This is a genomic window from Thalassoglobus neptunius (genome assembly GCF_007859735.1).
Taxonomy (GTDB): Bacteria; Planctomycetota; Planctomycetia; order Planctomycetales; family Planctomycetaceae; genus Thalassoglobus; species Thalassoglobus neptunius.
In genome coordinates this window covers 1-57,671 of sequence record NZ_SIHI01000004.1, presented here as the reverse complement: position 1 = coordinate 57,671, position 57,671 = coordinate 1, and the positions used below count along the sequence as shown (strand labels likewise).

At 52.6% G+C, this 57,671-nt stretch carries 33 protein-coding genes; 17 read left to right on the top strand and 16 right to left on the bottom strand.

Going from position 1 to position 57,671, the window contains the following annotated elements; translation table 11 throughout:
* Nucleotides 1-37 precede the first annotated feature (37 nt).
* The 3 genes from coaE (at nucleotide 38) to KOR42_RS13275 (ending at nucleotide 3,684) form a co-directional block, all read left to right on the top strand.
* Nucleotides 38-694, top strand: coding sequence for a dephospho-CoA kinase (coaE, locus tag KOR42_RS13285; protein ID WP_197441155.1), 657 nt, complete (start codon nucleotides 38-40; stop codon nucleotides 692-694).
* Nucleotides 695-874: 180 nt separating this feature from the next.
* Nucleotides 875-2,263, top strand: a complete 1,389-nt coding sequence (gene rho / locus KOR42_RS13280; protein ID WP_146510317.1) for a transcription termination factor Rho — start codon at nucleotides 875-877, stop codon at nucleotides 2,261-2,263.
* Nucleotides 2,264-2,586: 323 nt separating this feature from the next.
* Entirely contained in the window at nucleotides 2,587-3,684 is a 1,098-nt protein-coding gene (locus KOR42_RS13275; RefSeq protein WP_197441154.1) for a calcium/sodium antiporter, read from the top strand.
* A gap of 106 nt (nucleotides 3,685-3,790) precedes the next feature.
* Here KOR42_RS13275 and KOR42_RS13270 read toward each other — a convergent pair whose 3' ends face one another.
* A complete protein-coding gene (locus KOR42_RS13270) occupies nucleotides 3,791-4,576 on the bottom strand; it encodes a hypothetical protein (RefSeq protein WP_146510316.1) in 786 nt (261 codons plus the stop codon).
* A gap of 380 nt (nucleotides 4,577-4,956) precedes the next feature.
* On the bottom strand, nucleotides 4,957-5,613 hold the full coding sequence (locus KOR42_RS13265) for a hypothetical protein (RefSeq protein WP_146510315.1): 657 nt from the start codon (nucleotides 5,611-5,613) through the stop codon (nucleotides 4,957-4,959).
* A 371-nt stretch (nucleotides 5,614-5,984) separates the two neighbouring features.
* Here KOR42_RS13265 and KOR42_RS13260 point away from each other — a divergent pair, with 371 nt between their 5' ends.
* The gene (locus tag KOR42_RS13260) at nucleotides 5,985-6,494 is read left to right on the top strand and encodes a hypothetical protein (RefSeq protein WP_146510314.1); all 510 of its coding nucleotides are present in this window, start codon (nucleotides 5,985-5,987) and stop codon (nucleotides 6,492-6,494) included.
* Nucleotides 6,495-6,916: 422 nt separating this feature from the next.
* Here KOR42_RS13260 and gnd read toward each other — a convergent pair whose 3' ends face one another.
* Nucleotides 6,917-8,383 carry a decarboxylating NADP(+)-dependent phosphogluconate dehydrogenase gene (gene gnd / locus KOR42_RS13255; protein ID WP_146510313.1) on the bottom strand — a complete coding sequence of 489 codons (1,467 nt, stop codon included), beginning with the start codon at nucleotides 8,381-8,383 and terminating at the stop codon, nucleotides 6,917-6,919.
* Nucleotides 8,384-8,612: 229 nt separating this feature from the next.
* On the opposite strand from gnd, the gene KOR42_RS13250 reads away from it, so the two are divergent.
* From KOR42_RS13250 to KOR42_RS13240, 3 genes are all read left to right on the top strand, one after another.
* Nucleotides 8,613-11,408: a PSD1 and planctomycete cytochrome C domain-containing protein gene (locus tag KOR42_RS13250; protein WP_197441153.1), complete on the top strand. Its 2,796-nt coding sequence runs from the start codon at nucleotides 8,613-8,615 to the stop codon at nucleotides 11,406-11,408.
* Nucleotides 11,409-11,592: 184 nt separating this feature from the next.
* Entirely contained in the window at nucleotides 11,593-12,975 is a 1,383-nt protein-coding gene (locus KOR42_RS13245; RefSeq protein WP_197441152.1) for a DUF1501 domain-containing protein, read from the top strand.
* 356 nt (nucleotides 12,976-13,331) lie between these two features.
* Complete coding sequence (locus KOR42_RS13240; protein ID WP_146510311.1) at nucleotides 13,332-13,649, top strand: hypothetical protein; 318 nt, start codon at nucleotides 13,332-13,334, stop codon at nucleotides 13,647-13,649.
* A 353-nt stretch (nucleotides 13,650-14,002) separates the two neighbouring features.
* Here the strand turns inward: KOR42_RS13240 and KOR42_RS13235 are convergent, their stop codons facing one another.
* Nucleotides 14,003-14,929, bottom strand: coding sequence for a DMT family transporter (locus KOR42_RS13235; RefSeq protein ID WP_231740911.1), 927 nt, complete (start codon nucleotides 14,927-14,929; stop codon nucleotides 14,003-14,005).
* A gap of 340 nt (nucleotides 14,930-15,269) precedes the next feature.
* Here KOR42_RS13235 and KOR42_RS13230 point away from each other — a divergent pair, with 340 nt between their 5' ends.
* A complete protein-coding gene (locus tag KOR42_RS13230) occupies nucleotides 15,270-16,739 on the top strand; it encodes a sulfatase (protein ID WP_197441150.1) in 1,470 nt (489 codons plus the stop codon).
* A 71-nt stretch (nucleotides 16,740-16,810) separates the two neighbouring features.
* Here KOR42_RS13230 and KOR42_RS13225 read toward each other — a convergent pair whose 3' ends face one another.
* Both KOR42_RS13225 and KOR42_RS13220 read right to left on the bottom strand, forming a co-directional pair.
* The gene (locus KOR42_RS13225; protein WP_146510309.1) at nucleotides 16,811-19,351 is read right to left on the bottom strand and encodes a DUF1592 domain-containing protein; all 2,541 of its coding nucleotides are present in this window, start codon (nucleotides 19,349-19,351) and stop codon (nucleotides 16,811-16,813) included.
* A 2-nt stretch (nucleotides 19,352-19,353) separates the two neighbouring features.
* Complete coding sequence (locus tag KOR42_RS13220; protein ID WP_146510308.1) at nucleotides 19,354-20,634, bottom strand: DUF1552 domain-containing protein; 1,281 nt, start codon at nucleotides 20,632-20,634, stop codon at nucleotides 19,354-19,356.
* 303 nt (nucleotides 20,635-20,937) lie between these two features.
* Between KOR42_RS13220 and KOR42_RS13215 the strand changes: the two genes are divergently transcribed.
* The 6 genes from KOR42_RS13215 (at nucleotide 20,938) to KOR42_RS13190 (ending at nucleotide 35,601) form a co-directional block, all read left to right on the top strand.
* On the top strand, nucleotides 20,938-21,882 hold the full coding sequence (locus KOR42_RS13215) for an SPFH domain-containing protein (protein WP_146510307.1): 945 nt from the start codon (nucleotides 20,938-20,940) through the stop codon (nucleotides 21,880-21,882).
* 165 nt (nucleotides 21,883-22,047) lie between these two features.
* Nucleotides 22,048-22,227: an Arc family DNA binding domain-containing protein gene (locus tag KOR42_RS13210; RefSeq protein ID WP_146510306.1), complete on the top strand. Its 180-nt coding sequence runs from the start codon at nucleotides 22,048-22,050 to the stop codon at nucleotides 22,225-22,227.
* A 463-nt stretch (nucleotides 22,228-22,690) separates the two neighbouring features.
* Nucleotides 22,691-23,464 carry a hypothetical protein gene (locus KOR42_RS13205; protein WP_146510305.1) on the top strand — a complete coding sequence of 258 codons (774 nt, stop codon included), beginning with the start codon at nucleotides 22,691-22,693 and terminating at the stop codon, nucleotides 23,462-23,464.
* A gap of 243 nt (nucleotides 23,465-23,707) precedes the next feature.
* Entirely contained in the window at nucleotides 23,708-24,868 is a 1,161-nt protein-coding gene (locus KOR42_RS13200) for a hypothetical protein (RefSeq protein ID WP_146510304.1), read from the top strand.
* A 292-nt stretch (nucleotides 24,869-25,160) separates the two neighbouring features.
* A complete protein-coding gene (locus tag KOR42_RS13195) occupies nucleotides 25,161-25,778 on the top strand; it encodes an RNA polymerase sigma factor (protein WP_197441149.1) in 618 nt (205 codons plus the stop codon).
* Entirely contained in the window at nucleotides 25,771-35,601 is a 9,831-nt protein-coding gene (locus tag KOR42_RS13190) for a VIT domain-containing protein (RefSeq protein ID WP_146510302.1), read from the top strand. The genes KOR42_RS13195 and KOR42_RS13190 overlap by 8 nt, the downstream gene beginning before the upstream one ends.
* A gap of 10 nt (nucleotides 35,602-35,611) precedes the next feature.
* Here the strand turns inward: KOR42_RS13190 and KOR42_RS13185 are convergent, their stop codons facing one another.
* The 4 genes from KOR42_RS13185 to KOR42_RS13170 form a co-directional block, all read right to left on the bottom strand.
* Nucleotides 35,612-36,940 (bottom strand): alpha/beta hydrolase, encoded by a 1,329-nt coding sequence (locus tag KOR42_RS13185; RefSeq protein WP_146510301.1) that lies wholly within the window; start codon nucleotides 36,938-36,940, stop codon nucleotides 35,612-35,614.
* A gap of 36 nt (nucleotides 36,941-36,976) precedes the next feature.
* A complete protein-coding gene (locus tag KOR42_RS13180; RefSeq protein WP_146510300.1) occupies nucleotides 36,977-38,596 on the bottom strand; it encodes a hypothetical protein in 1,620 nt (539 codons plus the stop codon).
* Between the two features lie 124 nt (nucleotides 38,597-38,720).
* Entirely contained in the window at nucleotides 38,721-40,043 is a 1,323-nt protein-coding gene (locus tag KOR42_RS13175; RefSeq protein ID WP_146510371.1) for a Gfo/Idh/MocA family oxidoreductase, read from the bottom strand.
* A gap of 97 nt (nucleotides 40,044-40,140) precedes the next feature.
* A complete protein-coding gene (locus KOR42_RS13170; protein ID WP_146510299.1) occupies nucleotides 40,141-42,651 on the bottom strand; it encodes a DUF1549 domain-containing protein in 2,511 nt (836 codons plus the stop codon).
* 369 nt (nucleotides 42,652-43,020) lie between these two features.
* On the opposite strand from KOR42_RS13170, the gene ppk1 reads away from it, so the two are divergent.
* Together ppk1 and KOR42_RS13160 are read left to right on the top strand one after the other, a co-directional pair.
* Nucleotides 43,021-45,183 carry a polyphosphate kinase 1 gene (gene ppk1, locus KOR42_RS13165; protein ID WP_146510298.1) on the top strand — a complete coding sequence of 721 codons (2,163 nt, stop codon included), beginning with the start codon at nucleotides 43,021-43,023 and terminating at the stop codon, nucleotides 45,181-45,183.
* Between the two features lie 199 nt (nucleotides 45,184-45,382).
* Complete coding sequence (locus KOR42_RS13160) at nucleotides 45,383-46,642, top strand: glutamate-5-semialdehyde dehydrogenase (RefSeq protein ID WP_146510297.1); 1,260 nt, start codon at nucleotides 45,383-45,385, stop codon at nucleotides 46,640-46,642.
* Nucleotides 46,643-46,680: 38 nt separating this feature from the next.
* On the opposite strand, the gene KOR42_RS13155 is transcribed toward KOR42_RS13160, so the two are convergent.
* Together KOR42_RS13155 and KOR42_RS13150 are read right to left on the bottom strand one after the other, a co-directional pair.
* Nucleotides 46,681-48,135: an MFS transporter gene (locus KOR42_RS13155; protein WP_231740910.1), complete on the bottom strand. Its 1,455-nt coding sequence runs from the start codon at nucleotides 48,133-48,135 to the stop codon at nucleotides 46,681-46,683.
* A gap of 99 nt (nucleotides 48,136-48,234) precedes the next feature.
* Nucleotides 48,235-49,887 carry a cation:proton antiporter domain-containing protein gene (locus KOR42_RS13150; RefSeq protein ID WP_146510296.1) on the bottom strand — a complete coding sequence of 551 codons (1,653 nt, stop codon included), beginning with the start codon at nucleotides 49,885-49,887 and terminating at the stop codon, nucleotides 48,235-48,237.
* Nucleotides 49,888-50,578: 691 nt separating this feature from the next.
* Between KOR42_RS13150 and KOR42_RS13145 the strand changes: the two genes are divergently transcribed.
* Nucleotides 50,579-52,591 carry a cadherin repeat domain-containing protein gene (locus KOR42_RS13145; RefSeq protein ID WP_146510295.1) on the top strand — a complete coding sequence of 671 codons (2,013 nt, stop codon included), beginning with the start codon at nucleotides 50,579-50,581 and terminating at the stop codon, nucleotides 52,589-52,591.
* Nucleotides 52,592-52,647: 56 nt separating this feature from the next.
* On the opposite strand, the gene KOR42_RS13140 is transcribed toward KOR42_RS13145, so the two are convergent.
* From KOR42_RS13140 to KOR42_RS13125, 4 genes are all read right to left on the bottom strand, one after another.
* Complete coding sequence (locus tag KOR42_RS13140; RefSeq protein ID WP_146510294.1) at nucleotides 52,648-53,544, bottom strand: bestrophin family protein; 897 nt, start codon at nucleotides 53,542-53,544, stop codon at nucleotides 52,648-52,650.
* A gap of 223 nt (nucleotides 53,545-53,767) precedes the next feature.
* Entirely contained in the window at nucleotides 53,768-55,447 is a 1,680-nt protein-coding gene (gene ilvD, locus KOR42_RS13135; protein WP_146510293.1) for a dihydroxy-acid dehydratase, read from the bottom strand.
* Between the two features lie 157 nt (nucleotides 55,448-55,604).
* A complete protein-coding gene (egtB, locus tag KOR42_RS13130; protein ID WP_146510292.1) occupies nucleotides 55,605-56,897 on the bottom strand; it encodes an ergothioneine biosynthesis protein EgtB in 1,293 nt (430 codons plus the stop codon).
* A gap of 178 nt (nucleotides 56,898-57,075) precedes the next feature.
* Complete coding sequence (locus KOR42_RS13125; protein ID WP_449353753.1) at nucleotides 57,076-57,666, bottom strand: transposase; 591 nt, start codon at nucleotides 57,664-57,666, stop codon at nucleotides 57,076-57,078.
* Nucleotides 57,667-57,671 lie beyond the last annotated feature (5 nt).

Below are 57,671 nucleotides of genomic sequence, written 5' to 3'. Positions count from 1 at the left end.
AACTCAGCAGTCCCATTTCCGTGCAAAGGATCAGCCTTTGTCCATTCCTGTGATCGGTGTGATCGGTGGAATCGGCTCAGGCAAGACGACCTTTACGCGCGCAGTGGGAGAACGCCTCAATGCTCGGGTTCTGGACGCAGATCAGGCTGGGCATCGCGTGCTTCGCTTTGATTCCGTCAAATCGCAGCTGCGAGAGGTTTTCGGAGAAGACATTTTTGACAGCGATGGCGAAATTCTTCGATCTGCACTCGCTCGTCGGGTGTTTGGAGTTGAAGACGATCAACAGGCCGCACGTTCGCAATTGAATCAAATTGTTCATCCAGAAATTCGAAAGCTCCTCGAAGAACAACTTCACGAGATGAAGTCAGAAGTTGAGGTGGATGTCATCTTCCTCGATGCGGCACTGATGATCGAAGCGGGCTGGGTCAGCATTTGTGATGCTGTCGTGTTCCTGGATGTTCCGAAACATGTGCGGCTCGACCGAGTCGCAGGGCGTGGATGGTCCGCAGAAGAACTGGCTCAGCGAGAAGCCAGTCAGTTGAGTTTGCCTGAGAAGAGAAAACGGGCAGACTTTATCGTCGATCATACACTTCCGCCTCATCTCGCGGCCGAGTTGTTCATTGACTGGTTCATCAACCAGTTTGAGACCCGATACACAAATCGAGAAGCTGTTTCGCAGCCTTCTCAACCGTAACATCATCCGACTATCACCAACCCACGGGAAATCCTGATTGAATTGAGTCACTAAGGTTCAGGGCTGTCACTCACTGCCATTCGCCATTTCCAACTCTGAAGCCCATCTTTGATTTCAGGAAAAATCGTCGATCCCATCCAGGGCCCCAGAATTTCCTCTCTACATTGTCCCGAGAATATCATGTCGAAATCAACAACTTCAGGTCGCTCAAAGGATGTCGCCGACGTCGTTGGCCAGAAGTCGTCCGACGGCGATCAAGCCATCTATGATCCTGCCAACTCTCACTACGAAGATGCCAAGCAGTCCGACATTCACATCGCAGCATTGCAGCGAATGACGGTCAAAGAATTGTTCGAATTGGCAAAGCAGGAAAAAGTCACCGACTATCAGGGGCTCAAAAAACAGGATCTCATCTTCCGGATCCTCAAAGAGCGGACCAAGATGAATGGTCTGATGTTCGGTGAAGGAACGCTCGAGATTCTTCCGGACGGATTCGGTTTTCTGCGCAGCCCGGACTATCACTATCTTCCCTGTCCGGACGACATTTACGTTTCGCCGAGTCAGATTCGTCGGTTTGGATTGCGGACCGGTGCGACTGTCGCTGGGCAAATTCGCCCGCCCAAAGAGAACGAACGCTACTTCGCTCTCTTGCGAGTCGAAGCGATCAACGGGCAGGATCCCAATCTCGTTTCCGAAAAAGTTCCGTTTGACGATCTCACACCGCTGCACCCCAAAGATCGTCTCCATCTGTCAGATGATCAGGCAGAAATCAGTACACGCGTCGTCGACATCGTGTCACCGATCGGATTCGGTCAGAGAGGATTGATCGTCTCTCCTCCGCGTGCCGGGAAAACCGTGTTATTGCAAAAGCTCGCGCAAGCAGTGATCCAAAACCATCCGGATGTTTACGTCATCATGTTGCTGATTGATGAACGTCCGGAAGAAGTGACTGAGATGGAACGGCAGGTCAAAAGCGACAACTGTGAAGTCGTTTCAAGTACGTTTGATGAACCGCCCAGCCGCCACATTCAAGTTGCGGAAATGGTCATCGAAAAAGCGAAGCGGATGGTGGAATACGGCGAAAACGTCGTGATTTTCCTCGACTCAATCACGCGTTTGGCCCGTGCGTATAATACGGAATGTCCCAATTCCGGAAAGATTCTGACTGGTGGTGTCGATGCCAACGCGCTTCAGCATCCGAAACGTTTCTTCGGAGCTGCCCGGGCAGTAGATGAAGGCGGAAGCTTGACGATTATCGCGACCGCACTTGTCGATACCGGTTCCAAAATGGATGAGGTGATCTTCGAAGAGTTCAAAGGAACAGGAAACACGGAGCTGCATCTCGACCGTCGAATGGTCGAAAAACGCGTCTGGCCAGCGATTGACGTCAATAAGTCAGGCACACGCCGGGAAGAACTTCTAATGGGTGAAGACGAGCTTCGACTTGTCTGGATTCTCAGACGTGTCCTCAATGACATGAACCCGGTCGAAGCGATGGAACTCCTCACCAATCGTATGAAACGTACGAAGACGAATGAGGAATTCCTGCAGTCGATGAATCTGACTTAGCCATTCAGGACTCGATCATCAATTGTCATGAACAGCTGCTCCTGCTTTGCGGGATCGCTGTCGCACGGTCGCAGTAATACGGATGGAGAATCACGGTCGCTGTCGAGTGGCGAAGAATCTGCGCTCTCAAGGATCGGCGCCCTCTTTCTGTCTTCTGCTTTCTGTCCTGTGCCGGTGACTCTCTGAATGTGAGCTTTTCTCAAGGGGTATGAGTGATGAGTCTTAAGCGCATCACGACCGCGCATTGAGTTGCACTCTTTCACTGAGAAAGCGGTATGCTATGTTCTGAGAGTTCCTGAGTTGATGACTGGAAGGAGTCTGGCGTGGCGATTTTGATGCTCGTGGTCGGATTGATCGTTTTGACCGGAGGAGCAGAACTTCTGGTTCGAGGAGCTTCGAAACTCGCTGTCTCGTTCGGAGTTTCCCCGTTGGTCGTCGGGCTGACAGTCGTCTCGTTTGGAACGAGCGCGCCCGAACTGGTCGTCTGTCTGCAATCCGCTTTAAGTGGTCAACCCGATGTCGCGCTGGGGAACATCGTCGGCAGCAACATCTTCAACATTCTTCTGATTCTGGGCCTGTCCGCAATCATCGTTCCTCTGCACGTTTCACAGCAGCTTGTTCGAGTCGAAGTCCCCTTAATGATTGGCCTGTCGGCTCTTGTCTGGCTGATGGCCTTCAACGGAAGCATCAGTCGACTGGATGGGTTGATTCTCTCGACGGGGCTGGTGGCTTATACGCTCTGGGCGATCATCAAGAGTCGACGAGAGCAGGGGGCGATTCAGGCGGAATACGAAGCGGAATTCGGTCAGGTGGAAAGATCGTCAACACTGAAAAGCGGTCTGATCAATGGAGTGATGCTTCTCGCGGGGCTGATTCTGTTGGTGGTGGGAGCGCGGTGGTTTGTCGAGGCGGCCGTCACGATTTCGCGAAGCCTTGGAGTCTCAGAATTGATCATCGGTCTGACCATCGTCGCTGCCGGAACGTCACTTCCAGAAGCTGCGACGTCAGTGATGGCTGCCATTCGAGGTGAGCGCGACATCGCGGTTGGGAATGCGATTGGAAGCAACCTTTTCAATATCATGGCGGTGCTCGGGATCTCCAGCTTGGTCTCACCCATTGGAGTTCCCGTGCCTGAAGCAGCGCTTCACCTTGATCTCCCCGTCATGGTTGCCGTCGCAGTGGCATGCCTTCCGATCTTCTTTACCGGGCATTTGATTTCAAGATGGGAAGGAATTCTGTTCTTCAGCTATTACCTAATCTATACCGCGTCGATGGTGATCTCGGCCGCTGTTCCTGAGCTTGAACGCACTTTTGAATATGTGATCTTTGGAATCGTTGTCCCGCTCACACTGATCACGATCGCAGTCGGAGTAATTCGCTCCATCAAGGCCAAACAGCCAGAGGGCGAAGCGTCGAATTGAGTCACAAGTTGAGCCTGTGAAGATTCACCGATTGACCGATTCCGCGAAGCGGTGATCCAAGCAAGAGCATGAATTCACGTGCGTTCAGTGATTCGATGAGATCCGGTTAGGTTCCGGTGAACATGTTCTTGACTCCACCACCGCCACCACCATTGCTGATGGCCAGGACCACGTGGACGTCATTCCCGTTGGGAGTAATTTTTCGCACGCGGAAGACTGTTCCTCGGTCGTAAAGAATTTCCGCCTGTCCAGCATGGGCTGTTCGGAACCGCCATGTTTTCGGATGATCATTCTTCATCATGGCTCGCTCGTTGGCGTTGGAGTAGAGGGAGCCACCGGAAATGTTGATCCCTCCACGCCCGTAGATCGCAATTTTCACGTATCGATCATTCGGGCCGGGGTTTTCAACTCCGTTGACGAGGAGCTGTCGGTTCTCACTCGCTGAGAGAAAAGCATCGTCGCGAACACGGTCACCGACCACGATGTGGGGAGCAGCTGCCGCGCCCCACGGCATGTTGTCGGCCGGTTTGTAAGTCATCAGTCGATAGGTCACTCGGTAATCGTTGTCCCAGTTTTGTTGATGATAAACCTGGAAGACCTGATCGAGTCTCGTGGCATTGGCGTTGGGGGCTCCGGCGCGACAGGAATTGTTAATCGTCGTGGAGTCCATCGTGTAGTCGCGGACGGCATTCACGACCTGTTGACGTTGCACTGCAGTGAGCAGTCCCAGTTGCGCGGTATACCGAAGTTCGACCTGCTGAGTGATTGTTCTTGCACGCTTCTTCGATTGACCTTTTGCTATCTTCAGAGAGAGGGAGTCGATCTCAGAGGCAGTTAATGGTTGGCCAGCTGCGAGTTTCGCGAGGAGTTGTCTTTCAGTCTTCTTGGGCATCGACTCTGAGTTCCTAAAAGCAGAGGAAGTGTGGACTGTTGCAATCTCTTGAACGGAGCGCGTCGCGAAATTTCACCAGCGGAAGAGAATCTTCCTTTTCGGTGGGGGGAGATCAAGCGAGCATCGGAAGCTTAGTTTACGATTCGGCAGCAAAGAGCAGGGTTTTCGGCGTCAGGATGAGTTTGGCGCGACCAACAGTCGAAATGCAAGTTGCATCACAATCGCAGTCAGGTTTGCCGACGAATTTTCCGAGTGGAATTAATGAGAATTTGAGAGATCGGTGAGAGGAACAGTCCTTGAGCGCGGAACTGTTTCAGATGAGGTGAAGTTTCGATTGTAGTGAAGTCTTTAATGTGTCAGAAACGGATGCCAGAGAATCATCACGTTGTACGTTTCAACATCACTGATCCGACCCAGGTTGGTGTCGTGATTGTGGAGCTGGCTTTTTGAGTCTTAGAGCCATATCGCTTTCGTTTTCCCCAGAAATCGACGTCGATCGTATCACGAGCGGCGTAATCGAACCGTCTGTCCTTATCGATCTTGATGACGTGAACACTGCCATCCCACGGATCACAAACGGTCGCGTAAGTCGAGCCCCAAAACTTTCGAACAGTATCAATGAGAACCCAGTGGCGGGAAGTTCCCCCTTTCCACTGCACCAGAATGATCACGGGAGACACACTGACCGTCGGTCCCCAGCCTTCTGAAACTCCGACGTTCTTGACAATTTCATTGTTCATCTGATCGATGTTGGGAGAGGTAAACGTCCAGCCTTTCATGTTGAGCGAGTCATCGTTCAGCAAGCTGATCATTTTGTTTCCGGTCAGTCCCGCGTCCCCGAGCGGATTGGCGCCAAACAGAGTTTTGGCTTTGGCCATCATGTCGTCTTCGCCATACATCGCGGTCACTTTTGGCTTAAGCTTATTGATCTTGAAAGCTGCCATGATGATGCATGCAAGACCGCAGGAAATGTTCTGCTCCTGTGCAAAGCAAAGATGCACGTCACCAAACCGCGTGAACCGACTGAACCATGCCATGTCATGCCCTCATTGTTGAAACAACCATCGCGGTCTAGCACAAATTCTCTGACCTTGCCTGTCAGTTGTAGCACGCGAAGAGAGAAGCGTCTATCTGTCATGCCTTCCGTCGGGGGAACGAGAGGATTCGTAACACCTCTTGGAATCTCAACGCATTGGGCTTTTTCTTCATCAACAAATGGGGCGGAGGACTGGACGTTTCTCGCCCACGTTGATTGTTCAGGTCTCAGAAATTGCCGCTGATCCACGAAGAATGACCCGGTTTTCGTCTCTTCGTGTGATCGGCACGCAGCATGCATTACCGAGATTTGGACTGCTGGAATCGCAAAATTAATCAAGGAAAAATCATGGTTCGGTGTGAGGAGAAGACAATGAACGATCGAGAAAAGCTGATCAACCTGACGGGCGTCTGTTTGCTCGCCCTTTGCCTTTTAGCACTCTCCGTCCAGGCTCAAGGACAGGACGACGCGCAAGCTTCGCCATCTCAGAAGAGTCCAGTTCGCGAATTGAAAGCGAACGAACTTGAAGGGACCTATCGCATTATCAAAGGAGAGATGGACGGGAAGGAAATGAAGCCGGAAGAATTGAAAGCGCAGCGGGTGGTGTTTACGGATCAACAGATCAAAACTCTGGATGCCGAAGACGGCGAGTTGTACGTGGCGAAGTTCCAACTTCAACCGCATGAACTCGGCGCTCATATTGTCATGGAGAGTATTAAGCCTCCGATGCCTGGCATCGCGGCGGTTGGTCTGATTCAGAAAGACGAAGATGTCGTCAAGCTCATCTATGGTTTCCCAAACGCTGAGGCACCGGACGACTTCAAGACACAGAAGGGGCAACATATGTTTGTCATGCTCAAGCAATCTGATCCGAAAGCGTAAAAGCCTGCAGCAGTGATTCCTGCGAATTAGATCGTGCAAATGAGAACGTGCACGTAACGAGCGGGACTCGAAGCAGAAGGCGATGATCAGACAGACAGGCTGGCTCCGAGGAACACTTTAAGTTCGCTCTCTGTTCTGGTGAGCTGGTGCCGAAGTCGGTTCGAAGCGGACTTTGTGAAGACACCGTCGTCGAACGCAGATTGAGGAGAGGCTGGACGAAAGTTTCAGAGGGAAATCACAACCCCCGCTTCCGGATTCGTACAGTCTTCTCCACGAATTCGGAGTGGGGTTTGTGTCGTCTTGAATCTGCTTCACGGAGAATGTGAGCGAATCAATAGAAAAAGCTCCGACAGCGAGAATTGCTGTCGGAGCTTTTTCTGAAGCTTGTCGCGTCCGAGTATGGGAACGCTTTGAAATCTGCTCTATGTCAAGTTTCGCTCACGAATCCAGTCAGTGTGGAATGTTTCACCGCGAGGAGTGTCGATTCGCTCGTAAGTGTGAGCACCGAAGTAGTCTCGCTGAGCCTGGAGCAAGTTGGCAGGCAATCGGTCCCGACGGTATCCATCGTAGTAGGTGAGGGCGGCACTGAATCCGGGAACGGGAAGTCCCATGTTGACAGCTGTGGCGACAACTCGACGCCAGGCTGGCTGAGCCTGATTGATGGCTTTCTTGAAGAAGTCATCGAGCAGCAGGTTTTCGAGTTGCGGATTCTTGTCGAAGGCAGCTTTGATGTCTTCGAGGAAGACCGATCGAATGATACATCCTCCACGCCAGAGCAGGGCGATGTTGCCGTTGTTCAGCTTCCATCCAAACTCGGCTGCCGCAGCATCGAGTTGAACGTAGCCTTGGGCGTAGCTGACGAGTTTCGAAGCGTAGAGTGCCTGACGGACGTCTTCGATGAACTGGTCTCGGTCTCCGTCGAAAGTGACGTCCGGGCCGGTGAGCACTTCCGAAGCACGAACTCGTGCGTCTTTCTGACCGGAGAGGCACCGGGCGTAAACAGCTTCGGTGATGAGAGTCGTCGGCACACCCAGATCGAGGGCATGCTGACTCATCCATTTCCCGGTTCCCTTCTGCTTTGCAGTGTCGAGGATCATGTCGACGAGATCGTTCCCGGTCTTTTCGTCTTTGACGGTGAAGATGTCTCGTGTGATCTCAATCAGATAACTCGCGAGTTCCCCTTGGTTCCAGCTCTTGAAGACCTGATAGAGTTCTTCGTTCGAGAGGTTCAGGGTGTGCTTGAGAATGAAGTACGCCTCGCAGATCAGCTGCATGTCGCCGTACTCGATCCCATTGTGGACCATTTTGACGTAGTGACCCGCACCATCTTCCCCGACCCAGTCGCAGCAGGGAATGTCGTCGTTCGGGCCGACTTTCGCGGAGATCGATTGCAGGATGTCTTTGACGTGTGGCCACGCGTCGACGTGTCCACCGGGCATGATCGATGGACCTTTGAGGGCTCCTTCTTCTCCGCCGGAGACACCCGTTCCGATGAACTGGAATCCTTCTTCACGCAGTTCTTTCGATCGACGATTTGTGTCGACGAAGTCGCTGTTTCCGCCGTCGATGATAATATCGCCGGGTTCGAGGAGGCCCTTCAGCTGTTGGATGACAGCGTCGACGGGTCCACCTGCCTTGACCATGATCATGACACGGCGTGGACGCTTGAGCGAAGCGACAAAGTCTTCGATTTCCTTGTAACCATGAACCCGGTCTGCAGTTCCCTCCCAGACTTTATCGACGGGCTCGTCTTTGAGTCCGCCAACGAACTCATCCATCGTTTCCGTCGTTCGGTTGTAAACTGCGACTGAGAAACCGTGATTGGCCATGTTGAGTACGAGATTCTGGCCCATCACAGCCAGACCGATGAGTCCGATGTCGTTTTGCATTGTTTGGAAGGCAACCAGTTTAGAGTTTGCGATCAGTATCTGTTCATCCGAAAAATGAACTTTAATAACTCGATGCGCAGCGGTCGAGGATTGGGTCCGGATCTGAGGCGAATTCATTCGAAAATGAAACAAGATTCTCCGCATGTTTGTTCGATGCGCAATTCATTTCTGATATGATTTGCGATTGGTTTCGTTCCGTAATTCAGATTGTCGTGAAGAGCAGATGTTCATGTCCTGCAAAGCGTTCCGTCTCGTCTGCTTGTTGTTGGGGCTGATGAGTGGATGGAATTCCACAGGTCTCGCGGAAGCGCCCTCGGTAGGGGAAAAGCTGTTCGCCCTGAAGGTTCAGCCGATTTTTCAAGAAAAATGTGCTGGCTGTCACAGCGAGAGCGCAGATTCCATCGAGAGTGGTTTTCTGCTGGACACCCGAGAACAACTCCTCGCAGGTGGGGACTCCTGGGGCGATTCGGTCGTCGTTCCCGGAGAAATTGAGGACAGCTATTTGCTCGGAATGCTTTCTCGAGAGGAAGAAGGATTCGAAATGCCTCCGAAAGAGGCGGAAAAGCTGACAGAAGAAGAGGTTTGGGCGATTCGCGATTGGATTCAAGAGGGCGCGCCGTGGCCCGATGATGAACGCATCGCGGGGATTTATCGCGATTTTGCGGAAGGGGTTGTCGTTCAGACATCTGGCGGATTGAGTGAATCGTGGACGAATCGAAAGTACGATCCGGAGGATCTTTGGGCATTTCAGCCGATCCAGACCGAATTTCCAGAGCTGTCGGATGCCTGCAAATGCTCGCCTGTCGATTCTTTCATTGATCAGCAACTGGACGAACGGGGCATCCTTTCCGCTCCGCGTGCTTCGCGGCAGGTGCTCATTCGTCGGGCAACATTTGACTTGCTGGGACTTCCTCCAACTCCGGCGGAAGTGCAGGAGTTCGTGGATGATCCTCGGGACGACAACGAAGCCTTCGCGGCGCTCGTCGACCGCCTTCTCGAAAGTCCTCACTATGGCGAGCAATGGGGCCGTCACTGGTTGGATGTCGTGCGGTATGCAGACAGTTCCGGGTTTGCCAACGACTACGAACGCCCGAACGCATGGCGTTTCCGAGACTATGTCGTTCGAGCTTTCAACGCTGACAAGCCGTTTGACAAATTCATTCAGGAACAGATCGCCGGGGACGAGCTGGCGGAAGCCAATGGAGATGAGTTGACCCAGGAGCAGCGCACCGAGCTTCTGGTTGCATCCGGGTTCCTTCGCATGGGACCGTGGGAGCACACCGGAATGAGTGTGGCGAAAGTGACTCGCCAACTCTTCCTCGATGACATCACCGATACCGTTGGTCAGGTTTTTCTCGGACAGGCTTTGCAATGCTGCCGATGCCATGATCACAAGTTTGATCCAATTCCAACTCGCGATTTCTATTCGGTTCAAGCTGTCTTCGCGACAACTCAATTTGCTGAGATCGAAACCGAGTGGCTCCCCGATGAGAACCTCGCCGGCATGGAAGAAGACAAGAAGTATCACCGACTGAGACACGCTGCGAATGAAAAGGTGTTGCAGGAATTGCATCAAAAGCAAGCGGAATACGAAGCAGAATGGTTTCGTGAAAGAGGAATGCCCTATAAGACCAAAGCAGAAGCGAAGAAGGCGGGGGTTGCTGTCGATGAACTCCCGAATCGGACTTTGAAGACCGCAGAAGAGTTTGGAAAAGAACGAATCGGAAGGAAGTGGCAGCACCGCTTCAATTGGGAATTCGATCGGTACAAGCCCTTCGCCTACTCCACTTACAGCGGGGTGACGCGTACTCCGAAATCGAGCTACAGCCGAATCCCGAAGCCGGACAATCCTTCCAAAGGAGGTGAGTTGGAGAAAACAGCGATTCTCGGTGGAGGCGATCCATTCTCTCCAACGATTCCCGTTCAACCCGGTGTGCTCTCCGCAGTTCCAGGTGCACTCGAAGTATCTTTTCCGGCCAGCCATTCCGGGCGGAGAACAGCCTTTGCACAGTGGGTCGCAGACCCCGAAAACACGCTGACCTCCCGGGTGCTCGTCAATCGCATCTGGGCATTCCATTTCGGTCGAGGCATTGCGGGAAATCCGAACAACTTCGGGACAACCGGCAAGAAGCCGACGCATCCGAAACTGCTCGACTGGCTCGCCACAGAATTCGTGTCAAATGGTTGGTCGATCAAGCATTTGCATCGTGTGATCATGAACACAGACGCCTATTGTCGGTCGACCACACATTTCCATCCGGAGCAACTCAGTTCTGCCGATCCTTCGGGGACGTCTTATGCGGTCTTTCTCCCGCGCCGGTTGGAGGCAGAAGAAATTCGCGACGCAACGCTAAGCGTGTCCGGTGAGTTGAACCCGGCTCTTGGCGGAATTCCAATCCGACCCGATATGAATCTCGAAGCAGCGCTTCAGCCTCGGATGATCATGGGAACATTCGCTCCCAGCTACGTCCCGAATCCCGATCCCAATGACCGGAATCGCCGTTCCATCTATATCCATAAGATTCGCGGCCACCGAATTCCGTTTCTCGAAACGTTCAACCAACCGGGGTCCGAAACAAGTTGTGAGATGCGTGATCAGTCGAACATCACTCCTCAAGTGTTCGCGATGTTGAATGGTCAGGAAGCGAATGATCGAGCCCTCGCGCTGGCAAAACGAGTTCTTGACGAGTGCGACGACGAGCAACAGGTTGTCCGTCAGTTGTTCGAACTTTGCTTCGGACGCCTCCCCACTGATGCCGAGTTGCAAGCGACGCAGCAACATTGGGATCAGATGAACGAACTCCAGAAAGAGCTGCATTTCGAACCAGTCGAGTATCCCGTCGAAGTGGTGCGAGAAGCCGTTGATGAAAACACGGGTGAACGGTTTGAGTTCACGGAGAAACTTTTCGCCTACCAAGACTACATCCCGGACTTGCAGCCTCATCAGGTCGACGCGCGAACACGCGCGCTGGCGGATGTCTGTCTGGTGCTACTGAACTCAAACGAATTTGTTTACGTCTATTAGAGTATTTTCTGATTTGGTGTGCATTCACTCGCACGGGCAAACTCAGCCGATTACCGGATGAAAAAGTTCAAGCGAGTGCACGGGAAAGAGCAACTCGCTCTTAGATTCAGTGGCGAGCCGATTTGGCGACGTTCTCTGAATCGATCATTGATTCAATCCTTCTGTGATTCGTCAGGTATTCACAATGCTACGCAGAGAATTTCTCTACAGCTTGAGCGCAACACTTGGACCAGCTGCGTTTTCGTCGCTGCTTGCCGAAGAGGCGACCAAATCTTCTGGCTCGAGCGGTCCCCACTTTCCTGAAGCGAAAGCCAAGCACTGTATCTTTCTCTACATGGAGGGAGGCCCGTCCCACATCGACACCTTCGATCCCAAGCCGAAGTTGAGCGAACTCCACTTGAAAGAGTTTCAGAGGAGTGGGGAAAAACAGTCGGCAATGAGCAGCGGGAAACGCTACTACGTCGAAAGCCCCTTTAAGTTTCACAAGGTTGGTGAGTCAGGAGCCGACATGTGTGACCGCTGGGAACACCTGCCAAACGTCGCGGATGAGCTGTGCTTTTATCGCGGTTGTCAGGTTGAGTCGGTGAACCATCCGACAGCGAATTATCACGTCAACACCGGAAATCGTTTTGGTGGTGACCCCGCCATCGGGGCGTGGGTGAACTACGGATTAGGAACCGAAAACAAAGACCTTCCGGGATATATTGTTTTGCCAGAGTTGTTTCATCCCCAGGGCGGGTCAGCGAACTGGTCGAACGGATTTCTTCCGACAGCTTTTCAGGGAACGCCGCTTCGCCCGAAAGGGTCTCCGATTCTCGACATCGCCCCTCCTCCCGGAATCACACAGGAGCATCAACGGAAGAATCTCGACTATCTTCAATTCCTCAATCGAAACCATGCCTCACAGCATCCGCAGCACGATGACCTTCGCGCCAGGATGCAAAACTATGAGCTTGCCTTTCGGATGCAGGTGGAAGTTCCGGGGATTCTCAGCCTCGACGACGAAACGGAGAAAACGCTCGAGATGTACGGAGTCGGTCAGGAACCGACGGACAACTTCGGTCGCCGATGTTTGCTCGCGAGGAAACTCGTCGAGAAGGGCGTTCGCTTTGTCCAGTTGTATGCCAGCACCTGGGATTCGCATGATTATCTGGCGAAAGCACACGGAGCATTGATTCCGGCCGTCGATCAACCCATTGCAGCATTGATTCAGGATCTCCGCCAACGCGGTTTGCTCGATGAAACCCTGATCGTGTGGATGGGAGAATTTGGACGCACTCCGGATAATGGGGTCCGGGGTGGAGGGTTGGCTTACGGTCGTGATCACAATCCGGATGCCATGTCGATCTGGATGGCGGGCGGAGGCTGTCGAGCCGGTCACACGATTGGAGCGACCGACGAAATTGGCGCAACTGCGGTCGAAAACGTGCATCACATTCGAGACTTTCATGTGACACTTCTCAGGCTTCTGGGGCTCGATGACAACAAGCTGACGTACTACCACGCTGGGCGATTCAAGCAGTTGAGCCAGTTCGGCGGAGCAACGATTCCAGAGTTAATTGCGTGAACCCTTTGGGTGCGCGGTACTGGATTTTATGCAGATTGTTGGTTAAAATGCCCCATGCGCTTTTCGGAACTGGTCCACAAGTTCTGGCAATCACTACAACAGTGATCCTGTCAACGGGCAGGTCGAAAGATGTTCAACTCAGTCAGTCGCAAGTTGTTCTGGGATGAGTTCGCGAGTACCCGCTGATTGTGACGTTTTCTGAACGTCAACTTTCAAGTATTCGGTCCGGAAGTTGCTTCACCTGATGTTGAAATCGATCGCTCTGACTGAACAACTGAACGTGATGCTTCTGTTGAGGTGCACATGGGCTGTTGTAGGAAGAGGAGAACTGCCAGAGTCAATTGGAAGGGAATACGATGAATCACAATGCAAAATCGGCATCGACCTGGGAAGTCGGTGACTGGGTCATCTACCGCAAACAGAAGCGAAGTACGAGCCCGGGACCGCGTGCAGAAGCTATCCATCCGGACGAACATGGCGAAAAATACACGTACCTGGTTGAGAAGTACTGGGTGGTGGAAGACATCGTCGACGGAGAGCAGCTGAAGCTCGTGACCAAACGCGGAAAACGCCACGAAGTCCCAGTCACTGACCCGCGTCTTCGAGAGCCAAAGTGGTGGGAGAAGTGGATTCTGGCCAAACGTTTCAAGGAAGTTGAAGAAGTCATCGTCTAGAAGAAAGACGACTCAGATCGCTAAAAACGATTGCGAGCAGTCAGAACGAAGCCATCAGAGTGGGGCCCAAGTCAGCGTAATGCACCCATAGAACTGGTGGATGCGCAACCAGTCTGGTCATTCAACGACCATCGGCGGAGTGATTTTCAGTTCGGTGAAGCGGCGGCGCTTCTTTCAAGTATTTACAGGTCGATCGCTCAGAGTTTCTGAGTGGTCGACCTGTTCTCATTCCCGGTCGACGAGATCTCAAAAAAGCTTCAGCCCAGTCACAGGGACTGCCCCAATGATTGGCGGCTTTCAGGCGATTTATTGAGCATGATGCCTCGTTGAGGATGACTCATTGAGGACGACATTTACTTGCGGGCTCGTCTCATGATCATCAGTCCGCCGACAATCATGACTCCTCCCATAATCTGGCTGGGCGAGACCGTTTCTCCTCGGATCATCCACGCGCTGAGCATGGCAATCACGGGAATCAGATTCTGATAAACCGACGCATGAGCCGCTCCCGTCTGGCGAACTCCGAAATTCCACATCGCAAGGGCGAAACCGGTTGAGAAAATTCCGGAGTAGAGGATCGGAAGAAATGCATCAGCCCGAGTGAGTGCGCTGAAGTCATGCAGAACATTCGGGCCAGCGATAAGAAAGTGAAGCGGGAGCATCGAAACGGATGCGACTGCCGAGAGCGTCAGCGGGGACACACTCGTCAAAATCTGTCGACTCTTCACGGTCCCATAGGACCATGTCAGGGCAGCGACGAGCATGATGAGATTTCCGAGAAAGTAACTCGAATCTCCACTGACTCCATTTGTCGCAGTCACCACACACGTCCCGACGAATGCTCCGATCAGTCCCGTCCAGGCCAACCGGCTCAGCCGCTCACCAATGAGAAATCTCGCCAGCAGAGCCGTCCACATCGGAACGCTCGTCATGATCAAAGCGGCGTTTCCCGATGTCGTTCTCGCGATGCCAAGTAAGAACAGCACCTGATACAAACCCGAAGCGATGAACGCATAAACGGCGACGTGCTTCCACATCGAGCGAGATATTGAGGACGGACGAAACGATCCAGCACGAATCGCGATCACGACCAGCACCGCCGCAGAAAGAGTCAGACGACCGGCATTGAATGCGTACACATTCATGTGTTCGAGCCCGATCTTCATCACAGGCATATTGATGCCCCAGATCAGCACCACTCCGAAGAGAGATGCATCTGCGAGCAGCCAGTCGAAATTCGGTCGATCGACAACTTCGGTTTGCGATGGAGGGGCAGACAATGAAAATCCCATGAGTGCGAAAGAGCGTGTGCGGTTGGTGAGATGTCGGGAGGACACCACGTTGGGGGTGTCAGGTTCGCTGAAGATGCCCGATTGTGCAAACCTCTCCCGTTGATCGATGCACGAATTGTCGCAACCTTGGTAGCTGGGGCAACAAGAAAAGCCGAGGATCGCTGATGTGGCTCGATTCGATCAAAAAACGTTGATGTTGAAGTGATGGAATTGCAGCAATGAATTACGATGGTCCAATCTGACGAGGCTTCTGAAGAATTCCTCTGTTCAAGAGACGTTGATTGATCAAACCATTCTTGAGCAGGCTGCGATGATTATGGAGAGGTTCATGCTGACACCAAGAGATGTGCTTCGATCTGTGAATGAGTCCGAATGTGGTTTCATGATGAGGGAAGCATCATCCTGGATGGGCTTCGTGCTCACTCTCTGCTTTCTAATCTCAATGCTTCCGAATTCATCCCGTGCTGAACAGCCTCGAGTGAAGAACGTCCTGTTTTTGATCTCTGACGATCTTAAAGCGAGCGTGCTCGGTTGCTACGGAGATGCGGTCTGTCAGACGCCGAATATCGACCGACTCGCTGAGCGGAGTGTTGTCTTTGATCGAGCGTACTGTCAGGGAACGCTCTGTTTTCCGTCCCGTCAATCGTTCATGTTCAGCAAGTATCAGGGAGTTGGCCCGGTCAATCTCGGGGAACACTTCAAGGCCAACGGATACTACTCTGCGAGAGTTGGCAAGATTTATCACATGGCTGTTCCGGGTGACATTATCGCGGGGACCGATGGCCGAGACCATCCGGAATCGTGGACAGAGAGTTTCAATTCACCGGGGCGTGAAGCTCACACTCCGGGCGATTTTTCGTGCCTGAATCTCAACATTTTCACAACGGAATTGGCAGGGCGGCAATCGACTCAAAACCCTCATCGGATGTTCGTGGCTGTCGAGTACGACGGAGAAGGGGTCGATCAGCCAGATTCCAAGTCAGCCACCAAAGCAATCGAACTTCTCAATGAACATTCAAAGGACCCGTTCTTCTTGGCTGTCGGGTTCGTTCGCCCTCATTATCCGATGGTTGCGCCGCGCCGATACTTTGAACCGTATCCATGGGATGAAATGACCGTTCCGGAGTTCTCTGCGGATGATCTCGACGACATTCCTCGTTTGGGAAGGACCGGAACTGTGTCGACCACCAATCCCATCGGCGAGTATCCGGATAACCAAAAGAGAATGTGGAGTTCTTACTACGCAACAGTCACGTTCATGGACGAACAGGTCGGAAGAGTTCTTGATGAACTGGATCGACTCGGACTTCGCGATTCAACGGCGATCGTCTTCTTGAGTGATCATGGATACCACCTGGGCGAACATGGACTCTGGCAGAAATCGAATCTGCACGAAGAAGTCGTGCGTGTGCCGTTGATGGTCTCTGTTCCCGGTATCAATCCCGGGCGGAGCGAGTCGCTCGTCGAACTGGTCGATCTGTTCCCGACACTCTCTGAACTCGCTGGGTTGGCGATTCCGAATTCGGTTCAGGGAAAGTCGCTGGTCCCTGTTCTTGAAAACCCTCAACTGGAAGTGCGAGATTCCTCTCTGTCATATACCGGAAACGGATTTGGGCTCCGAACGAATGACTGGGCATACATGAAATATAAAGACGGCACCGAAGAACTTTACGACATGAGAGTCGACCCGGACCAACTGACCAATCTCGCGGACTCTCCTGGTCATCAGGAGCAGCGTGATCAACTCGAAGCACTCTTGCACTCACGACTGAAACAGGGCGAGATTGCTACCAACTGAGAAGCGACTGTTTTCGTAGCTCCGCAACTCGCAGTTGAACTCGCTTGTTCGAATCAACAATGAACATTGTGTCAGCGCGAACGGAACGGTTCGCTTAGAGCGACAAGCACGATGAGATCTCGGAATCCGTGGCCAGATTCGTCGAGTTCCTGAACGATGCGATCGATCGTCGGTCGATCGGTGGGATGAATCTCGCGGCCCATTGAGTAAGCCAGGAGTTTTCCTGTGAGCCCACGCAAAAACGTGTCGGGATGTTTTCTCAACAGTGTTTTGAAGTCGCGGACATCTTTGAACGACTCCCCGGTCGCCAGCTCTGAGGACGCATCGATCGGTTTTCCCTTGCCGTAGGAGTTTCGCCATCCCCCGATGGCATCGAAGTTCTCCAGTGCAAATCCGGGGGGATCGATTGAGCGGTGACAGTCGTTGCAGGCGGGATTGTCGCGATGCTTTTGAAGTTGTTCGCGGATGGTCGTTGTTCCACGCACATCGGGATCGAGCGGTTCGATATCCGGCGGTGGGGGAGTTGGAGGTGTTCCGAGAAGATTCTCCAGAATCCAAACTCCGCGAACGACAGGAGACGTGTCGATTCCATTCGCTGTGACGGTCAGCACACTGGCTTGACCGAGAAGCCCGCCGCGTCGATTGTCCTTGAGAGCGACCTGTTGAAAGTCGTACCAGTTTTCGAACTCAACGTCGATGTCGTAATGATCTGCCAGACGCTTGTTCACAAACGTGAAGTCCGAGTCCAGAAAGTTCAGGACGCTGAGATTCTCATCCAGAAGATGCTGGGCGAAGAAAATGGTCTCCTGACGCATCGCGCGGTCGAGGTCGTAATGATAGAACTTTGAAAAGTCTTTGCGGTCTGGAGGCGATGATCCAAGGTCCCGCAGTGTCAGCCAGGAACCGAGAAATCCATCCAGAAATTCGGAAGACTTCGGCGATTCCAGCATTCGCTCAACCTGTTCGCGAATGACCTCCTCTTTCAAAATCTCTCCACTATCGGCCAGTTGAAAGAGTTCTTCATCAGGCATCGAGGACCAGAGAAAATACGAAAGACGCGAAGCGAGCGCGTAAGCTGACAATTCTCCTTCTTCTCCTTCGTCGAGGTAAAGGAAATTCGGAGAGCAGAGGACTGTTTTGAGGCCATCGCTGAGGGCTTCAATGTTCGATCGTCCCGGTTGGCTTCTTGCATCGATCACGTCCACGATGCGGGCGATCTCTTCGTCCGTGGCGGGACGTCGGTAAGCTCGTGAAAGGAACTGATGCAAGTGCCGGTGCAGTTGGGCAGGCGGAAGATTTTCGGTTGCAGCGACTTCTGTCCAATCATCGCCCAGGACGACTTGTTGGCTCGGCTTGGGCCATTGCTTGTAAATCGGGCCCTGGATCTCGACTTCGTGAATCCGGATCTGCGGAAGTTTTCCATACTTGATGGCATTGAAGCGGGCTTCTACGATTCCCGGTCGCTTCTGCTTCGGAAAATCATCGGGATACTTGCGGATCAGTTTCGACCAAAGGTTCCGCGCATCCATCAAACCATTTTCAAACGTAAAGCGGGGGGTGTATCCGGCGTCGAGCCAGACGTCGACGCTGTACCACTCCTTCTTGTCCGCCAGATCAATGGCTGCGAGAAGCGGTTCGATTGGCTGGGGCTTGTGGAGATGACCGACAAGATGGTCGCCGGGCACAATTCCAAGACGCAGCGGTTCATCCGGATCGGTTCCGAGAAAATCGGGATCGTACGGATGCTTTCGATTCACAGCCTCAGCTAGGAATCGGATCTCATACACTCCGTCTTCGGGAACACCCTCCGCGAATGCGTGAATCGGCGCGTATCCGCCTTCGTGCTTGTCTGCTCCGCGAACGTCATATAAACGAAGGTGATCGAACCCGGTGACTTTGACGTGGACCTGATCAATCTCCTTCTGTTGACGAAATCCATCAGTGAAACGCCAAGTCTGAATCTCGGGTTGTTCCACTGGAAACATTGCTTTGTTCACAATGATTTCCGCAGCGTCGAGATACCGTTCCAGCTGATAACCTGAAATGACGAGCGATTCCCCGATGTTGTCGAGGTGGTCAACTGCGCGGTCTTTCGGAAATCCGTGAGACGGGTCGAAGATGAGTGTCTTGAGATTGAAGAGATCGCGAATCGTGTTTTTGTACTCGCGGGCATTCAGCCTGCGGAGTACCGTTTCAGATGGCGTGGGGCGATGCGTTTCATGGAATGTTGCAATCGCTTGAGTCAGCCATTTGATGGTCTTGCGAAGTTCGTCTGTCGATGGCTGAGTCTCATCGCTCGGCGGCATCGTGCCGAGATTGAGTTGATCGAGAATGTCCTGATAATCGGCCAGCGAATTCAGGTCCGAGATGTCTCCCGTGAGAACATCAAAGCGTCGCTCTCCACTTTGATCATCCGGTCCGTGACACGCGACACAGTACGAATTCAAAAACGGGCTGATCTCGTTTTTGAACTCAACCTGCTGACGTTTCAGCGAGTCGTTCAGGAGTTCCGATTGTTGAGCGGACTCTTCTGCCGGAGTCGTGTTAAGTGAAAGAGCGAGCGGACCAACAGCGAAAGCAAGAACGATTGCACATCGTTTCCAGATCGACATCTTTATGCGGTCTCCAGTCCAGAAAGTGTTCCCGTGCTCATGCTGAAGTTGTTCGTTTCGATTCCGAACTGCTGCAGCATCGAAAGGAAAAGATTGCTGAGCGGAACCTTCTTCGACGATTCGTCTGGATAGCTTTTGTACTCCCCGTGTTGGAATCCTCCGCCAGCCAGAATGATGGGGAGGTTGTGGTTCGTGTGTGAGTTCGCATTCCCCATTCCGCTTCCGAACAGGGCCATTGTGCTGTCGAGGAGTGTTCCGTCCTCGCCTGGTTCGCGAATTCCTTTGAGCGTGTCCAGGAAGCGGGCAAACTGCTCGACCTGATAACGTTCGATTTGAACAAGCTCGTCAATTTTATCATCGACATGACCATGATGCGAAAGCGAATGGTATCCGCTTCGAATTCCGAGGTCAGAAGCTGCAAAGCTTCCGCCGACTTCAATTGTTGCGACTCTGGTGGAATCGGTTTGTAAGGCAATGGCGAGCAGGTCGTAGATTTTGGGCAGGTCTTTCGTCAGCCCTTCGTTTTCCGGTTCGTCGAATGGAGCTTCCGGCTTTGGAATGTCTTGCCAGTATTGATCGAGCGCAAGTTTGCTTTCGACGTCACGAATTGATGCGAAATATTCGTCGAGTTTTTGCTTGTCCGTTCGGCTGATGCGTCGACTGAGCGAATTGGCGTCGTCGAGGACGGAGTCCAGAATCGAGTTTTGAAGTCGAATGCGGTCTTTCGCTTGAGCTTTGGTCTGTCCATCGTCGTTGATAAACAGCGAACGGAAGAGTTCTCGCGGACCGGGCATGGGAGGAATCCGGGTGCCGGTGCGGGTCCAACTCATTTGACATCCGCCGTGAAGCCCATCTTCGCTGCCGACGTTGAGTGAAGGGAATCGCGTTGCGGAACCGACAGCTTCTGCGGCTTTCTGGTCGAGGCTGATTCCGCCTTCTTCCATGCCTTTCGCGTCCGCAGCATTGACTCCCGTGAGGAACCCGTGAATCGCAAAGTGGCCACCTTTGAGTCCATGGTCGAGATTCGAAAAGAGAGTGAGGTCCGACCGATGCGCTGCCAGTGGTTCGAGCAGCGGGGTGACTTCGTAGTCTCGACCTGTCGATTTGGGCCAGAACGATCCTGGATACATCCCGAACTCGTTTCCGACACAGACAAGTCGGCGTGGTGCTTGAGAGGCGGTGTTGGACCTTGTCACGGCAGGCGCCATCGACTCCAGAGCAGGGAGTGCAATGGAGACTCCTGCGGCTTTGAGGAATGTGCGTCTTGGAAGTTGGTATGCCATGGTGCCAGCCTTGGTGGGAAAGTGCAGGTGGGAGGTTCGATCATATCAGGAGGCATGATTCCGTACACATTAGACTCGCAGATTCCCTTGGGAAGTCAAGACAAAGTTGCGTCGAGTTTGATGCGTCCGCCTCGAAATTCATCGGCAAGATGTCAGCGAAAAGTTCGCTTCCTGCTCCAATCCGGAAGATTCGTCAGAAATCCGTGAACCTCAACGGCGTCTTTCGCGTTTGCAAATTAGATAACAAAGTGATATCATATTGGTATCATCCATGGTTCGCCAATTTGAGAAAGGGTGTCAGTGATGATTGTCGAGAAAGAAGTTCAACCAACTTCCGGATGGGTGGTGCTGCCCATCATTTCAGCGTTGGTCTTTGGTGGGATTGGCTTGCTGGTTTACAACGCCAATGCCTATTCATTCAGCCTGACGATGTTGTTCATTGCGTTGTTAATGGTGTTGAGTGGGATTATTTCGATCTTCGGTTTTTTGGCGATTGCACCGAACGATTCACGGGTGCTTTTGTTGTTCGGTGACTATCGGGGTTCTGTCAAAACCTCGGGCTTTTATTGGGTGAATCCCTTCATGGCCAAGAAAAAGCTTTCGCTCAGGGTTCGTAACTTTGAGACCGGTTCGACGACAATTCCCGCTAAGAAAAATGAGGCAGGCATCGTGGTCGAGAAGGAATCTCACTCCAGTGGTCGTCCTTCGAAAGTCAACGATCGCGACGGAAACCCGATCGATATTTCGGCCGTCGTCGTGTGGAAAGTCGTCGACACCGCCGAAGCACTGTTCGAAGTTGACGATTATGAGCATTTTGTGCAGACGCAAAGTGAGTCTGCTCTCCGCGTTCTTGCAAGCCGTCATCCTTACGACAGCGAAGATCACGAAATCTCGCTGCGTGGGAATACGCTGGAAGTCTGCGATCAGCTGCAGCAGGACATTCAGGAACGTCTCGAAAAGGCAGGGGTTTCGGTGATCGAAGCTCGAATCAGCCACCTGGCGTATTCACCTGAAATTGCCGCCGCGATGTTGCAGCGTCAGCAGGCACAAGCGGTTGTTGCTGCCCGTACGAAAATCGTGGAAGGGGCTGTCGGAATGGTCCAGATGGCTTTGGAACATCTTCAACGGGACCAGATCGTGGAACTCGATTCAGAGCGTCGGGCAGCGATGGTGTCGAATTTGCTCGTCGTCTTGTGCAGTGACCGACACACTCAACCGGTGGTGAATGCAGGATCCATTTACCACTAAACTGTTCACTCAAATGTTGAAGGGTTGAACTGGCAGGAGCATTCAGCTCCTGCCGGAACGAGATGTGGGTTAAACGACCCTCCATCCAGAAATGATCCGGTTTTGATCGCCTTGAAACACAACGAAATGTGTTTGAGGCGCTACCGGATCGAAAGAGTCAAGAGTATGGCACGTGAGTCTTTTTTATTGAGAACTGACCCGAAACTCCTCGATGCATTGCGTCGCTGGGCGGATGACGATCTGCGAAGCGCCAACGGTCAACTCGAGTACATCTTGCGAGAAGCGCTCAAGAAATCGGGACGACTTCCGGAGCGGGAACCTCCCCCTTCGAAAGATAAAAAATAAGGAGGCTGCGAATCGTTGGTGAGTCAGCAGTCTCTCTCTCAGGACCGGTTCGGTTCTCTCAATCTCCTGAATTCGCTCTCAATCCGTCGGTGGCGGTCTGATCAGGCTGCGTTTCGTTCTTTCGAAAATGAAACGATTTCCATCTCAGCCGCATTCTGCATGTTAGGTTTGAGCGGATTGCATCTTTTTGAAGTGATCCTGAAACCTGTAAATTGAGTGTTCTTGGAGCATTATTTGATATCGGTTTGCACTCACTCGCACGAGCAAACTCAGCTTTTTATCAGACGAAACAGCGCGAGCGAGTGCACAGGAAAGAGCAACTTGCTCTCGAACACTTGGTGAGCCAAATGAGCGTTCAGGAGTCCGTTCCGAGTTCGTCTCGCGGACATCCGTCTGTCTTCTGAGTTCGCTCTTCACGTGCAAGATCAGCATTTAGAATGCTCTCAATGAGTCGGGGTACAAAATGCTCAAGCGAGCCATGAAGCGACAGTCTGCTCTTTTTGTGTGCTTAATCGCGAGCCTTCTGCACATCAGCTTCAGTCATCACGCCGATGCCGATGATCGCTCGATGCAGATCAAACAGGCGCAGATGAAACGAGACTTCGAAAAGCGAAGCCGCGAAATGAAAGCGGAATTCGAGAGAAAATCGAAGGAGATGAAAAAGAACTTCGAGCAGCGGAAAGCAGAGCGCGAATCTGCTTCGACCTCTTCTACCCGGACATCAGGGACTTCCAGTTCCTCGAACTCGAGTTCGCAGTCGACGCCAAAAGTTGCGTTCGATCCGTCAAAGGCTCCGTCTCCCGAACGTTGCCTTGCGTATTTTCTGGTTTCCGCTCGAAAAGCGACTTCGGTTCATGAGTTTCTGAAATACCTTCCGGACGAAAAACAGCAATCGCTGAAACGTCGTCAGGAACGTTACGATCCCGCCGACGTTCCACGCTCAAGAGAGTTCTTCCTGAAAAACAATCCGGATATGGACGAGGAGTCTCTGAAGTTCCTCACAAATCCACCGTTTGTGAATTCGCTGAACTATCACAAGCATCTTGCTGGTCGAGTGACGAAAATCACCGGTGTTGAAGTCGACGGAAACAATGCCAAGATTCGCGTTGAGGTCACTTCGGATGTGGTCGTGAATGGAATTGCTTATACGCGTGGAGCAGCAACGATCGGAATGGTCGGCGAAGGGTCGCTCTGGCGATTCAATTCTTACAGCGAAGATATCATGGTCTCGCGGTAAACGGGTTCTCGTTTGTTGAGACACCGACGAAGGATCATAGATCGTATTCGCCAATTCGCTTTCGAACTGCTCGCATGGAGTTCGTCCCGATGGCTCGTTTCGATCTGAGGAATTCCTGATCGAAAAACGGACTGAATGAAACTCTTCTTGCTTTCTACTCGTCAATTTTGGCAGAATCATAAGTGACTTGCTGGAAATTCTTCTGCAAGCATGAGTGTCGAATCCCGAATGGCGAGGTAGGCGATGCAGCGATGGAACTGTCTGGTGATCTTGTTGGGTTGGGGCGTCGTTGTTTGCTCTCCCATCGAATCGGAACGGTCGGCACTCGGTGATGAGAATTTCCGTACTCAGAAATCGGTGTCCGAAGCATCACGAATTTCCGAGAGTGCAGAGCCGCAGACCAGTCCCGCAGAGGATCGTCTCGTCATTTCTCCGGAGAAGAATGCAAACCAGCGCGGCAAGAAACTTCCCATTGGAAAGTTTTCAGCCCGGTATCCGCTGAAGCCGAATCAGATTTATACCGTCGCTGCAAAAGACTCTGCGAATGGCAGCGACAATGTGGCCACAGCATCCGATTCTTCTCAATCAATCCTGCTTTGCTATCCCGTCTCGTCTTCAAATGGATTCTCTCATAAGACGGTTTTGCTGTCTCCGGGGGATCGGTTTCGTTTTGTGACTCCGTCAAAATCGTCGAAGGGAATGACGCTGATGGCGTCACTGATTGATGTCACTTCAGAAGAACAGAACCTCAGCGAGATGGTTCTCACAATTCATTCCCAATCAATCATTGGCGAGGACGAATCCGCACAGCAGACGGGTTTTCTGACGCGAGCCGATCAAATCTGGAATCTCAACTTCGCGCTGCCAGCAGAGGGAGACGATCGCGAAGGTGTGGTCGGGGACGTCAATGATCACTGGAACTTTGTCGAGCATGGACAGACTTTCCTTGGAGGTCTCGCAACCGCAGATGGCGGGGCGACTGATGTTGAAGTCAACATCTCGGAGAACGATGGTGAATGGGGCATCGCGGGGGAGACCGGTCCGTATCATGCATACATCTACCACAATTGCAGATGCGTCGACCTTTCTCTTGAAGTGCGTTATCTGCCTGAAGGAACGTATGCGGTTTACGTGTTCGCACATGGCGACGCCCCTGATCAGAATGCAGCCATCGAAGTCGAATGTGCTGGAGTGAAGCTTTCCGGGAAATCGACTCTCAATGACGGAACCTGGAACTTTCGGGAACATCCATTTTCCGACGGAAATCAGTACGTTCGATACGTTGTCGATGTCCCTGCGGGCGAGCATCTCAAAATGACCAGTCGCCGGGATGGAAGTTCGTACTCAATGTTGAACGCTGTGCAATTCGAGCGGATCGGCGAGATTCCCAACGTGCGAAAGTAATGCTTCTCCTCTACGGAGAATTTGAGCTGTGCTCTCTCGTTTTCTGATGATCGCATGCGCGCCCGGAAAAAAGACGACTCACAGCGGCTGGCCTCGGGCGTGAACTGAGGCCGGTCCGTGAGCGTTTCTGCGTGGTGGTTGCTTCTTCAATGCGGGCCATTCCGAGAATTCCAGTCTCTTTTATGGAATTCCGCGACACTCTTCGGCGTCGAGTTCGTAATTCTCTCTAGGAACGGAAGCGATCACTTCAAACTTCCGTCGACCCGCCCGCAACGATTGCTTGGACGGCCATTTGAAGAACCCGACGCCCAGCCTCGCTCAGTCTCATGAAAACGATCTCGTTGCGCGAATTCGTTCTGGAGACCGAAGTGCCTGGGAGTATCTCTACGATCAACATTCAGTCGGAGTTTGGAAGTATGTCGCCCGATTGCTTGGAGAACCCGGCGAAACAGTCGCGGAGGTTGTTCAGGAAGTGTTTCTCGCTGCGATCAAGGGGATCGATCACTACGACGATCAAATTGGATCTGTCGGGCAATGGTTGACGGGAATTGCCCATCGGCAAGTTGCGGATCATTTTCGAAGAAAGGCGCGTCACTGCCGGGAGAAAGAACCAGCGGTTGTGCGCCATGTCGCGATGAACGCCCAACCGAATGAGGTGGCCGAGAATCCTGTCGCGGCTCTTCAACAGATTGAAGTTGCAGAGAGAGTCCGAATGGTCCTTGGTCAAATGTCGAGCGAATACGCTGCACTGTTGATGGCACGATATATGGATCGACGCAGCGTTCAGCAGCTTCAGGAATTGTTCGGAGGATCTTCGAATTCCATTCGGTCAAAGTTGAGACGCGCTCGAGCAGAGTTTCAGCGGTCCTATCTCCGTGTCGAGGAAAGTGGAGGGCAATCAAATGACTGACTCGTCACTCCCCAATCGTCGAGATGAAAACGATTTGTCCTCAACAGAGGAAGACCGCCAGATTCAGGAATTGCTGGGAAGCCTTGAACTGTCGGCTGCTGACGTTGATCTCAAACAGCTGAGCGAAATACGGAAAGCTGTCAGCAATTCTTTGAGCCGCCACTATTCGCAAGATGTCTCAAGCGAAAGATCAGTTCAAACGGCTTCTGTTTCGATTCACGATTCGGAGCCTCAACAGAAGTGGACGAAAACAGTGAGAACACTTCTCCTCGCAGCGACGACAGCATTAGCCATTGTCATCGGGTGGTTTGCAACAACTTCAAGCAGCCAGGCATCGCCTCTCACGCTGGGACAGGTCATTGACGAACTTGATCAAGCAGAGTCGCTGGAACTGACTGTCCGGAGAGGGAACGACATCGCAGAAGTTCTCATTTCGGAGTCGAGCCGCGTTCGGTGGCAAGACTCTCCGCTTCAGTATCAGATTGCACGTGGGTCAAGACTCTGGCAAGTTGAAGCTTCCGAAGATGAACCAATCGTCACGAATGTGTCGCGGAATCCGTGGCAGCGACACGATGGAAAAGTCGATGTTTTGTCGCTCATGGGAGTTCCACTTTCCGGCCGTGTCCGGGAGTTGAACGCACAACCTGATGGGTTTGACTCTTATGCGGGGACGGAGTGTCGCGTCTTCCGCACCATTATTCGAGACGCGGACAAATCGATGCGGTTGCAGGTTTATGTCGACGCCGAATCGAATGCGTTGAAGGGGCTGGTTCTCCGGGAATGGGGAAGCTCTTCAAAGAGTATGCCGCTTGGTGAACTGACTCTCGTTCAGTGGAATGTTCCCGTCGATGAAAAACAGTTTCGCGTTCCGGTTCATCTAAAGGAAGAAGACCGAATTGGAACGCTGACCGATTTTCAGGGGTTAGTCTCTCTCCGGCCATTGGGAAATCAACGTTGGACGCCGATCATCAGAAATGTCGTTTTGCGGGCAGGGGACTGGTGTCGAACTGATGTACGCGGGGCGAATGCGGTCACGTTGGAGATGCGTTCCGGAAACACGCTCATTCTTGGACCCGGATCGCTCGTCGAACTGATCTCAGAGACCGAAGTTCGTTTGGCTTCCGGATGGCTTCAGGTCTCGCATCTCGACGCCAACAGTTCCGAAATGACGGTTGTTGGTCCCGATCGCAAAAAGAGAATCGTCGATCAAGCGGGCAAACAACTGTTCCGAGTGGATGAAAGTAACTCAGTCGTCGAACTCACTTCGCAACCGAACTGGTTGGCCGGGTACGAAGGGACGGAAGCAGCTGACTCGGTCGGAGAACTGATCGTGGAGGTCGATGGGAGATCGACTCCGTTGACCGTCGGCGAACATCACGTCACGGTTGAAATTCGAGACCAGATTGCCCGAACGACCATTGAAGAGACCTTCGTTAATCACACGAATGCCCGACTCGAAGGGAAATTCCGTTTCCCATTGCCACAGGATGCTTCCATCAGCGGGTTCGGAATGTGGATCCATGGTGAATTGATTGAAGCGGACATCGTCGAAAAGCAGCGGGCGAGGGAGATTTACGAAACCATTCTTCGAGAGAAACGCGATCCGGGACTTCTGGAGTGGACCGGTGGCAACATCTTTCAGGCTCGCGTTTTTCCTATCGAACCGCATTCGGAAAAGCGAATCAAAATCACCTATACACAAGTCTTGCCGCTTCAAGGAGATCGTTTCCGTTACAGCTACGGATTGCGAAGCGAACTTCTGCAAAAGAATCCTGTTCGCAATTTGAGTCTCCGCTGTCTGATTCACTCGCGAGTTCCTCTCAGTGCTGTTGACTGTCCCACTCATCCGTGTCGCACGACGCTGACTGAGCACTCTGCGGAACTGGAATTCAGCAGCCAGGAATACCGTCCCGAGTCTGATTTTGAAGTCGTTTGCGATGTCAGCCAGCGAGAGAACGATGTCATCATGATTCCGCATCGTCGCGGAGATGATGGTTACTTCCTGCTGCAGCTAATGCCTCCGGACATCGGGGGAGAATGGTCTCGTTCAGTCATCGGGAACTCCGAACCGCTGGAAATCATTCTTCTCTGCGACACTTCCGGGTCGATCGACGAAGTGATGCGGTCGCGGCAATCAGAATTCGTTCGGACTTTGCTCGGAGCGCTTGGAGACGAGGATCGCGTTCTTGTTGCCACCACGGATGTGACGACTGATTGGCTCACGTCAGAGTTTGAAGTTCCTGATGCTGAACTGATCGCCCGTGTGGAAAAACAACTTCAGGAAAGAGTCTCGTTAGGATGGAGCGATCTTGAGCAGGCATTCGAGTTGGCCCTGCGAAGAGCCTCCGCAAATTCGCAGATCATTTATCTCGGAGACGGAATCGTCACGACCCACGAAAGTGACCCGGCCGAGTTTATTCAGCGTGCAAATCGGCTCGTTGAGAAGCACTTCTCGCAAGAACGTTCGCGAAACGAATTCAATAACACTCCCACTGTTCACGCGGTCAGTCTGGGCTCAACGTATGAGTCAACCGTTCTCTCGGGACTCAGTCGAATCGGTTCGGGATCGATGCGACAGATTTCAGGAGAGGTGACAGGCCGACATGCGGCAATCGATCTTCTGCAGGAACTGACTTCACCGGGGCTGAAGGACGTTCAAGTGGACTTTCACGGCGTACGAGTCGCAGCTGTCTATCCTGAGTCGCTTCCGAACGTCCCTTTGGGAACGCAACAAACGATCGTTGGCCGATTTCTTCCGACAAAAGAAATGCAGCACGGTCAGGTGATCGTCACGGGAATGCAAGACGGCAAGCCTGTGCGGTACGTGGCTCGCATTCAGATCGATCCGAGTGAAGACGGAAACTCATTCATCCCCAGATTGTGGGCTCGGGCTCATCTCGATCATCTCCTGCAACAGGGGACGACACAACAGATCCAGAACGAAGTGATCGCTCTGTCGGAAGAGTTTCACATCATCACACCGTACACGTCTCTGCTTGTCCTCGAAACGGATGAAGATCGCGAACGCTTTGGAGTGAAGAAGCGATTCGGGATGCGTGACGGAGAACGCTTCTTCGCCGACGGAAAAAGTGCTGCGACTGAGGAGTTGAAGCAAAAGCAAATGCAGACCGCCGGAAGCTGGCGGCTCGGGTTAGTGCGGCAATTTCAACAGTCCTTAAGCCAATACGGTCGAGGAAATGAAGACTTTAATTGGTTGTCTTCACTCCAATTGGAGGGGGAACTCGCCAACGAATACCTCGGCACAAGAGGCAGCTCGGTTCGATCTCCGGGACTTTCCGACAATCGCTTTTACTGGGGAGAGACAAGAGAGTATAAGCGCCCCAGCCGCTTAAATTTGATGTTTCGACAAGAGAATCGGGGTTTTCGGGACAGGGAGATGTACGAATCCCTACCGGACCCGGAACGTTTTGGACGGACGAGTGTTCGCTTCGAAAATGGTCGCGGACAGCCTGAAGGCTACTGGAGCGGAGGTCGACAGGAATCCATTTTGGGAGACCATGTTCAGTGGTTCGACGATCGCAGCGGGCTGTCGCTCGACAAGGGACTCTCGCTTGGCTCGGGAAGAGGCATTCAACTTCCTGCGCTGCGGCGACAGGAGTACTACGCCGGAACCAGAATTCAGTTTGTCGATGGCTTTGAGTACGACGGATACCGTGGCAGAGGTGGATTGGGTGTGGAAGCTCGGAGTCCCGGCCAAATCAACTTGTTCGTTCGTCCTGAGTTGTCGAGGAGGATGAGTCCAGAACAGATTCTCGGAAAATTTGCGTACATCCAGCAGGGTATTCATCGACAGCATCAATCTCAACTGTCATGGGTTCGTCTCTTCCCGCAATTCGATTTTGCACAACGTGTCGTTCCATCCGCGGAAAAAACGGAAACATGGTCTGATCAAGCCATCGATCTTGCTGACAGCCTGCTGCGAATCGACTCGCTCAATGCGTTGAGCGGAGGAATTCAGATCAAGCAGTCGGCTCGAAATTGGGATGATCGCTTTGATCGCCTTGTCCCGAAGAGCGAATACTCCGTCGTCTGGTCCTCTGAAGATTGGGCATCTCTGAAGAGCGGAGTCAATCACCAAGCGGTCGTTAACTGGAAAAGGGGAACGACCCGGGGAGTCTTTTCTCACGCTTTGCATCTCGGGCAGAAATTCGAAACCCCGGACGAATTTGAAGAGGGAACTCCGATTCCGCTTCAGGATTATTCACTGGCAAGTCTGTTGCAACAATACTGGAACTGGTCGGCAGATGTTGAATCGCAATCAGACGAGTCAACTATTCTGCGGCTGACTCATCCATCTGAACCAGTGATTCTGAAGTTCGAAATCGACCCGCAAAAGAAGGTGCTTCTGAACTGGGAGCGGATTCGCGACGGCGTCGTGGAAATGAGAGTCGAATTCCGAAACTTTGAACGGATCGCCGGACGATGGTGGGCCACAGAAGTGGAATCTTCTGATCCATCTCGACCGGAACATTCCCTGACAGTCACGAATTACGAGATCGCAGAATTCGAACGGTTTCAATTCGAATCGCAACTCGAAGAGATGATGCAAGGCCGCGAAGACGTTCTCGAGTTAACTCTGCCACTTCCCAAACTCTCCGTCGCGCGATCTGCTATCCAAGAGGGGAAAGGGACCGTCGAAGATCACTTCGTCATGATGTGTCATTACGGGGTGACGCAACGCTGGCCTCATGTCTTCGACCATCTTCGAGCACTCGAAGAACTCGCAGTCGATCAGAGAGGAAGCCGATGGATGCGGATTTCGATCGAGAAAGTGGCTGGCCGACACGAAGACGCTCGGCAAACGCTTGTTGAGATCCTGAAGCAGTTGGGAGAGTCAGCAAGCACGGAACAAGGACTTCGTCCGGTCGGCGAACTCGAACGAGTCAAACATGCTTTAGCCGAGGTCTATCCAATCATTGCGTGGCCTCCGTATCGCCCGGTCGTCGAAAACGTTCGGCCAAATTTCGCCCATCAACCGGACTCTCATTATGCCATGCTCGACTGGTATGAGCGGTGGCAGGCAGTGCTCAATCGGACGGATCAGGGCGGAGAAGAAATGGCTCTGTCGCGGAAGTTGACAGAAGAGTATCCGGGCAATGTTGATTTACAGATCTCACACGCCCAGCGACTGGCAGGAAACGGTCGGCAAGATGAGGCGGAGCAATTTCTAGCGGAACGCATTGATCTTGGAGACCATTGGCAAGAGGGGGAACGCATCCGCCTTCGTGAAAACTATGCAGACCTCTTGTCGAAGGCTGGGAAGTATGAAGAGTTGCTGACCTTCCTCGATCAATGGATGAACGTCGAAACGACTCCGTCAAGCGTTTACGCACGGTATCTTGCAGCCAAAATTTTTCTCGAACAGATTCAGGAGACGGAAGATCTCGCCCGAGAGTGGCTCGCTCTTGCCCGTCAGAAGGGAGAGTTGTCGCCACGGGATCGGAGGAAAGTCGACGCTGCAATCCAATTCGCATTCGGCGGAGGACACGGTCTCAACCGAGCAAATGGAATGGACAACAAGTGGTTGCCCGAACTCTTGCGGACAGCGACGTACTGCCTTGATCATGCGGACCGCCAAAAAATCGTCCCTGCGATTGCAGCAGTCGGTTCGTTTTCGGAAACCGATGAGGGAGACCGATTCCGATGGGAAGTTCTTCAGCGAATGCTGGCGAACGACGGGCTGACGCTCGATCAGTGGCAACAGTTTCAGACTTATCTCCAGCGAGGACGACTCCTTGTCATTGACGGTGATAACAATATCGCGATCCGACAAATCACGACCGAAGAATGGCAGACCATCAGAAGTCACAGCTACGAGCGTTGGAAGTCGGAATCCCGACAATGGGATCGTTATCTCCTGGGAGAGTCATTGCAAAAGCTTCTGGACGAACATTTCCCGAAGGAAGCACTCGAGTTTTACCGGGAACGGATTTCTTCCGGACCTACTGACTTCCGAAATTCAATTCGCAGTCAATTCTTCGATTGGCTTCTCACGAAACCGTGGACCCCGGAAATTGAGGACGAAGTCTTCGCTGTCTGGAAAGATCTGGCTGCAAGCGATGCGCCGCTGCCAACAAAGATTCAAACTCAAGTTCCGGCTCTGAAACGTTGCATCGATGCCCTGATTCAGAACCGAATTCAAAGCGAACAATCCCGGAATCAGGATCGCGGAGACCTTCAGGAACTCACGCGCAGTGAGCTTTTCGAACAACAGCAACAGGCCGTCGAGAATGCTTACAGAGAGCTCGCCGAGCGATTGAAAAATCTCGGCGAGAAACTTCGAGCGGACAACTCAGTGCTTGATGAATGGGTTGAACTGGAACGGATTCGCTTGAATGGAATGCTCGGTGAAGAGATTGATACTTCACTCACAAAGTGCTGGGGATTGATCAACGACCGCGATTTCCTCGACACTTCAGAAACTGACATCGATGAGTCGACAGAATCCAGTGAAGAGAGATGGACCCGATGGAATGACTTGCTGCTGCGAGAACGCGCGCTGCATACGGTGACTTCTCTGTCGCTTCACAAGTCGACGCCCGAGACGCAGATTCAAAAACTGTTGTCGTTCGTCGATGATCAGATTCAGCGAGCGGTGGAACAATCGAATCAGTTGGCGGAAGACATTGGCGAACAGGAACATGTCACTGACTTTGCCGAACCGTGGAAGCAGTTGAAGTTCCAGCTGCTAGTAGTCTTCGATCGACCTCAAGAGTTGATCACGCAACTCAAGCAATGGGCAGCGAGCACCACTGGGAACGTTTGGGATCGACACCTGACTCTGCTGCATGCGGAACAGGGAGAGATCGAAGCTGCGATTCAGCGTTATGAATCCATTCAGGAAAGTGGTGAACTGGATGCGAGCGAGCTGCGATTGCTCAGCGATTGGTATTTAATTGCAGGTGAAAGAGAACTTTCTCGCGAGACGCGATTCGATTCTTATCGGGCGATGTCCGAGAATGAACTGCTGCGGGATTTGAACACGACAACTCGCCAGATTCAGGGCGGACAATCGTCTACTGCGATCGATGATGACATGTTGTTGTGTCTTCAGGCATTGTCTGAAAAATCAGGATCAGCAAGCTCCTACTACGGTCGGCTGTCGCAGCTTTACGTTCTCACTCGCGACTTTCGTCTTCTGAAATTCGTCCCGGAAGCCATTCTTGGAACGACTCAACACCGGGTGTACGAAGGGTTGCGGAGTTTTCGAAATGTCATGCTGAACCAACTTCAGGAAGAGGCAACTGCTGACGAACTGATCGAGCACTTGAAAAAGTTGCAGCAACAAATTCGTAGCGGAGTTGTCCCGAGAGGTGCTGACAGCAACGAGAGATCGTTGAGTCTGGATTTGCGGGCACTGGATCTCATGGAAGCAATGGTCGAATGGAAAGCGGCAACCGTACCGAATCAGCCCGGATCGCATGCAAGAGCGGCTGCGGCAGCGCTACAGAGAGCATTTCAACATGATTGGGAAAGCGGCGAGCGCCTGCGGTACGCGAGTTACCTCTCGGAGTTTGAAACGCTCTCGCATCAATCCGCCGATCGTGACATCAGTCGACTTCGCGAAACGCGGGAATCGCAACTTCTTCGTCTTTATGAAGACTCTGAAGTTGGATCACACGAACGAGCAGAGATTGCGAAGATCTATTCGACTCTGCGCTTCCCTCAATCGGATCGTAAGCAAGATGCCCTCCAATTCTTCGAGAACGCACTCAATGAATTGGCAGACCGCAATGGCGGATTCATTCCATTGAAGTCGAACGGGCTCGTCCGAGCTTATGCCCAACTTCTGGAAGAAGACGGGAAGTTTTATGCGGCTGAGCAGTTCGTTCTCAAACAGCGAAACGTCCTCGACAATCAAGAACAACAATGGGTCTACGAAGAATATCTGACAGAACTCTACGACCGCGCACTTCGCCAAAACGCACGAGTGGGCCTCGCAAAACAATCAGAGTTGCCGCGTGCGGTACTCGATCGGCTTGAGAAACTTGCTGCTCAAGCGAACGAACGCGAACAGCGAGAGATCCTCTTGAAAATCTCGAACACCTTCGCCTATCTGTGCAGTCATTCTCAATCGACGAATGAAGACGTGATGGAGAGGTTTGAAAACTGGGCCAATCAGGAACTCCCGGAATTGCTTCGCCCCCTTCAATCGAATGATTCGAACATCATCAATCAGGTCGCCGATGATCTGTCGAGCTCTCTTCATCCCGCTGTGGCATTGGAGTTTCTGCTTGACCGATTCGAAGAGTTTCCGAAGTCGCTGATGTTCATGAGACAAGATCCGTGGGATCTGTTCGGGACGAAAATCGGAAGCCTTCGTGGACAGACACAGAGGAAATCCAAGGAGAGTGAACGGGAGCGAATTGCAATTATTGAACAGCGACTGCTGGAGATCGTTCTGGATCAGCTGCGAAATGAATTGATACAGCATCGATCTCAAAACCGTTCGATCACGCATCGATATTATGGTCACTTCTGGTCAGAGAAGACTGATGATTTCGTGAGAATGGCAAAGCAGGTCTTGAGAAAACGAAGCGAGTCTCCCCGGACGATCCTGTATACGGCCGAGTATTTGTTTGAAGGCCTGAATCAACGCGAAGCAGCAGCTTCAATACTTTCCGAAGCAGCTGACCGAGGATTGCTGGATCAGTCCGGGTTGAGAAAGCTGGTCGACTATCTTCACGTAATCGACCAATATCGAGAGTCCATTCCGACACTGAAAGAACTTCGAAAGCAATTTCCGGACGATGTGAATCTGTGGGTTCAACAGATTCGCGCACATGCTCGAATTGGTGAATGGCTGGAGACAGAAACTCTGCTCGCAGAAGCTGAGGAACACTTTCATCGTTCCGGGAGATGGGTCGAGCAAAACATGATTCCGCTTGCCAACGTCTTCCACGAAGTCGGCAGTCACAAACTTTCGGCTCAATTCTACGAAGAGGCGATCTCCCTGCATCAGCGGTCGCAACCCGATCGAGGAATCGGGAACGGAGTGCTCTCGGGGTATTATCGAGAACTTGCGAACGTTTATGTTCGACTTGAGGAGCCGTTGAAAGCGTTGCATGCAGCCAGTGGAGCGGTGGTCAGTTGGGGACATGATCAAAACAACCGTGACGCAGCAATCGAGAACCTCCGAAAGATCATCGCAAAATTGTCCGATCTCGAACTTGTTGTTGAAGAACTTGATTGGCGGGCCGACGAGTTCGGAGCAGATAGTCCATTGGTCCGCAAGGAAATCGGAAGTGTCTGGCTGCAGAACGAGAAGGTCTCAAAGGCCATCGAACAACTGCAACTCGCGGAAGAACTGTCACCAGACGATAACGAAATTCAAACAATGCTCATCAAAGCGTTTGATGCCACCGGCAATCAAACAGACGCAATCAAGCAACGCCTTATTCGAATTGATCGCAATCGTCATGACCTGGAAGCTTACATAGACCTCGCGCAGCGTTCCGGAATCGATCCGCTGCTTGCAGAACGAGCGGCAACATCAATCGTCGAATCAGGGCCCAATGACCCCAAGACTCATCAGCAGCTGGCAGAGTATCGAATGAGTCAACATCGATGGTCGGAGTCGCTCCCGCACTGGGAACGCGTCATTGAATTGAATCGAAACGATCCGGCGGGACTAATCGGACGAGCGAATGCGGAGATTGCCTTGGGAAATCTGGAAGCTGCCCATGAAACACTTCGGCTCATTGAGTCCACGGACTGGCCTGATCATTTCGAAAACGTTGATGACGAAATCAAAATCATCCGTGGACTCTTAGACGGCCAGCGAATCGAAACGTTCTGGTAGGACTCCCGGTTCACTCGGCTTTCTGCTGTTGGGGTTGCCCTTCCGAATCTGACCAGAGCCAGACGAGAATTTCCGGAAGGAGCGACATTCCATGTTTCTTGGAATGCATTCCCTGACCAGCCACGAACCAGTAGTCATAGCCCGCATAGTTGAGAGCGGAGGCCATCCGCTGATTGTTTTCGAACCAGTTTCCAAGCTGGTTATCGAGATCGTTTTCTCCGTCCTGGAGAAAGATTTTGATCTGCTTGCGAGGGTCCGTTTTTCGAATCAGGGCAGGGTAGTCGTGGGCTGTCTTCCACGGACCGAATTTGTTTCCGTCCAGCAGATGCTGATCGCCATATTGCGGGTAGTCTTGCAGGCCCCGGAAATCGCAATAGCTTCCAACAAAACTGATGACGCGTTGAAAGAGATCGTTGCGGTGCCAGGCTGCTGTGAAGGCGCAGCTTGCGCCTGATGAACTTCCACAAATGGCGTGATCCCACGGATCGTCAGAGATGGTGTACTTCTCTCGGACGATGGGAAGAAGTTCTTCATCGAGGAAAGTTGCGAAGCGGGGAGTGCAGGTGTCGTACTCATTCCCACGATTGCTTCCGCCTCCGGGCATCTTTCCAGGGTTCACGAAGACAGCGATCATCACGGGAATCTTGCGGAGGTGAATGAGGTTGTCGAGAACGGTGCAGGCATTTCCTTCTCCTCGAATAAAGCCTCCGCCGTCATTAAATACGATGAGCTTGGCAGGCTGATTGGGGTTCGGTTGATATTGAGCAGGGACGTAAACCCACCAGTCACGCTGCACTCCAGGAAAGTACGTTTTGCCCGTGTGAGACGGCATTTTCGTGAGAATCCCTTTGGGTGTACCGGGTTGTTCAAGACTTTCAGGCTGCCACTCATAGCTTTCAAATCCGAAGCGGCCTTCACGTCCCCCACCAATCCGTTTTCCATTGACGTCGAAGCGGAAATGGACAGAAGAGAAATTCGGAAATTCCTCAGTCCAAACCCACAAACCGGTTTCAGGAAGACGACGCATTTGCCATCGGCGATCTTTCTCAGCCACGACGGAGACATTGTCTGTCGCAGGAGCCTCGAGGACCCAAAGGGCAATTCCTCCTCCGCTTTCTGTTCTCTGAATCAGTGTCCGATGCCTTCCCCGGGAAAGATCCTGTCCCTTGTATCGATTGCGAATATAGTCCGCAATTTCCGTGGCGGTCGCTGCATCGAGTTCATCGTGATGCAGGACTTGATGGATCTCGGCAATCGAGTTCACAGCTGCGTGAGTCGTTTCGGGAACAGCTGCAAAGCAGGCGATCGCAACAAGACAAAGCGAGTTCGACAGTTTCATAGAGAGTCTCTGGAAGTTGTTGTGATGAAGTGACCGCTAACCTGCTGGAGGTCCGAAGACTCTTTCAATCTGCGGATGTTGGAGATCCAGTCGGTACATGATTTGGTTGTAATTATATCGAGGAGTTGCCGGAGACGAAGTAAACATGTTTGTATATGTTCCTTCGAAGTAAATCACGCGATGAGAGTCTTGACTTAAAAATGGATGCTGGCAGCTGTTGTAAAAAGATTGACGGTGATGCGTCAGTATTTTGATTGCCGTCTTGTAAGGACCTTCCGGTTGATTCGCTTCGGAGTACCAGATTTCTCCAAGGTGGGAGGGGGCATTCTGTCGAGTGTCGAACTCACTGGCAACCATCACCCATCGTCCACGAAAGGCATTCCAATAGACTGACCCGGTATGCAGTCGAATTCGTCGGCCGGGATTGCTGGAATCTTCAGGCAGATACCATGCTTCATCGGCGGAAATTTGTGCCTGTTTCAGCCAGTCGGACTCCAGTTGGGAACTCACAGGCAGGCTGATTTGCCAGCGCCAGTCGAGTTCTCCGTTTTCGTTTCGGCGAGGTTGCGGCGTGTCGGTTTTAGATGATGTGTCGATACACGACCAGGATTCATAAGCCTCGAGGTTCATCACCGAATCATACGCGGCGGGGACACGAGTGACAGGAATCGGAATCCCGGAGTAGAGCCATTCCTTGCCGTCCGCGTTCACCTGAACCGGATGATTCTTAAGAAACTGCCATCTCTGTGATTTACTTAAAGAGGTTGTCTTTCTAAAAACCTGATCATCGGGATGAAAAGTTAACATTCCATGCGAGATTTCATTCGCAAGATCTCGCCGCTGTGAAAACGACGCGACGAGTTTTTCGGCTCCGTCGTCGTCTTTAACGACGCAGACTCCTTCGATCCAGACCACCCCTTCGGGATCTTCAAGCTCGACCATCGGTCGGACGAACCCTGATTCGTCTTCGAAATACGTCAGATCGATTCCTTCTGAAGGGGAACGTTCACTATTTTCGGGAAGTGGCGATGTTGCCCCAGCTGTTCGGAACATCCCGAGCGGATAGGACAACCGCGAAGTGTCTCCCCAGGACCAGTAGAGTTGATTCTGAAACTCAGCGACTTGAACCGAATCCTGTCCGACAACGCCCGACTTTGCAGGGGAAGACGATTCGTTCAGTGTTCTTTCGAGCAGAATCGAGTCTCTGAGAAGATCTGCCCCGGTGATTCGATAGAGACGTTCTGCGAGGTTGTCACGGTGCAACCGAATCGTTCGACGCGCTCCTGCTTCGATCTGTACACGAACTCCTTCGGAACCGAGGCCGTCCACCGGTACACGATATCCATGGGTTTCGAGTCTGAAGAAAACAGCTTGCCCATTGTGGCCCGGTTCGAAATAGGCGATGCGCCCCTGATTGTCGGAAATGTAGCGGACGCCGTGAGTCGTTGTCGCTGTGATTAACGGAATCGGGCGATCGGTTTCCGCGTCCAGAAACTGAATTTCGCAGTACTGCGACACAGGTGCGTTCGCAATCTCCTGCGCGGTTGCGACTGACGAAACTCCAACAACAATTAACAACTGGACGACGATCAATCCCTGCAGGATGATGGCAGACCGGCGGAAGACTCGACGCTGGCTGGAGAGTGCAATCGTCATGAACGCGGACACCTCAGTAACGCAGGTTGAGCAAGTTGCCGCTGGTGACGCCGCTTACCACACCAACAGCCAGGGTGGAAAATCGATTCATCGAAGTGAACGTCTTTCGCGAACTGGAAGAATTTCAGGCGGTCGGGTATGTCCAGTTTCCGCGGTACTCGCGGCGGAGCATCGAGTTGGCTTCCTCGTCGTTCAAGATTTTCTCTTGGTCTCCGTCCCAGTCGAGGCTTCGCCCGGTCTTGTATGAGATCATTCCCAGCAACGACAGGTTTGTCGCAAGATGGCCGACTTCCGCATTTGCGACAGGAGTGTTTCCGGTTTCAATGCAGTAGAGGAAATCTCGCCAGAGCGGTGGGACGTTGTGTCCATCTTTTTCGTTGTCGAATTGTGGAGGAGTGTGGACGGGTTGGTCGCCATTCTTAGCGGGGTAGAAGGTCCAACCGTCTCGCCAGCCCATGTGAAAGACACCTTTTGTGCCGTAGAAGAAGCATCCGAAGGGATGACGATCCGCACCTCGGCCACCGAATCGATGGTGTTCCCATGTCGCGGTGAAACTTTCGAACTCATAGACAGCAGTCTGGTGATCCGGAGCGTCGGTAGTTTGTTCGACTTCGTTCAAGACAGGAGGTCCAGCAATGGGACGCCCACCGGTCGAATAGATCCGTTTCGGGGCTTTCTCATCCGACCACCACAGCACCTGATCGAGCCAGTGAACTCCCCAGTCTCCAAGTGTTCCGTTGGCGTAGTCGAGGAAGTTGCGGAATCCGCCCGGATGGATTTTTCGGTTGAACGGGCGAAGCGGTGCGGGACCGCAATACAAATCCCAGTCGAGATCACGCGGAGGCTCGCTGTTAGGGGTCGGTGATTCGTGTCCGCCTCCTCCATGGACGAACATGCGCACCATGCCAATATCTCCCACTTCTCCCGACTTGAGAAACTCCATACCGGAAACGTGGTGTGGCCCGATCCTGCGGTGGAGCCCGACCTGGACGACTCGGTCAGTTTGTTCTGCGACGTTAACGATCACTCGGCTTTCCTTGACGGTGTGGCCGGTCGGTTTCTCGACGAAAACGTGCGCTCCATGTTCGAGGGCTGCGATGGTATTCAAAGCGTGCCAGTGATCGGGTGTTGCGATAATGACGATGTCGATCATTTCTCGATCGAACATCTCTCGGTAATCCTGATAGAGATTCGGTTCATCAGCGGTCATCGTCGATATTTCATCCGCACAAACTTCTGCCTGTGTCAGATCGACATCGCAAAGTGCAACCACTTTTGATTGCCCCGCCTGAATTGCTTCTTTCAGAATGTTCGTTCCCCACCAGCCCGAACCGATTAATGCCGTCCGGTATGTTTTCGTCTTCGACATTCCATGGAGATAGGGAGCGCCAAATCCCACGGCAGCTGATGAGGCAATCGACGATTTTAAGAAACTTCGGCGGTTCATAGACATTATTCAGAGATCCAGAATGGATTCAGAGATTTAAAAATGAAACAACGTTGTGAGTTAATATATTGTACTTTGCTGCGCACTCAACATCGCTTTAATGGTTAAAGACGAATTCACGACTCGTCAAAAGTGCCCAGAAAAGATCTTCGATAACGGCACGCTGTTCCTTAGGTGGTGCCTCCTGGAAAATGGCGACGAATGCCGAACGTTCTTGGGGCTTCGGATAACGTGACAGACACCGGAGATAGACATTGTCGATCAGGGAATCGATCGACATTCCGTTTTGAAGTTGTGCGTGCAGTTTCTGCACCTGGCTCTCGGCCATCTGAAGCTTCTCGTTGATCGTCGACCCGTTCGACATATGTAAAACCTGAACCATGCTTGGCTCGTTCGAACGTTCACACTCGCAGACAATGTTGCGCGTGTTTCGTCCGAACGTCTTTAAGAAATAGGACTCGACGGCCGAATCGTAGAGTTGAATTGCCCGAGTTCCGAGCGGGTAAAAATCCGTGGCTTGTCTGTCTGCACCAGGAAACCCAATGAAGTCGAATTTTGTCGGAACATCAACCGCCTGAACGATCGAATCGTGGATGACTTCGGCAATCAACCGTCGCGGGAAGTAACGCGAGTAAAAACGGGTGTCAGCTTCGTTGCCTTCCACGGGAAGACTTGATCTCTGATAGGTATTCGATTGGAGAATCTGCCGCATGAGCGACTTGAGATTGAACTGTTCATCAACGAGATACTGGGCTGCGGCGGCCAGAAGCTCTTCATTGCTGGCTGGGTTTGAGGATCGCATGTCGTCCACGGATTCGACGAGTCCGACTCCGAAGAAGTTTGCCCAGACACGATTTGTAATCGACTTTGCGAAGTACGGATTCTCGGGTGAGGTCATCCATTCCGCGAGTGGAACTCGTCGGTCTTCTGTTTTATCGAACGGAATCGGTTCGCCATCGAGCGGAGTAGGCAGTTGAGGTTGACCGGTCCGAGGTTGAACCAGTTCCCCCCGATCGCTGACGAACACGGTGCGGAGTCCATCACCGTTTCGCGAATCACCGCCCCATCCTTTGGCTTTCACACGTGAGAAAAGATTTGCCATTGCGTAGTACTGGTCGTTGGTCCACTTTTCGAGCGGGTGATTGTGACACTTCGCACAGCCGATACTCAGACCCAGAAACGCCTGACAGGCATTCTCGGTCATGTCTTCAGGAGTCTGATAAAGGGAATAAAAGTTCGTGGCTCCGTTCTGGAATGTGCTTCCTGTCGCAGTGAGGATTTCGGTGACAAGCTGATCCCAGGGAGTGTTGTTGGCGACGTGTTTGTGAATCCATTCGTAATACGATTTCACAGCTTGAGGACGGAGCAGTGTTCCATTCAGCATTAAGACGTCCGACCATTTATAGCTCCAGTAGTCGACAAACTCAGGTCGTTCGAGCAGGTGCTCAATGACGTCGTCCCGTTTGGTTTCGCTCGTGTTGGCGAGGAACTTCTGGACTTCTTCCGGTGTCGGCGGAAGGCCAATGCAGTCGAGATAGACGCGTCGGATGAATGTCATGTCATCGCAGCGTGGCGATGGAGGAAGGTTAAGCCTCGCGAGCTGTTCATTCACGTGTTCGTCAATGAAGTTGCGCGCGTTCAATTTGGCAAACGTATCTGCCGGGAGTTTGTTGTCGTAGGGGACCGTAATGCGTGCGACGGAGATCTTTGACGAAAACCAACCGACGATGGCCCCTTCTCCCGGACCGACAATCTCCACTCGTCCCGTTTGATCAACTGTGCAGACAGCTTCGTTCGTGGATGTCCACTTCACCCATTGCGTGACATCCCGCGCCGTTCCGTTGTGATAGTGGGCTTCCCCGAGAAGCTGTTGTTGTTCCCCCGGCCGAAGCTGAACGCGAGACGGGATCACGGAGATCGTTTCGATCCTCGGATCATCCTGATTCGGAGCCTTCGCGCCGGAAGCAATCCACTCAGACAAAATACGGTAGTCGCGTGAATCGGTATCGATTCGCAGCCCGCCTTTGTGCGGCATCGCACCAGTCGGTTTGGCGAGGAGCAGACTTCGCCCCGGATCCTGAAACTCGACGCGGCGGCCACGATCCTGTTTTGTAATGTTGAAGTGGTCGGTCTCGGCATCGTACCCATGCAGTGAAAGCCGAAAGCCTCCTTTGCCTGCCAGGGCACCGTGACACGATCCCATGTTGCAGCCTGACTTTGTCAGGATCGGAAGGACATCGTTTCGGAAGCTCCATCGAAAGTCCGACATCATTCCGGAGACTTCAACCGGGATGGAAGCAGTCCGTTCAGTGGATTTGACTGTGACGACTGTTTTGCCATCAGCGTGAGGAGTGAGCTTTCCCAGTCGAGAAACCGTTGCGATTGATTCGTCGGCGACGGACCACTCCATGTCTTCGGAAATTTGTCGGCCGAGAATTTCTCCGTGCTTTTCCTGTACTAAAAGCTGGGCGGAGGATTCGGGACCGTCGAGAAAAACTTGAGAGGGAAGGATCGCCAGGTTGTCTTCGGCCATCAGTATGGTCGAACCGAACAGAATGATCATCCCGGCGATGAACATCAAATTCGCTTTCGAGATTCGGTAACTCATAGAAATTGCTCTTCAGTCAGGCGGGACATCAACGATTCGCTCATCGGGATGACGAATCGGAATCAGTAGATGGATATCATAGAGACTTTTCTGACGTTGTTGGAGTCAGTCCATCGATCGGCGGAAGACTTGCACGGAAGTGCGTGAACCCTCGGAAGGATTGGGAGATTCCGGTCTCCCCAGCTGGATTCACGTGGCGAAATCAACTGCGTTTCCGGTTCGCTGGGACTCGCACGAGCGAAACGCAGTATTCATCGAAAGAAACTCGTTCGGGCGAGTGCAGAGGCGCTGCGAAAATGGTCTAATCTCATCCGTGTGAGGGACACGGCGTGGAACGCTGTGAGTGAGTTCGTGGAAGGGGACAGACTGATGAGCGAGACAAGATTTTTCGATCGTGAATTGAGTTGGCTGGAATTCAATCAGCGAGTGCTTAATGAAGCGTTGAACGAGGAAGTCCCGCTGTTCGAGCGATTGAAGTTTCTCTCAATTACGAGTTCGAATCTTGATGAATTCTTCCGTGTGCGCGTCGGAGCACTCACGACGCTGATCGAATCAAAGTCGACTTCTGTAGCTCCGTCGGGGCTTTCGCCGCATCAGCAACTGGAAGCGGTGCATGAACGTGTCGATCAGATCATTCGCGATCAATACGATTGTTTTCTTAACGAACTTGTTCCGGCTCTTCATGAAGCGGGAGTGCATGGCGTCAAGGACGAATTGCTGAATACTGAGCAGGAAGATCATCTCCGTCAGATTTTCGATCGCGAGGTCCTCTCGGTTCTCACTCCGATGGCCGTCGGCGGGGGGAATCCGTTTCCACTGCTGGCCAATCAGATGATGGCGATGTGTGTCCGCCTCGCACCGGTTGAATCGCCGGATGACAAATTGGATGAAGAACTGGGAATCGACGGCGCAGCGAAGAAAGATCCGTCTGACGATTCTCAGGAACGCTATGCCGTCATTCCTTTCGGGAGAACGCTTTCCCGATTTTATTCATTGCCCGGCGAAGGCAATACGAATCATGTTTACATGCTTCTGGAAGATGTCGTTTCTCGATTTGTCGAAGAATTCTTTCCGGGGGAAACAATCGTTGAGTGTCAGCCGTTTCGATTGACGCGAAATGCGGACGTTGAAGTTCAGGAACTGACTCCTCACGGACTCGCTGTCAACATGGCGGATGTGCTTCGAGCGCGAACTCGAGCTGACTGCATTCGTGTTGAGATTGATGCATCAGTGTCGTCCGAGATGGTCGAGTTTCTGGTTTCAGAAGTCGATATCGAGCCGAATCAACTGGTGAAGCTTCCCGGTCCTCTCGACTTGGGTGCGTTCATGGAACTCGCGACTCGCAGCGGTTTCGAACAGCATCAATACGAGCCGTGGCCTCCGCTTAATTCTCCTGACATTCCCGCTGAAGAGACGATGTTTGATGTGATCTCTCAGCGCGATGTGATGCTCTTTCATCCTTATGAAAGTTTCGAACCGGTCGTTCGCCTCATTGATGAAGCGGCCGATGATCCGGATGTCATCGCGATCAAACAGACGCTCTACCGAATCAGTCGCAACAGCCCGATTATCCGGGCGCTCAAGAGAGCTGTCGACAATGGAAAACATGTCACCGTCCTTCTCGAACTGAAGGCTCGTTTCGACGAAGAACGAAATCTCAATCAGGCCCGCGAACTGGAGTCGATCGGTGCACAGGTCATTCACGGAGTGAAGGGACTGAAGACCCATGCCAAGGTGTGCATCATCGTGCGTCGAGAGCCGGAAGGAATTCAACGATACGTTCACTTCGGGACCGGAAACTACAACGAGTCGACCGCGAAGATTTATAGCGATGTTTCCCTGTTCACCACCGATGAAGACCTTGGTGTCGACTCAATCGCGTTCTTCAATGCCATCTCTGGATACTCTCAACCCCCGCACGTCTATCGCAAAATCGAAACCGCTCCATTGCTTCTGCGGAGCGCGATCAAAGAAATGATCGATGCCGAAGCGGAACGTGCTGCGAGCGGACAAAATGCCAAAATCAAAGTGAAACTCAATGCACTCACGGACACTGTTCTGATTGAAGCTCTTTACAAGGCTTCGCAGGCGGGGGTGAAAATCTTCCTCAACATCCGTGGGATCTGTTGTTTGAAACCGGGCGTCCCCGGGATGAGTGAGAACATTCGCGTGACCAGTGTCGTGGACCGATTTCTGGAACACGCCCGCATTCTCTACGTGCACCACGGAGGGGATCCCAAAGTTTATATTTCCAGCGCGGATTGGATGCCGCGAAATCTCGACCATCGAAAAGAACTGCTCGTCCCGGTCGAAGACGCAAGATGTCGCCAGCGACTGATTCACATTATGCGTGTGTTTGAACGAGACAATGTGAAATCAGCGACACTCCAGCCGGACGGTTCGTACACTTACGAACAGTCGGATGATGATCCGGAATGTCGCGCACAGGAGTTCTTGTATCGAGAAGCACGGCACGCAACTCGTGGAATCGCAAAGAAACAGCGAACCATGTTCGAACCTCACAATCTTTAGTTTGAGAACACGCTCAGCAGATTCATCGCGACACGCGGGATCAGAACGACCCGCGACGCTCGCTCGATCCGCACGGAATATCATTTCGTGAGAGGCCGTTTCGAACACGAATCGCTCCGATTTTCGCGATGATTCTCGTCAGTGCAGAGTTGACTCAACACAGTTTGAACTCGCATTCAAGATCAGTAAGAATAGAACGATGAACGATAACCTCGAAGAATATGTCTCCCAAGTCGCACGTCAGGCGAAAGAGGCCTCACGTGCTCTCGTGACAACGACTGGCGGACGCAAGAACGGATGGCTTCAGCTTTCTGCGGAAAGAATTCGAAGCCAGGCATCGACCCTCCTGGCAGAGAATGAACGAGACATTGCCAAAGCCCCGGAGTTCGGGCTAACGAATGCTCAAGTCGACCGATTGCGACTTACCCCTGAGCGTTTGGAAGGAATCGCAAAAGCCCTGGAAGAAGTCGCGCAGCTACCCGATCCGATTGGCGAAATTATCGACAGCAATCCGCGCCCCAACGGGTTGCTGGTGACGAAAGTCCGCGTTCCACTCGGAGTTGTGTTCTTCATTTATGAATCGCGGCCAAACGTCACCGTTGATGCAGCTGCCCTTTGCGTGAAGAGCGGCAATGCTGTGATTCTGCGGGGAGGGAAAGAAGCGTTTCACAGCAACATGGCGTTTTACCGTCTGCTTTCAGAAACGCTGGTCGAGTGCGGACTTCCCGAGCACGCGGTGCAACTTGTCGAAACGACCGATCGGGCTGCCGTCGGAGCATTTCTCAAGTGTCACAACAGCATCGATGTCGCCATTCCGCGAGGTGGCAAATCGTTGATTGAGCGTGTGACTCAAGAAGCGACAATGCCTGTGATCAAGCATTTCGACGGAGTCTGTCACGTTTACATCGACCGGTCTGCCGATCTTCAAATGGCCCGGGATATCCTCGTCAACAGCAAGTGCCATCGAACAGGAGTTTGCAACGCGGCCGAGTCGTTTCTCGTTCACGAAGAAATTGCAGACGAGTTTCTCAAGTTGGCTGGGCCGGCGTTGTTGGAGCAGGGGGTTGAAATTCGAAGCGATGATCGCGTTCGATCTGTCATCCCCGAAGCACTCGTTGCGACAGAGGATGACTACCGGACCGAGTATCTTGATCTCAAAATCTCTGCAAAGGTCGTCGATAGCATCGAGGACGCCATTGCTCACATCAACGAATACGGATCACATCACACCGATGTCATTGTGACCAGTAACTTTAATTCGGCACGTCAGTTCACCGGTGAAGTCGATTCCGCAGCTGTTCTCGTGAATGCCAGCACGCGTTTTAATGACGGTGGAGAATTTGGGCTGGGGGCAGAAATTGGGATCAGCACAGACAAATTCCATGCTCGCGGTCCATGCGGTTTGAAAGAACTGACAAGCTACAAATACGTCGCTTACGGAGACGGTCAAACTCGCTGAATTTGATTTGAGCTGAGTGATCGAACAGTTCACTTCGATCAGGTCGGAGGAGAAGTCTTCGTCGGCTCAGGACGCGTTTCGGTTTGTTCTTGTCGAACGTTTCGTTGTTTCACGAACATGTTCCGATAGAGGCCAGCCGGGTATCGAATCATCCGAAGTGGTGTCACTCCGATCAGCGAGGTCACGACCTGGATCGTGTCGTGTGATGTCGGTTCGTGAATCCGGGAAACAATCGGAATCGCAGCCACTCGCAGAAGAAGGCTGACCGCAAAGCAGACGTGGTATCCCGTGAAGAGATGCCCCCCAAGCGAAACGGACCATCCCTGATTGAGTGAAAGGATGGCTCCGACGACAATTGCAGTAATCCCTCCCACAATCCCGGCCATCGCAGTGCCAGAGGCGATAAACATCGTCCGATTCTCCGCCGGAGAATTCTTCAGCAGGAATCCGTTGGTCGCAATGGCGAATCCAGCATTCAAGGCTGCATCGACCATGAAAACGGGAACCAGAATATAGAAAGCGGTCGTTGGGTTTTGAGGAATGGCGAGCAATGCGATCATGTTGATCGTCTTGCAGATCACACACAGCACGAGAAGCGGTTTGTTGCCAAAGCGATTGCTGAGGCGGCCGAGCCCGCTCGCTGTCACGGCTCCTCCGATCCATGACCAGGTCCAGAGTGCCAAAACTGCATGCAGGCTCATTCCGACATGATCAAGGAGATAGAGACTGATGAAGGCAGCTCCGATCATTGTGGCGAAGTGCCAGAAGCACATGAAGCCAATGAACGATCGGAAACCGCGATGTCGAAAAGGGGCGAGAAGAACGGTGTGGAGTCGTGGTTGGGGAAGTTTCGTCACCGGAGGTTCGTCGACCTTCAGGAAGATCAAGACATCGATAATTCCCAGTATTCCCGCACCTGCAGCAAGGATGGGATATCCAATTCGAACCCCCAGGTCTGTCTGAGAGAGGAGCAGGGCAGCCACGCACAAGGAACCCGCTGCCGACCACTGCAACCATCTTTGACGATGTCCCCAATACGTATTGAGGTCGTAGTGCGGCAAGTAGTCTCCCATCCACGAAAGCCACAGTGGAGAACAAAAGTGCTGAAGTGCCTGGTTGCAGGCGATCGCACCCAGAAAGATCCAAATCCACGTCGTGTTTCCAAGTTCCGGCCAGATCACAGGTCCGAAGACAATCGGAATCAGAAACGCACGTTGAACGAGCGAGCATGTGACCCACAACGATCGACGGTAATTAGGATGATTCGCGATGATGGCAGCCAGAAACTGGAATCCCAGTAGAGCAACCGGGAGCGCATTCAAGATGCCAACGTGCAGACCGGTTCCACCAAGATCTCGGACGTAATCGATGGCAGCAGCTGACAAGGTCAACTGGGTATAAGCCATCCCCATGCATCCAGCGATGATGATGTTTCTCTTGGCAGTTTCGAGGGGCCACACGGTGAGAATGTCCCATTCGGGTTGGCGGGGCAAGCGGGCAGTTCAATTCGGGAACGGAGAAGGCGTCTGTTCTATCTCGTCCGGTCACTCTTCGGGAAGAGCCACTCTAAGAACTCTGAGAAATTTCCACATTCACGAAAGTGGATCGTCCGACGGCGGAGCGAGCTGCTGACTCGATGCTTTTTCGAGGGCGTCCAGCAAGGCGAGACTGGCGAGCATTTCTTCACTGACGACCCGTTCGGCACCAACCTTCTTCAGCTTGGGGACCGTTCCCTGATAGCGGCACCGCACGAGAACAAAGCAGTTGCTATTGAGCTTTCTCACCATCTGGACGATTTGAATAGACATTTCGTCAGAGGGAACGCAGACCACAATCAGCCCTGTCGTTCGAACAAGGGCGAGTTCCAGAATCTCAGCCTGAGCTGCATCTCCGGCAACCGTTCGAAATCCAAGCTGTGCAAACGGATAAAGATTAATGGAGCTGAGATAGACGAGGCAGACATCGTGCCCCATTGTTTCCAGGCGGGAGGTCACCTGCTTTCCAATCGGACCAGCACCGACCACGATGGCTCGACGCTGAGTGTCCAGAATGACTTCTTCCTCATGTTCAGCGTCGACTGAACTCGACGAGTCATTCGACCACCGAAGTCCCAGCGACAAAAGCATGGGGGTGACAATCAACGAACAAATCGCCAGCGTCACAAGTCGTCGATAGTCAGACACTGTGACAACTCCTGCTTCCCGGCCGAGAAGCGTGAGAACGAATGCAAACTCTCCGATGTGGGCAAGGCCAATCCCCTTTCCTGCCGATTTCTGCCAGTTCAGACCGGTGAGTTTCAGTGCGATCGTGGCTGCCGATGCCTTCAAGATAATCAAACCGGCAAGCATGGCAGCAGTTGTGATCGGCTCATCAATCAGGAAGCGAGGATCGAAGAAGAGCCCGAGACTCGTAAAAAAGATCGCGGAGAACGTTTCTCGAAACGGAAGAACGAGTGCATCGATTTGCTTCGACCATCGGTTTCCGTTGAAGACCAGCCCAGCTGCAAACGCACCAATCGCCGGGGGAAGCCCCAGAAGGTAAGCGATCAGAGCCAGTCCACCGAGAGAAACTAGAGTGAAGAGAACGACCAGATCCGGGCTGCGAAATCTGGCGAGCCCCGGAATGACGAATTCCCCCAGCAACTTCCGCACTCCCACAATTCCGAGCACGAAGCAGAGAGACGTCAGCGCCAGTTGAAGGTAGTCAGACAGTCCCGGTTGTTTTCCTTCTCCAGTGAGCAAAGGGACCATCAAAAGGAGCGGAATCAGAGCCATGTCTTGAAAGAGGAGAATTCCGATCGCTCTTCGTCCGTGCGGCTTACTCACTTCTCCCCGTTCTGAGAGTGCTTTGAAGACCAGGACCGTAGAGCTGAAGGCAACTGCGGGGCCCATAATGAGCGCGCTGGACCAACCCATGCCCATAGAGAAGAGAAAGCCAGTGACGGGAACCGCCACCAGCAACATCTGCACTCCCCCTCCAATCAAGAGGTTGGTTCCAAGTTTCAGAAGTTCATCCAGCGAGAACTCCAGCCCGATCGCAAAGAGCAACAGGAAAACGCCCGCTTCCGCCAGATATTCCAGTTGATGGTGCTCGTCTTGAATCCAGCGAAGTCCCCCTTCGCCGAGGCAGGCACCCACGAGGAGATAGCCCACCAGAACCGATAGCTGGATTCGCCGACAAATGAGTCCGGCAATTAATCCGGCTGTCAGGATCAGGAGAAGATCATCAATGATTACGCCGGACATTCCATCCCTGTTTCATGTTGTCGAACATTCGTCCCAGCACCTCGCTGCGAGGGCTGACTTTCAAGGCGAGTGGGAGTGTCCGGAAATCGTTGATGCTTCCTCAACAGTGGGAAAATCTCCGATCACGACTCAGAACGCAAGCCATCGCACCAACGAGGATTTTCGAGTGCACGTCTCGTTCCAGGCCGCATCCTGATCAATTCCTGGTATTCACAACGAATGCGGATCGAGGGTCTGCATCGGTTCAATTGAGTTTTCTGATGTGAGCAGGGACCGTGTCGAAGATCGGCGTTCGCAGTTGTTTTTCATGGAACGATGTGAAAATTGCCACGAAAGATTTTGACTCGGCGAGCAATGTGTATTTTCGGCAACATCGAAAACATTGCAAATCTAAGAATTTTCGGAATCTCGTGAAATTGGCGACCTAAGCTTCGAGCGGGCAACGCCCCTCAGATCCCCCCGATATGTGAATTCGTTTTATTCGTTTCTGTTTGATCTGGAAATTTGATCGGACCGGCGAGATTTCTTCGCCCGTCTCCGATTGGCCTAGGGGAGCCTCGTCGTGAAGGTCGAGTTGAATTCTTTGAGCGTCTTACTGAAAGCAACCTGTTTCGAAGACGAATTCAAAAAGGGGACAAGAAGAAAACACAATCGGCGTCATTCTGAGTTGGAGTCACTTGAGTCTCGCGAGATGTTGTCCGGAACAACCGGAGGCGAAGCAGCCGCACTCGCCAACAACGCCCCGACGGATGTTCGGCTCACTTCGACCGACATCGAAGACTCCGCCCCAGACAATGCCATTGTCGGAATTCTGATCGCGGTCGATGCGGACATCCCAGATTCGCACACTTTCACTCTGGTCGACGATGCAGGTGGACGATTTCACATTAACGGTCGCACGCTGCGGGTCACCGACAGTTCGTTGATCGATGCACAAACGAATTCATCGCATACGATTCAGATTCAGGTCACCGATGCTGCCGGGGCGCAGCTTGGCACTCCCAAAGAGTTCACGATTCAGGTGCTCGGGGGAGCCAATGCTGGTCCGGTTGTCGCGAATCCGCCAGGCACACTGGAGTTCATCCAAGGAGATTTTGAGGCGACATACGACTTGTCGAATCTCTTCTCCGATCCCAATGGAGATCCTCTGACGCTGACAGTGGAAGGGAGTTCGAATCCGTTTTTCTTCCAGGCATCGATCGAAGGTTCCATTCTGACCGTTCGCGTTGCTGATCCGAATCTTTTGGCTTCAGTCGATTTGACGATTCGTGCAGCTGATCCTTCGGGGGAATTCGTCGAACATCAATTAACGGTCGCGGTCACCGAACCCAGTTCTACTCCGCCGATCGTCGTGAACCCGATCGACGATTTGAACGTTGATCAAGGAATTCAGACTGTTGTCGTCGACCTGTCCGACGTCTTCAGTGATGCGGAAGATGCTGATCTCAATTTGAGTGTCTTTCGAAATACAAATTCGTCACTCATTCAGACGTCCATTCAAGGAACTCAATTGACGATTTCGTTTGTCGATCCATCTCTTCTTGTCACCGGCGATTTGACCATTCGCGCGACAGACTCGTCGGGTTTGTTTGTCGACGAGACATTTGCGGTCACGACGATTGAGGTCGTCAATCAACCCCCGGTTGTTGTCGGGACGCTCCCGATGGTGAACGTCGATGAAGACGCTGACGATGTCGTCGTTGACTTGTCCGGACTGTTTTCAGATCCGGAAGGCGAGACGCTTTCGATCGCCGTTGAGGGAAACACGAACTCCGATCTTGTTTCGACGATCATCGTCGGCCAGGAACTGCATTTGCAGTTTGCAGAGAATGGATTCGGGGAGGCTCAGATCACGATCCGGGCCACGGATTCGCAAGGAGATTTCGTGGAGCAGACGCTCAGTGTCGTCGTCAATGCGGTGAACGATCCACCGGTTGTTCAGTCGCCGCTCGATAACGTGAATGTCGATGAAGATGCTCCCCAGACCGTCATCGATCTGGGAAGTCTGTTCCAGGATGTCGAAGACGAAAGTCTGACGCTGAGCGTCCAGTCGCTTTCGGAAACAGGCGTGGTCGAGACAAGTCTGGATGGCAATCAACTGACGCTGAGTTATCTTCCGAATCAGTTTGGAGTGGTCGAAGTGACCATCCGGGCGACTGATTCCGGTGGAGAGTTTGTCGACCACACATTCCTGGTCACAGTTCACTCGGTGAATGATATTTCGACTGTCGTTTCCTCCATCGACGATGTTTCAGTCGACGAAGGAACAGCGACATCCACGATCGACCTTTCCGGAGTCTTCTCTGATATTGAAACGTCTGACCTCGTGTTGACAGTTGTCGGGAACACTAACGGGGAGCTGGTTAACACGGCTCTCAACGGTTCACTCCTGACGTTGAATTACATCGACGGCCAGAACGGAACAACCGAGATTACTGTTCGTGCAACCGATGCGGATGGTGGATTCGTCGAAGAAACGTTCCAGGTGACGGTCAATGCGGATCCCGATGAAGGGGATGGTGAAGAGGATTGTCACCAGCGAAACTTCTGGAAACGCGTTCGGCGCGTCATCGTACATGTCTCCAATGTCGTTGAAGAACACACCGGTCATTCACTGAATGTTCGGGGCGTCTATTCCCACATCCAGAAGAGCTTTTGCAAGATCCAGAAACTCTCGAGAGGGTTTTCTGGATTCCGCTGGTAGAGTCGAAGTTTCCTCCGTCGCCGGCAGGTTAGATCAATGGCCCGCAGTCACATTGACTAGCCTGCTGGCGCCCCTACGGGAGTGACGTCCAGAATTTCAGCGGTTGTTCGATCAATCGTCTCGCAAAGAGCTTCCAGATTGAGATCATCAAGATCGGTTCCGAATGGCTCTTCGACATCGTCGGCGATCGTCTCCAGACCAATCATGACGTACCCCACGATCATGGTGACTGGAATCGTTAACAGTCCGAAGTCTTCGACAAGCCCCCAGGGCAGTGACAGCAGGTAGAGAAGCAGGCACTTGATTGCGTAGGACCGATAGGATCCCGCGATCAACGTGTTTCGAATTCGTTCACAGCCTCCGCAGACGTTCAAAAAGTCATGCGCGTCCGTATCACAGATTCGAAGCTCGTCCGGTGAAAGCCGGTTCTGATGAAGCAAGTCTGTCAGCTGCGCGTAGATTCGCTGCGTGATCCAGGCAGGGACATGCTGGGGATTTTCCGATGCATCGGTCCATCCGGGGACCTCCCGCAAGGTTGCCTTCGAACGAAGATGGTCTTTCAGGGCATACGCGAATCCTGCGATCGACTTCTGAAGACCGGTTCGTTCCTCAGGTTCGAGGGAGGCAAACTGATTGACTTTGATGGCCAGATTGCGGCTGATGTTGACCTGTTTGCCCCAGAGTGTGCGGGCTTCCCACCACCGGTCGTAAGCGCGGTTCGTCCGGAACACAAGAATGATCGACAAGACGGCCCCGAAGAGAGCGAAGATGTCAGACGGCAGATCGAGCAGAGTCTCGAACGGCGAAAACTCTTTCGCAACCGCCAACGAGCTATACAGCCCCAGAATCAGAATGAAGACCCAGATTCGCCTGAGCGTATGCACCGTTTCGATGAGACGTTGAACGTCTCGACTGAAGGTGAATTGCCACTTCTGATGACTTTGTTCGCTCATAGCGGTTCAGCTACCGGGCTCATTCCGTGACCTCAGACGCTCGACGGAACTGTCTGTCTGATCGTTAATTGTCATAAGGAAGAGGGCCGCACAACTCGCATTCGTATCCACCACGCGGGACATGAATGACAAGTCAACTTGTCCATGTCATCAAGAACAGGATTGCGACTGTTCTTGTCCGGTTTCGGGACAGGAATACGAGCCAGCCAGTACGTTGTGGACACTACTCGTCCGTCACGCATCCTTCGCTCGCGCTCTTCACGTTCTTAATGTACTTGTAAAGCGTTCCACGCTGAGCTTTGAAGGGAGGAGCCGACCATTTCGACCGACGTTGTTCTAATTCCTCTGCGGAAATGTCGACATTGATTTCATTGGATTCGGCGTCGATGGTGATTGAGTCTCCATTCTGAAGGAGGGCAATCGGACCACCGTCCTGAGCTTCGGGAGTCACATGACCAATGATGAAACCATGAGAGCCGCCAGAGAAACGACCGTCCGTCATCAATGCGACCTTGTCGCCCAAGCCAGCCCCCATGATCGCAGAGGTTGGTGTCAACATCTCAGGCATTCCCGGACCACCTTTCGGTCCTTCATACCGAATCACGATCACTTCGCCCCCTTTGATCTCGCCATCTTCCAGCCCCTTCAGCATGTCTTCTTCGCTGTCATAGCAGAGAGCGGTGCCAGTGAAGACCAGGCCTTCTTTCCCTGTGATTTTGGCCACAGCTCCATCCGGGCTGACATTGCCTCGCAAGATTCTCAGGTGTCCCGATTTCTTGATCGGGTTCTCAACGTCGTGAACGATGTCCTGATCTTCTTCAAGAGCGGGCACCGATTCGAGATTCTCTGCGAGTGTTTTCCCGGTGACAGTGAGACAGTCGCCGTTGATCAATCCTTTCCCAAGAAGATACTTCAGCACAGCGGGAGTTCCTCCGACTCGATGAAGATCTTCCATGACGTATTTCCCGGACGGTTTCAGATCGGCCAGATAAGGAATCCGGTCTGAGACAGCCTGGAAGTCGTCGATTGTCAGTTCGACGTCGGCACTGCGTGCAATCGCGATTAAGTGAAGGACCGCATTTGTCGATCCGCCGGTCGTCATGATGACAACGATCGCGTTTTCCAGTGATTGTCTGGTGATGATGTCGCGAGGTTTAATGTCTTTCTCGAGGAGGTTGCGGATTGCTTGGCCAGCGTCGAGACACTCTTGCAACTTGGCTGGGTCCTCAGCGGGAATGGATGAGGAGTACGGAAGGGTCATTCCCATCGTCTCGATCGCTGAGGCCATCGTGTTGGCGGTATACATTCCGCCGCATGCTCCGGCTCCGGGACAAGAGCGTTTCACGATTTCCTTCCGCTCTTCGTCGGTGATGCGACCCGCGAGGTACTCCCCGTATGATTGAAACGCGGAAACGATGTCAAGCTTCTCGTCTTTCAAACCGCATCCCGGTTTGATTGTTCCTCCGTAGACCATGATCGACGGACGATTCTGTCGCGCCATGGCCATCACCACACCGGGCATGTTCTTATCGCAGCCGGGAAGAGCGATCAGAGCATCGTACCACTGAGCTCCCATGACCGTTTCGATGGAGTCCGCGATCAAATCTCGGGACTGCAGGGAAAAACTCATCCCCTCGGTTCCCATCGAGATTCCGTCGCTGACGCCAATTGTGTTGAATCTCATGCCGAGCAGATCGGCAGCATCGACGCCTTCTTTGACTTTCGCTGCCAGATCGAGCAGGTGCATGTTGCACGAATTGCCTTCGTACCAGCAGGAAGCAATTCCGATTTGAGCTTTGTTCATGTCCTCTTCAGTCATGCCAGTTGCATAAAGCATGGCCTGAGAGGCGCCTTGGGAACGAGGTTGCGTGATTCGGGCTGAGTATTTGTTCAGTTCTGGCATTGGTCGCTACTGCAAACGTCAACGGGTTTTGTTGGGAAATCGAAAGTGTGACGACTTGCAGACCATGAGTCGAGCGAACAAAGAAAAGTTCACGTTTCAAATTTCGAATTTGGACCGAACTTGACGGGGCGAGCGCCCGGTGAACCGTTGCAGACGACTATTTCGCCAGCCGGAACCCTGTAAACTGCCAGCGTTTATCCGGATGGAAGAAGTTGCGGTACGAGGGGCGAATGTGCATTCGCGAGGTTGCACATGATCCGCCTTTCAGAACCCACTGACTGCTCATGAATTTTCCGTTGTATTCTCCGATCGCACCGGGGGCCGGTTGATACCCCGGATACGCCACATACGGACTTGCTGTCCATTCCCACGCATCTCCGTAGAGTTGATGGATGCCGTTGACCGTTTGTTCTCGATTCAGCGATTCGGAATTGACGGCGACGGGATGGAGGTAGTCATCCTCGGCAAAGTTTCCGGGAATCGTCGTTGAATGTGCATGGGACTCGCTCTGACCAACCGTTTCCCACTCAGCTTCAGTGGCGAGTCGACAGTTGGACCATCTTGCGAAAGCGTCTGCTTCGAAGTAGCTGACATGTGTGACCGGCGCGTTGGGATCGAGCGGTCGCATTCCCCCCAGCGTAAACTCCTGCCATTCCCCATCGATGAGCTCCCAGTAGAGAGGAGCCTTCCACTGGCAGGCCTGAACCTGATCCCAGCCTTCGGAGAGCCACAGCGACGGATTCTGATATCCGTCGGATTGGACAAATTCGAGGTACTCGCCGTTGGTTGTTAATCGACTGGCGAGTTCGAAGTCCCGATTCAGAACTTCGTGACGAGGGGATTCATTGTCGAAATGGAAGCTTCCGGGCTCCGCGCCGATCTCGGCGATGCCACCAGCAAACGAAATCCAGTTCAGCGGGACAGCGTCGTTCGCTTTGTACTCGTTCAAATTCACTCGGTAGGCAGGCCGGAGGGGATTGCAGCTGAGGACGTGTTTGATGTCCGTCAGCATCAATTCCTGATGTTGTTGTTCATGATGAATTCCGATCTCGATCAGTTCGCCGACGTCTTTTGATGGCGGTTGCTGCAGGAAACTCTTAAGTGCCTGATCGACATAGCTTCGATACTCAAGAACTTCTCGGACGGTCGGTCGAGACAGCACTCCGCGATGCATGCGGGGATGACGTTCCCCCACAGCGTTGTAATACGAGTTGAAAAGAAAGGAGAACTGAGGATGAAAGACTCGATAGCCCGGCATCGACGGCATCAGAATGAACTGCTCGAAAAACCAGGTCGTATGTGCGAGATGCCATTTTGTGGGACTCACGTCCGGCATCGTTTGAATCACAAAGTCTTCTGTCTCGAGTGGGTCGATGATCTTCATCGAAAACTGCCGAACCGCCATGAGTCGATCGACTACGCTTCCAATCGTTTTGGTTGAGTTGTTCATCGATGTTCCTGATTAAATCGCGTTGACGTCGTTCAATCGGATGGCAAGTGAAATTGGAAGCGAGTGTGGGATTCTGTTGCTTCGCGTGAATCTCCAATCCGTTTATCACCGCGAACAGCAGACTCCAACAATTGTCGATCGCTTAGAACGTTGTCTTAGAGCCTATCCGGAATCCTCTTCATGCTGTAAGTCGGTATTTGAACGGAGCTTGGTTGGGTGAAGGAGCTAAGCGGCGGAGCATGCGACCAATGGAAGCCACATAGATCATGGCTTCCCTCGATTTGGTGTGATGTTCATAGTCACGACTCAAGCGTCGCCAGCGACCTAGCCAACTGAACGTTCTCTCAGCAACCCAGCGTTTCGGCAGTAAAACGAAACCTCGGACGCCGGCCGGTCGGCGTANGACCGCAATATTTCGTTTTCGCCCGGTGATTTTCTTACCACCGTCATACCCACGGCTGTTTGAGCGCTCACTGCTTTTCACGCTTTGACTGTCGATGCTCGCAGCACTGGGGTCGCACTCTTCGCTGGGAGCTTCCATCGATCGAACTGCGCCGACGAGGATGTCATTGATTCTTTGCAGTGTTCCATCGTCACGCCAGCGTTTGAAATAATCGTACACCGTGCTCTTGGGCAACAGGTCATGCGGAAGCATATCCCACTGGCATCCCGATCGGCATTGATAGAGGATCGTGTTGATCACTTCCCGCACGTCCACAGTTTGTGGTCGCCCGCCTTTCTTGCTGCGGCGGGGCTTCGGAAGAATCATTTCGA

Excerpts from the sequence above, each read along its gene's own strand:
- KOR42_RS13270 (WP_146510316.1), bottom strand. The coding sequence starts at position 4,576 with ATGCCCAAGAAGACTGAAAGACAACTCCTCGCGAAACTCGCAGCTGGC.
- KOR42_RS13145 (WP_146510295.1), top strand. The coding sequence starts at position 50,579 with ATGTTGTCCGGAACAACCGGAGGCGAAGCAGCCGCACTCGCCAACAAC.
- KOR42_RS13210 (WP_146510306.1), top strand. The coding sequence starts at position 22,048 with ATGGCACGTGAGTCTTTTTTATTGAGAACTGACCCGAAACTCCTCGAT.
- rho (WP_146510317.1), top strand. The coding sequence starts at position 875 with ATGTCGAAATCAACAACTTCAGGTCGCTCAAAGGATGTCGCCGACGTC.
- KOR42_RS13265 (WP_146510315.1), bottom strand. The coding sequence starts at position 5,613 with ATGGCATGGTTCAGTCGGTTCACGCGGTTTGGTGACGTGCATCTTTGC.
- KOR42_RS13225 (WP_146510309.1), bottom strand. The coding sequence starts at position 19,351 with ATGTCGATCTGGAAACGATGTGCAATCGTTCTTGCTTTCGCTGTTGGT.
- KOR42_RS13250 (WP_197441153.1), top strand. The coding sequence starts at position 8,613 with ATGTCCTGCAAAGCGTTCCGTCTCGTCTGCTTGTTGTTGGGGCTGATG.
- KOR42_RS13180 (WP_146510300.1), bottom strand. The coding sequence starts at position 38,596 with ATGACGATTGCACTCTCCAGCCAGCGTCGAGTCTTCCGCCGGTCTGCC.
- KOR42_RS13160 (WP_146510297.1), top strand. The coding sequence starts at position 45,383 with ATGAACGATAACCTCGAAGAATATGTCTCCCAAGTCGCACGTCAGGCG.
- KOR42_RS13190 (WP_146510302.1), top strand. The coding sequence starts at position 25,771 with ATGACTGACTCGTCACTCCCCAATCGTCGAGATGAAAACGATTTGTCC.
- gnd (WP_146510313.1), bottom strand. The coding sequence starts at position 8,383 with ATGCAAAACGACATCGGACTCATCGGTCTGGCTGTGATGGGCCAGAAT.
- KOR42_RS13215 (WP_146510307.1), top strand. The coding sequence starts at position 20,938 with ATGATTGTCGAGAAAGAAGTTCAACCAACTTCCGGATGGGTGGTGCTG.
- KOR42_RS13200 (WP_146510304.1), top strand. The coding sequence starts at position 23,708 with ATGCAGCGATGGAACTGTCTGGTGATCTTGTTGGGTTGGGGCGTCGTT.
- ppk1 (WP_146510298.1), top strand. The coding sequence starts at position 43,021 with ATGAGCGAGACAAGATTTTTCGATCGTGAATTGAGTTGGCTGGAATTC.
- KOR42_RS13175 (WP_146510371.1), bottom strand. The coding sequence starts at position 40,043 with ATGAACCGCCGAAGTTTCTTAAAATCGTCGATTGCCTCATCAGCTGCC.
- egtB (WP_146510292.1), bottom strand. The coding sequence starts at position 56,897 with ATGAACAACTCAACCAAAACGATTGGAAGCGTAGTCGATCGACTCATG.
- KOR42_RS13185 (WP_146510301.1), bottom strand. The coding sequence starts at position 36,940 with ATGAAACTGTCGAACTCGCTTTGTCTTGTTGCGATCGCCTGCTTTGCA.
- KOR42_RS13240 (WP_146510311.1), top strand. The coding sequence starts at position 13,332 with ATGAATCACAATGCAAAATCGGCATCGACCTGGGAAGTCGGTGACTGG.
- KOR42_RS13140 (WP_146510294.1), bottom strand. The coding sequence starts at position 53,544 with ATGAGCGAACAAAGTCATCAGAAGTGGCAATTCACCTTCAGTCGAGAC.
- KOR42_RS13220 (WP_146510308.1), bottom strand. The coding sequence starts at position 20,634 with ATGGCATACCAACTTCCAAGACGCACATTCCTCAAAGCCGCAGGAGTC.
- KOR42_RS13245 (WP_197441152.1), top strand. The coding sequence starts at position 11,593 with ATGCTACGCAGAGAATTTCTCTACAGCTTGAGCGCAACACTTGGACCA.
- KOR42_RS13150 (WP_146510296.1), bottom strand. The coding sequence starts at position 49,887 with ATGTCCGGCGTAATCATTGATGATCTTCTCCTGATCCTGACAGCCGGA.
- KOR42_RS13260 (WP_146510314.1), top strand. The coding sequence starts at position 5,985 with ATGAACGATCGAGAAAAGCTGATCAACCTGACGGGCGTCTGTTTGCTC.
- KOR42_RS13205 (WP_146510305.1), top strand. The coding sequence starts at position 22,691 with ATGCTCAAGCGAGCCATGAAGCGACAGTCTGCTCTTTTTGTGTGCTTA.
- KOR42_RS13230 (WP_197441150.1), top strand. The coding sequence starts at position 15,270 with ATGCTGACACCAAGAGATGTGCTTCGATCTGTGAATGAGTCCGAATGT.
- KOR42_RS13170 (WP_146510299.1), bottom strand. The coding sequence starts at position 42,651 with ATGAGTTACCGAATCTCGAAAGCGAATTTGATGTTCATCGCCGGGATG.
- ilvD (WP_146510293.1), bottom strand. The coding sequence starts at position 55,447 with ATGCCAGAACTGAACAAATACTCAGCCCGAATCACGCAACCTCGTTCC.